The organism is Pseudomonas saliphila (assembly GCF_008638345.1).
GTDB lineage: Bacteria > Pseudomonadota > Gammaproteobacteria > Pseudomonadales > Pseudomonadaceae > Halopseudomonas > Halopseudomonas saliphila.
In genome coordinates this window covers 1-57,671 of the sequence record NZ_VTVA01000015.1, presented here as the reverse complement: position 1 = coordinate 57,671, position 57,671 = coordinate 1, and the positions used below count along the sequence as shown (strand labels likewise).

The 57,671-nt window shown below is 57.3% G+C and carries 51 protein-coding genes and 3 tRNA genes (1 of these 54 running past the window's edge); 40 read left to right on the top strand and 14 right to left on the bottom strand.

What is annotated here, in order from left to right; all coding sequences use genetic code 11:
• The 4 genes from FHK95_RS15255 to FHK95_RS15240 form a co-directional block, all read left to right on the top strand.
• On the top strand, window positions 1-436 hold the 3' portion of the coding sequence (locus FHK95_RS15255) for a ferritin-like domain-containing protein (protein WP_150305492.1). It extends 83 nt beyond the left edge of the window; only the last 436 of its 519 coding nucleotides appear in the window; the start codon falls outside the window, past its left edge; its stop codon occupies window positions 434-436.
• A 40-nt stretch (window positions 437-476) separates the two neighbouring features.
• On the top strand, window positions 477-704 hold the full coding sequence (locus tag FHK95_RS15250; RefSeq protein WP_150305491.1) for a DUF2061 domain-containing protein: 228 nt from the start codon (window positions 477-479) through the stop codon (window positions 702-704).
• A 268-nt stretch (window positions 705-972) separates the two neighbouring features.
• A complete protein-coding gene (locus tag FHK95_RS20285) occupies window positions 973-1,149 on the top strand; it encodes a YgaP-like transmembrane domain (protein WP_268977570.1) in 177 nt (58 codons plus the stop codon).
• 68 nt (window positions 1,150-1,217) lie between these two features.
• Window positions 1,218-1,664, top strand: coding sequence for a PA2169 family four-helix-bundle protein (locus tag FHK95_RS15240; protein ID WP_150305548.1), 447 nt, complete (start codon window positions 1,218-1,220; stop codon window positions 1,662-1,664).
• 370 nt (window positions 1,665-2,034) lie between these two features.
• Here FHK95_RS15240 and FHK95_RS15235 read toward each other — a convergent pair whose 3' ends face one another.
• Both FHK95_RS15235 and FHK95_RS15230 read right to left on the bottom strand, forming a co-directional pair.
• Complete coding sequence (locus FHK95_RS15235; RefSeq protein WP_150305489.1) at window positions 2,035-2,547, bottom strand: DUF4142 domain-containing protein; 513 nt, start codon at window positions 2,545-2,547, stop codon at window positions 2,035-2,037.
• Window positions 2,548-2,926: 379 nt separating this feature from the next.
• Window positions 2,927-3,568: a Yip1 family protein gene (locus tag FHK95_RS15230; protein WP_150305488.1), complete on the bottom strand. Its 642-nt coding sequence runs from the start codon at window positions 3,566-3,568 to the stop codon at window positions 2,927-2,929.
• Between the two features lie 185 nt (window positions 3,569-3,753).
• On the opposite strand from FHK95_RS15230, the gene nadA reads away from it, so the two are divergent.
• Complete coding sequence (gene nadA, locus FHK95_RS15225; protein WP_150305487.1) at window positions 3,754-4,794, top strand: quinolinate synthase NadA; 1,041 nt, start codon at window positions 3,754-3,756, stop codon at window positions 4,792-4,794.
• Here nadA and FHK95_RS15220 read toward each other — a convergent pair whose 3' ends face one another.
• Window positions 4,795-6,255, bottom strand: coding sequence for a M48 family metalloprotease (locus FHK95_RS15220; protein WP_150305486.1), 1,461 nt, complete (start codon window positions 6,253-6,255; stop codon window positions 4,795-4,797).
• Between the two features lie 82 nt (window positions 6,256-6,337).
• Here FHK95_RS15220 and FHK95_RS15215 point away from each other — a divergent pair, with 82 nt between their 5' ends.
• Together FHK95_RS15215 and FHK95_RS15210 are read left to right on the top strand one after the other, a co-directional pair.
• Window positions 6,338-6,589 carry a sulfurtransferase TusA family protein gene (locus tag FHK95_RS15215; protein ID WP_150305485.1) on the top strand — a complete coding sequence of 84 codons (252 nt, stop codon included), beginning with the start codon at window positions 6,338-6,340 and terminating at the stop codon, window positions 6,587-6,589.
• Window positions 6,586-7,671 (top strand): AI-2E family transporter, encoded by a 1,086-nt coding sequence (locus tag FHK95_RS15210; protein WP_150305484.1) that lies wholly within the window; start codon window positions 6,586-6,588, stop codon window positions 7,669-7,671. The genes FHK95_RS15215 and FHK95_RS15210 overlap by 4 nt, the downstream gene beginning before the upstream one ends.
• Window positions 7,672-7,710: 39 nt before the next feature.
• On the opposite strand, the gene FHK95_RS15205 is transcribed toward FHK95_RS15210, so the two are convergent.
• On the bottom strand, window positions 7,711-8,178 hold the full coding sequence (locus tag FHK95_RS15205) for a peroxiredoxin (protein WP_150305483.1): 468 nt from the start codon (window positions 8,176-8,178) through the stop codon (window positions 7,711-7,713).
• Between the two features lie 11 nt (window positions 8,179-8,189).
• Window positions 8,190-8,747, bottom strand: coding sequence for a glycine cleavage system protein R (locus FHK95_RS15200; RefSeq protein ID WP_150305482.1), 558 nt, complete (start codon window positions 8,745-8,747; stop codon window positions 8,190-8,192).
• 199 nt (window positions 8,748-8,946) lie between these two features.
• Here FHK95_RS15200 and dapA point away from each other — a divergent pair, with 199 nt between their 5' ends.
• The 12 genes from dapA (at window position 8,947) to FHK95_RS15145 (ending at window position 25,171) form a co-directional block, all read left to right on the top strand.
• On the top strand, window positions 8,947-9,822 hold the full coding sequence (gene dapA, locus FHK95_RS15195; protein ID WP_150305481.1) for a 4-hydroxy-tetrahydrodipicolinate synthase: 876 nt from the start codon (window positions 8,947-8,949) through the stop codon (window positions 9,820-9,822).
• Between the two features lie 35 nt (window positions 9,823-9,857).
• A complete protein-coding gene (gene bamC, locus FHK95_RS15190; RefSeq protein WP_178114815.1) occupies window positions 9,858-10,970 on the top strand; it encodes an outer membrane protein assembly factor BamC in 1,113 nt (370 codons plus the stop codon).
• Window positions 10,971-10,974: 4 nt separating this feature from the next.
• Window positions 10,975-11,772, top strand: a complete 798-nt coding sequence (locus FHK95_RS15185; protein WP_150305479.1) for an MBL fold metallo-hydrolase — start codon at window positions 10,975-10,977, stop codon at window positions 11,770-11,772.
• Window positions 11,772-12,485, top strand: coding sequence for a phosphoribosylaminoimidazolesuccinocarboxamide synthase (gene purC, locus FHK95_RS15180; protein WP_150305478.1), 714 nt, complete (start codon window positions 11,772-11,774; stop codon window positions 12,483-12,485). The genes FHK95_RS15185 and purC overlap by 1 nt, the downstream gene beginning before the upstream one ends.
• Window positions 12,486-12,626: 141 nt before the next feature.
• On the top strand, window positions 12,627-12,797 hold the full coding sequence (locus tag FHK95_RS20055; RefSeq protein ID WP_178114814.1) for a hypothetical protein: 171 nt from the start codon (window positions 12,627-12,629) through the stop codon (window positions 12,795-12,797).
• Between the two features lie 269 nt (window positions 12,798-13,066).
• A tRNA-Ser gene (locus FHK95_RS15175) sits at window positions 13,067-13,156 on the top strand.
• A gap of 1,008 nt (window positions 13,157-14,164) precedes the next feature.
• On the top strand, window positions 14,165-16,648 hold the full coding sequence (locus FHK95_RS15170; protein WP_150305477.1) for an HsdM family class I SAM-dependent methyltransferase: 2,484 nt from the start codon (window positions 14,165-14,167) through the stop codon (window positions 16,646-16,648).
• Window positions 16,639-17,916, top strand: coding sequence for a restriction endonuclease subunit S (locus FHK95_RS15165; RefSeq protein WP_150305476.1), 1,278 nt, complete (start codon window positions 16,639-16,641; stop codon window positions 17,914-17,916). The genes FHK95_RS15170 and FHK95_RS15165 overlap by 10 nt, the downstream gene beginning before the upstream one ends.
• Complete coding sequence (locus FHK95_RS15160; RefSeq protein ID WP_150305475.1) at window positions 17,913-19,322, top strand: DUF262 domain-containing protein; 1,410 nt, start codon at window positions 17,913-17,915, stop codon at window positions 19,320-19,322. Before FHK95_RS15165 ends, FHK95_RS15160 begins: the two co-directional genes overlap by 4 nt.
• Window positions 19,315-21,303: a DUF262 domain-containing protein gene (locus tag FHK95_RS15155; RefSeq protein WP_150305474.1), complete on the top strand. Its 1,989-nt coding sequence runs from the start codon at window positions 19,315-19,317 to the stop codon at window positions 21,301-21,303. Before FHK95_RS15160 ends, FHK95_RS15155 begins: the two co-directional genes overlap by 8 nt.
• Window positions 21,303-24,455 (top strand): type I restriction endonuclease subunit R, encoded by a 3,153-nt coding sequence (locus tag FHK95_RS15150; protein ID WP_150305473.1) that lies wholly within the window; start codon window positions 21,303-21,305, stop codon window positions 24,453-24,455. Before FHK95_RS15155 ends, FHK95_RS15150 begins: the two co-directional genes overlap by 1 nt.
• A complete protein-coding gene (locus FHK95_RS15145; RefSeq protein ID WP_150305472.1) occupies window positions 24,455-25,171 on the top strand; it encodes a M48 family metallopeptidase in 717 nt (238 codons plus the stop codon). The genes FHK95_RS15150 and FHK95_RS15145 overlap by 1 nt, the downstream gene beginning before the upstream one ends.
• A 382-nt stretch (window positions 25,172-25,553) precedes the next feature.
• Here FHK95_RS15145 and FHK95_RS15140 read toward each other — a convergent pair whose 3' ends face one another.
• The 4 genes from FHK95_RS15140 to FHK95_RS15125 form a co-directional block, all read right to left on the bottom strand.
• Window positions 25,554-26,282, bottom strand: a complete 729-nt coding sequence (locus tag FHK95_RS15140) for a cation diffusion facilitator family transporter (protein WP_150305471.1) — start codon at window positions 26,280-26,282, stop codon at window positions 25,554-25,556.
• Between the two features lie 117 nt (window positions 26,283-26,399).
• Complete coding sequence (gene fhuB, locus FHK95_RS15135; RefSeq protein ID WP_150305470.1) at window positions 26,400-28,379, bottom strand: Fe(3+)-hydroxamate ABC transporter permease FhuB; 1,980 nt, start codon at window positions 28,377-28,379, stop codon at window positions 26,400-26,402.
• Complete coding sequence (locus tag FHK95_RS15130; RefSeq protein WP_206668589.1) at window positions 28,369-29,262, bottom strand: ABC transporter substrate-binding protein; 894 nt, start codon at window positions 29,260-29,262, stop codon at window positions 28,369-28,371. The genes fhuB and FHK95_RS15130 overlap by 11 nt, the downstream gene beginning before the upstream one ends.
• Window positions 29,263-29,320: 58 nt before the next feature.
• Entirely contained in the window at window positions 29,321-30,088 is a 768-nt protein-coding gene (locus FHK95_RS15125; RefSeq protein WP_150305468.1) for an ATP-binding cassette domain-containing protein, read from the bottom strand.
• Between the two features lie 99 nt (window positions 30,089-30,187).
• Between FHK95_RS15125 and FHK95_RS15120 the strand changes: the two genes are divergently transcribed.
• Together FHK95_RS15120 and FHK95_RS15115 are read left to right on the top strand one after the other, a co-directional pair.
• Complete coding sequence (locus tag FHK95_RS15120; RefSeq protein ID WP_150305467.1) at window positions 30,188-31,846, top strand: multidrug ABC transporter permease/ATP-binding protein; 1,659 nt, start codon at window positions 30,188-30,190, stop codon at window positions 31,844-31,846.
• Between the two features lie 111 nt (window positions 31,847-31,957).
• A complete protein-coding gene (locus tag FHK95_RS15115; RefSeq protein ID WP_235906798.1) occupies window positions 31,958-34,138 on the top strand; it encodes a TonB-dependent siderophore receptor in 2,181 nt (726 codons plus the stop codon).
• Window positions 34,139-34,225: 87 nt separating this feature from the next.
• Here the strand turns inward: FHK95_RS15115 and fhuF are convergent, their stop codons facing one another.
• Both fhuF and FHK95_RS15105 read right to left on the bottom strand, forming a co-directional pair.
• A complete protein-coding gene (fhuF, locus tag FHK95_RS15110) occupies window positions 34,226-34,957 on the bottom strand; it encodes a siderophore-iron reductase FhuF (protein WP_150305466.1) in 732 nt (243 codons plus the stop codon).
• Window positions 34,958-35,089: 132 nt separating this feature from the next.
• Entirely contained in the window at window positions 35,090-35,983 is an 894-nt protein-coding gene (locus FHK95_RS15105; protein ID WP_150305465.1) for a cation transporter, read from the bottom strand.
• A gap of 135 nt (window positions 35,984-36,118) precedes the next feature.
• Between FHK95_RS15105 and FHK95_RS15100 the strand changes: the two genes are divergently transcribed.
• Window positions 36,119-36,838, top strand: a complete 720-nt coding sequence (locus FHK95_RS15100) for an SOS response-associated peptidase family protein (protein WP_150305464.1) — start codon at window positions 36,119-36,121, stop codon at window positions 36,836-36,838.
• A gap of 41 nt (window positions 36,839-36,879) precedes the next feature.
• On the opposite strand, the gene FHK95_RS15095 is transcribed toward FHK95_RS15100, so the two are convergent.
• A complete protein-coding gene (locus FHK95_RS15095) occupies window positions 36,880-38,889 on the bottom strand; it encodes an acyltransferase family protein (protein WP_178114813.1) in 2,010 nt (669 codons plus the stop codon).
• 466 nt (window positions 38,890-39,355) lie between these two features.
• On the opposite strand from FHK95_RS15095, the gene FHK95_RS15090 reads away from it, so the two are divergent.
• The 3 genes from FHK95_RS15090 (at window position 39,356) to FHK95_RS15080 (ending at window position 42,068) form a co-directional block, all read left to right on the top strand.
• Window positions 39,356-41,446 (top strand): PhoX family protein, encoded by a 2,091-nt coding sequence (locus FHK95_RS15090; protein ID WP_206668588.1) that lies wholly within the window; start codon window positions 39,356-39,358, stop codon window positions 41,444-41,446.
• Between the two features lie 109 nt (window positions 41,447-41,555).
• Window positions 41,556-41,786 carry a twin-arginine translocase TatA/TatE family subunit gene (tatA, locus tag FHK95_RS15085; RefSeq protein ID WP_150305462.1) on the top strand — a complete coding sequence of 77 codons (231 nt, stop codon included), beginning with the start codon at window positions 41,556-41,558 and terminating at the stop codon, window positions 41,784-41,786.
• A 15-nt stretch (window positions 41,787-41,801) separates the two neighbouring features.
• Window positions 41,802-42,068, top strand: coding sequence for a twin-arginine translocase TatA/TatE family subunit (locus FHK95_RS15080; RefSeq protein WP_150305461.1), 267 nt, complete (start codon window positions 41,802-41,804; stop codon window positions 42,066-42,068).
• A gap of 52 nt (window positions 42,069-42,120) precedes the next feature.
• Here the strand turns inward: FHK95_RS15080 and FHK95_RS15075 are convergent, their stop codons facing one another.
• Complete coding sequence (locus tag FHK95_RS15075; RefSeq protein WP_178114812.1) at window positions 42,121-43,599, bottom strand: alpha/beta hydrolase family protein; 1,479 nt, start codon at window positions 43,597-43,599, stop codon at window positions 42,121-42,123.
• A gap of 618 nt (window positions 43,600-44,217) precedes the next feature.
• On the opposite strand from FHK95_RS15075, the gene gspC reads away from it, so the two are divergent.
• Genes gspC through bamD form a run of 13 tightly spaced genes read left to right on the top strand, consistent with a single transcriptional unit; the run spans window position 44,218 to window position 55,807 of the window.
• Window positions 44,218-45,078 carry a type II secretion system protein GspC gene (gspC, locus tag FHK95_RS15070; protein WP_150305460.1) on the top strand — a complete coding sequence of 287 codons (861 nt, stop codon included), beginning with the start codon at window positions 44,218-44,220 and terminating at the stop codon, window positions 45,076-45,078.
• A 6-nt stretch (window positions 45,079-45,084) separates the two neighbouring features.
• The gene (gene gspD / locus FHK95_RS15065) at window positions 45,085-47,124 is read left to right on the top strand and encodes a type II secretion system secretin GspD (protein WP_150305459.1); all 2,040 of its coding nucleotides are present in this window, start codon (window positions 45,085-45,087) and stop codon (window positions 47,122-47,124) included.
• Window positions 47,125-47,134: 10 nt separating this feature from the next.
• Complete coding sequence (gene gspE, locus FHK95_RS15060) at window positions 47,135-48,643, top strand: type II secretion system ATPase GspE (protein WP_150305458.1); 1,509 nt, start codon at window positions 47,135-47,137, stop codon at window positions 48,641-48,643.
• Between the two features lie 2 nt (window positions 48,644-48,645).
• On the top strand, window positions 48,646-49,857 hold the full coding sequence (gene gspF / locus FHK95_RS15055) for a type II secretion system inner membrane protein GspF (protein ID WP_150305457.1): 1,212 nt from the start codon (window positions 48,646-48,648) through the stop codon (window positions 49,855-49,857).
• Window positions 49,858-49,870: 13 nt separating this feature from the next.
• Window positions 49,871-50,326 carry a type II secretion system major pseudopilin GspG gene (gene gspG, locus FHK95_RS15050; RefSeq protein ID WP_178114811.1) on the top strand — a complete coding sequence of 152 codons (456 nt, stop codon included), beginning with the start codon at window positions 49,871-49,873 and terminating at the stop codon, window positions 50,324-50,326.
• A 2-nt stretch (window positions 50,327-50,328) separates the two neighbouring features.
• Window positions 50,329-50,871 (top strand): GspH/FimT family protein, encoded by a 543-nt coding sequence (locus FHK95_RS15045; protein ID WP_150305455.1) that lies wholly within the window; start codon window positions 50,329-50,331, stop codon window positions 50,869-50,871.
• Window positions 50,852-51,244 (top strand): type II secretion system minor pseudopilin GspI, encoded by a 393-nt coding sequence (gene gspI, locus FHK95_RS15040; protein WP_150305454.1) that lies wholly within the window; start codon window positions 50,852-50,854, stop codon window positions 51,242-51,244. The genes FHK95_RS15045 and gspI overlap by 20 nt, the downstream gene beginning before the upstream one ends.
• Window positions 51,241-51,867 (top strand): type II secretion system minor pseudopilin GspJ, encoded by a 627-nt coding sequence (gene gspJ / locus FHK95_RS15035; RefSeq protein ID WP_150305453.1) that lies wholly within the window; start codon window positions 51,241-51,243, stop codon window positions 51,865-51,867. The genes gspI and gspJ overlap by 4 nt, the downstream gene beginning before the upstream one ends.
• Window positions 51,864-52,667 (top strand): type II secretion system minor pseudopilin, encoded by an 804-nt coding sequence (locus FHK95_RS15030; protein WP_150305452.1) that lies wholly within the window; start codon window positions 51,864-51,866, stop codon window positions 52,665-52,667. The genes gspJ and FHK95_RS15030 overlap by 4 nt, the downstream gene beginning before the upstream one ends.
• A gap of 16 nt (window positions 52,668-52,683) precedes the next feature.
• The gene (gene gspL / locus FHK95_RS15025) at window positions 52,684-53,922 is read left to right on the top strand and encodes a type II secretion system protein GspL (RefSeq protein WP_150305451.1); all 1,239 of its coding nucleotides are present in this window, start codon (window positions 52,684-52,686) and stop codon (window positions 53,920-53,922) included.
• Window positions 53,919-54,401 (top strand): type II secretion system protein GspM, encoded by a 483-nt coding sequence (gene gspM, locus FHK95_RS15020; RefSeq protein WP_150305450.1) that lies wholly within the window; start codon window positions 53,919-53,921, stop codon window positions 54,399-54,401. The genes gspL and gspM overlap by 4 nt, the downstream gene beginning before the upstream one ends.
• Window positions 54,401-55,156 carry a type II secretion system protein N gene (locus tag FHK95_RS15015; protein ID WP_150305449.1) on the top strand — a complete coding sequence of 252 codons (756 nt, stop codon included), beginning with the start codon at window positions 54,401-54,403 and terminating at the stop codon, window positions 55,154-55,156. The genes gspM and FHK95_RS15015 overlap by 1 nt, the downstream gene beginning before the upstream one ends.
• A gap of 33 nt (window positions 55,157-55,189) precedes the next feature.
• Complete coding sequence (gene bamD, locus FHK95_RS15010) at window positions 55,190-55,807, top strand: outer membrane protein assembly factor BamD (RefSeq protein WP_150305448.1); 618 nt, start codon at window positions 55,190-55,192, stop codon at window positions 55,805-55,807.
• Between the two features lie 309 nt (window positions 55,808-56,116).
• Here the strand turns inward: bamD and rdgC are convergent, their stop codons facing one another.
• A complete protein-coding gene (rdgC, locus tag FHK95_RS15005) occupies window positions 56,117-57,034 on the bottom strand; it encodes a recombination-associated protein RdgC (protein WP_150305447.1) in 918 nt (305 codons plus the stop codon).
• Between the two features lie 215 nt (window positions 57,035-57,249).
• On the opposite strand from rdgC, the gene FHK95_RS15000 reads away from it, so the two are divergent.
• Both FHK95_RS15000 and FHK95_RS14995 read left to right on the top strand, forming a co-directional pair.
• Window positions 57,250-57,325, top strand: a tRNA-Val gene (locus FHK95_RS15000).
• A 13-nt stretch (window positions 57,326-57,338) separates the two neighbouring features.
• A tRNA-Asp gene (locus FHK95_RS14995) sits at window positions 57,339-57,415 on the top strand.
• Window positions 57,416-57,671: the final 256 nt, after the last annotated feature.

Genomic DNA, 57,671 nt, shown 5'->3' with positions numbered 1-57,671 from the left:
GTTGAAAGCGCAGTCTTCGCGGCTAGAACATTATCCAGAACTCAAGGCACGGATCGACCAGCATATTGAGGAGACCCTGGGCCAGCAAAAGCTTCTGGATGAGTGTCTGGCGCGGCTGAACACCAGCCCTTCCACAATTAAGGATATAGGCGGCAAGCTAATGGCATTCAGTCAGGGCGCTTCCGGCATGTTTGTCAGTGACGAAGTCGTTAAAGGTGCGATGGCCGGGTATGTGTTCGAACATATGGAAATTGCTTCCTATACGGTTTTGATTGCGGCCGCCAAGGCAGTTGGTGATCTCGAAACGCAGCGCGCCTGTGAACAAATACTTCCGCAAGAAGAAGCAATGGCGGACTGGTTGAAAGCCCACCTACCAGAGCTTACGCAAGCTTATCTTACTCGCGACGCCAACCCTGATATGGCGGCAAAACGATAATCATCGGACCGGGCCTGGAACTGTTCCGAGCGGGAGTGAAATGCTGAAGACATTGACCTTCGCAGTTGTTCATTTCATCGTTGCGTTTACTGTCGCCTATTTAATTACGGGGAGCGTTATAACGGGCGGTTTGATTGCCCTTATCGAACCCATTGTAAATACCGTTGCTTATCACTTTCACGAGAAAGCTTGGCAGAAATTCGGATCTGAGCGAAGTCCACAGAAAGGGCTCGGCCATGGAAATCTAGGCCGCCGTAGCAGTCGATGAATAATTGTCGGGTAGCTTTCTTGTTTTTAGGTGTGAATGCGGAGTAGTTGAACCACTCGATGGCCCGCGGGTCTTTATTACACGCGGCAACTCCCTCCGCTGCTGAATACTTTAACGACAAACTTAGAAGGGGAAACTTATGGTTCAGACAAATCAGCCTCAACAGGGAAATGTCACGGCGACGAGTACAACCCCCAACGCGGGTCCGGCGACCCAGCCTCAGACCCAGACGAGCCCAGTCAAGTCCGGAACCTCCAGTGAGATTAACGTGACCGGCATGGAGCGTGTGATTTCCGTGGCAGGTGGTGCCTTGCTGCTGAGCAAAGGGCTGCGCAAAGGCGGATTGTTCGGGTTAATCAGTCTTGCCATGGGCGGGGCGGCGATTTACCGCGGAATGACAGGTCATTGCGAGATGAAGAAGAAAATGATGCAAAAGATGGGCTGAAGCGCTATTCGCTGCGTGTGCTCGAGTAAACAACACTTTCGTTCTAACAGGAGTCAATTATGACGACCATGGACACTAAAGATGTAATCTCCACACTTAACGACCTGATTGAAACCAGCAAAGATGGTGAGGCTGGCTTCAAGGAGTGCGCTGAAGATGCGCAAAGCGTGAATCTGAAAAATACCTTTTCGGCGCGTGCGCAAGAATGTGGCAAGGCGGCCGCAGAGTTACAAGCCCTGGTACTCCAGCTCGGAGGCGATCCGGAAGACAGTACCAGCATGAGCGGTGATATGCACCGGCGCTGGGTAGACATAAAATCGGCGATTACAGGTAAAGACGATCAGGCCGTTTTGAACGAATGTGAGCGCGGTGAAGATGTAGCCAAGAAAAGCTACAAGAAGGCGCTCGACAAGGACCTGCCACCGGATATTCGTGCCGTCGTGCAGCGTCAGTATGAGGGTGTTCTGCGTAATCATGATGAGGTCAAGGCGCTACGCGATAGCCACAAGTCCTGATCACTAAGCGTCGTTGAAAAGGGCAGCTCAGGCTGCCCTTTTTTGTGCGCGTATTCGACGTAATCGGCCGGTCGCTATCTGGATGCAGGAGCGAGCATGAGCTGGTCTCGCGGGCCTGAGTGATAGAGTGCTTGGTCGCGATATCCTGTGTCCGGTGGGCGGACGCAGCAATAGATACGGGATTGGGGATCTGTTTAGGGGTCCAAAGACCAAATGATAGAACGGTCGATGCGTGGGAGTTATTGCGAAGGCGGGAGAGTCATTACTTAGCGCGGATGATGGGGCGGAGGGTGCGGATAATGCAGAAAGGCAAGGTGCTCTAAGGTGGGTACAGCGCCGGAGCGCTGCCCCACGGTAACACGCTTGAGCTTTACTCAGCTTCGAATTGGGCTTCCAGTTCCTTAGCGGTAGCAAGGTGCTCGCGTAGTGTTTCAAGGCTGTCCTTGGCGAGTTTGCGCAGGTCTTCGTCGTTCAGATTCTCGGCAGCGTTTTCGAACAATTCGATGGTTTGTTCGTGGGCGTTTACCTGGTTGCTGGCGTAGTGATCGTCAAACGCTTCACCTTCGCGCATTTCCAGGATCATGGCCTTTGCCTGGTCCATCAAGGTCGCATCATCCGAAACTTCCAGATTCTTCTCCTGGGCAAGTTCCTTCAGATCCTGATTGAGCTGGGTATGGTCCTCGATCATTTTCTCGGCATAAGACTTGACCTCAGGACTTTGCGCTTGCTCGACAGCAAGCTTCGCCGTTTCGATTTCGGCGATACCCTTGGCGGTGGCTTCATCAACAAATTCAGTCGCATCCATATCCTGAGCCCAGGACGATGCAGAGAATCCGAGAATTACTGCGAGCATACCGTTCTTTATATAGTTCACTGTAGTCATGTTAGTTATCCTTCGGTTTATTGATGATTCGCTATGCCTGGGCGTAAACGCTTGCCAGACGATTATAAAAATCGCGCTGTCCGATAAGGTCGGGACAGAACTCTGGGAGTATATTCTTATACGGGAAGGGTGCCGCTCCGGATTGAGTTTCCGCCATCGGTTCAGGATGCGGAGCGTTATCTTGCCGCTTCATTCTTCCTCCATGCGTCGGTGTGTGACATGAGCGTTTCGCTCGACTCGGTAATATGGATTGGCTATTTATTCAAAAGTTCGTAAAAACGTTACATTGGAACGCACCGGAATAATCCAATAACGAATTGAACTTTATGAAGTCAGGTTGATCTCCGACTCTAACTCGAGACACTCGAAACGATGTTGTTCATGGCTGTGGCAGGCTTTCAGGCTCGCTGGGCTCGCTTATGTATTCACCACCACTCAGGGGTTGCCACCACAGTTCCATGAAGACAAAACCGTTGGTGAGGAAGACCAGAAACCCGACGCCGAGGATGCAGGCAGCATAGAAGCGCGTGTGGTCGTTGCGCTTCAAATGCATGAACACCGGAAGCCCGCTGAACAGCAGAATTACGGAATACAGGGTGCCCAGGAATGCGAAAAGTAGAAGCATCATGCGCAGCGGTATTATCGCTCCGATGCTGGCCAGCATCAGCGGAACAGAGAGGCAGGTGGCAAAGGTGAAAGCGAGCAGCAGGCTCGGGCGCACGGGTGTACGAAACAGGACCCAGCGTGTCATCAACGCCATGATAGAAACGCCGCAGAGAAAGCCCAGATAAACCATGACCGCCAGATACAGCGCGCTGGCCTGGTTAAGGTAGGTAGGATTTTCGCTACCGAAGAGCTCCCACCCGACGTGAGCCGTGCCGAAGTAGGCGCAGATGGCAGGTATGAGCGACAGTACAAGCAAGACCGGAAGAAACCCCCACGGGTGTTGCTCCGCGTGTTCCCGAATAGGCAGCCAGGCGGAACGCGGGGCGGTGAACAGCTTGGGCAAAAGTTGAAACATGACAAGCTCCTGGAGTTATTAAACAGGCTGGGCTTGTTACGGTTGACTTGATAGATCCGCGCTTAGTTCACGCGACGGTTGGCTTAGGCAGCCCAGTGCTATGGGGGGTCGGCGACAACAGGCGGCCGAAGACTTGGTCAGGCATGGTATTATGAGTGGGTCAACTTCATTGAATGGTTCCAACTATGTCTCAGATTCCCGAGCGTGTACTGGTTCAGGCACATTTGGCGGCCAAAGCGCCTCGCGTGCTGAGCGAAGCTGAACAGGCTGACTATCTGGCGCGTATTGCGGCTGCGCTTAAGGCGCATGATGCCGTGCTGGTCGCGCATTACTACACCGATCCGTTGATACAGGCGTTGGCGGAAGAGACGGGCGGCTGTGTGTCCGACTCCCTGGAAATGGCGCGCTTCGGCAAGAACCATCCGGCGAGTACGCTGGTGGTGGCTGGTGTCCGTTTCATGGGGGAGACGGCGAAGATCCTCAGCCCCGAAAAACGGGTGCTGATGCCCACGTTGGAGGCCACCTGTTCGCTGGATATCGGCTGTCCGATAGATGAGTTTTCAGCGTTCTGCGATCAGCATCCGGATCGAACCGTGGTGGTCTATGCGAACACCTCAGCAGCGGTGAAGGCGCGGGCGGACTGGGTGGTTACCTCCAGTTGTGCCGAGGCGATTGTCGAGCACCTGATGGATAAGGGCGAGAAGATTCTCTGGGCTCCAGATCAGCATTTGGGTGGCTACATCCAGCAGAAGACCGGGGCGGACATGTTGCTCTGGTCGGGATCCTGCATCGTGCACGAAGAGTTCAAGGCCAAGGCGCTGCAAGATCTGAAAAAGGTGTATCCGGACGCAGCCATTTTGGTTCACCCGGAATCCCCGGCACCGGTCGTGGAATTGGCCGATGTTGTTGGTTCGACCAGTCAGCTGATCAAGGCGACCCAGACGCTGCCTAATCCGACGTTCATCGTTGCTACTGACCGCGGTATCTTCTACAAGATGCAGCAGGGCGCGCCGGATAAGCAGTTGATCGAGGCGCCAACGGCCGGTAGCGGCGCGACATGTCGTAGCTGCGCCAACTGCCCCTGGATGGCGATGAATACCTTGCCTCGCGTACTGCAGGCGCTGGAGCAGGGCACGGATGAGATCCTTGTGCCTGAAGCGTTGATTCCAAAAGCCATCAAGCCGTTGGAGCGGATGCTGGAGTTCACCAGCAAGGCTCGCAGCTGATCAGAAGCCGTCGATGATCTCGCGCTGGCGCGCAAGCTCCTGTTTGCGCGCATTGATGCGCGAGGTCATGACGAAGCTGTCATCGGCACGCTTCAATGCCAGGTCAAGTTGTTGGCCGGCCTGATCCAGATCGCCTGCCAGCATGAAGTATTCGGCGCGGGCCATGTGCACTCCCAGAATGTTCCCCGCCAGGCCACGAATCTCCGCTGCTAGAAACCAGACGTCAGGATCGTCGCTACGCAGACTGGCGAGGCGATTGATCACCTGTTCTGCATCCTTGTATTGCCGTGTACCTAGCAGGGTGTCAGCCTTGCTCTGCAAGAGCGGGTAGCTGTTTGGCGCTACCGCCAAGAGCTGATCAAGTCGTTGCAGCGCCAGCTCCGGTCGATTGCGACCGGCATCCAGCTCGACCTGTGCGAGGTTCACGGCAATATCGGTGCTACGCGCTTCAAGGAGCGGCTGCAGCGCCTGCGCCGCTTCGTCGTATTGCCCGCTGCGCGTCAGCGCCAGCGCCAGGCCATAGCGGGCTGCGTCATGCTCTCCGTTGTGCTCGTCCAGCAGCAATTTGAAGCGTTGAGCGGCCAGCCCCGGGCTCTGTTCATACTGTAACTGCACCCTGGCCCGCATCATCTGGTACGTAACGCTGTCCTTGCGATCATTACCACTGAGTTGCTCGGCACGGTTGCGCGAGTCGGCGATGCGCGACTGATGCACCGGGTGCGTCAGTAGAAACTCGGGCGGGGTGCGGCTGAAGCGGCTTAGCTGGGCTAGCCGTTCGAACATGTCTGGCATGGCGCGAGGATCATAGCCAGCTTGTTGCAGGTTAGTGATGCCGATGCGGTCGGCTTCCTGCTCGTTCTGGCGGGAAAAACGGCGCTGCTCCTGAATGGCTGCAGCCTGGGTCGAGGCCAGCGCAGCAAAGCCCGCATCACCGCCGCCAGCGGCCGCCAAAATTACGCTTGCGAGCATGGCGGTCATCAGCGGTATACGCATACGTTGCTGCTGCTGCAGATTGCGTGCGAAATGCCGCTGCGACAGGTGCGCCAGCTCGTGCGCCATGACCGAAGCAAACTCGGCCTCGGTATGGGCATGGAGAAACAGGCCGCCATTGACCCCAACCACACCGCCGGGCGCTGCAAATGCATTGAGTTGAGGGCTGTCTATCGTGACAAAGGTCAGCCGTCGATCTTCCAGCTGGCTGGTTTCGGCTAACTTGTAAACGTGGTCTTCGACGAAGTTTTTCAGCAGCGGGTCGTCAAGCGTTGCAACCGCGCCGCGCAACATGGAAACCCAGGCGCGGCCGAGTTGATATTCCTGTTCGCGGGACATGATGGATGAACTGGTATCGCCCAGCGAAGGGAGGTTCAGCTCGGAAGCTGCTGCGGCAGGCGTGACCACTGCCAGCAGGTACACCAGCGTTACCTGGAGCAGGATGGCGATGGCCGCTTTGATACGTTGCATGAGAGTAAACTAACCCGTCGGTATATGATTGTCTGCGCGCTGTTTGGCAAGGTTATACTGAGGCATCACAAGGAGTCTGCAAATGGTTGTTAAATCGTGTGAATCAGAGGCAGATCGGCTGCTGGATGCGCGGGGCCTTTCTTGTCCCCTGCCATTGCTCAAGGCCAAGTTGGCTCTGAACGAGATGCTGGCCGGTGAGGTTCTTCACGTCAGTGCCACAGACGCGGGCTCACAGCGTGACTTTGAACGTTTTGCCGAGCTCTCGGGCCACCGGTTGCTCAACGCGTCCATTGAAGGCGGAGAGTTTCATTACTGGCTGCGGAAGACAGCATGATACGAGTCTTCCGTAACTGGGTGCAGCGGTATTTTTCAGACGAAGAAGCGGTAGTCCTCGCCATCGTGCTGATTCTGGGTTTCGCGGTGGTCATCAGCTTTGGCAACAAGCTGGCGCCCCTGCTGATCGGGCTCGTGGTCGCGTATCTGCTGCAGGGCATGGTGCAACGGCTGCGCCGCTGGCACGTGCCGCACATTCTGGCCGTGTGGATTGTATTTCTGTTGTTTGTCAGCGTGCTGGGTGCCCTGATCGGGGTGGTGATTCCGCTGGTGTGGCGTCAGATGCTGGCATTGATCGGCGAGCTGCCGCGCATGCTGGTCGAGTGGCAGGATCAGTTGCTACACCTGCCAGAGCGCTTTCCCGCGTTCGTGTCCGAGGAGCAGATCACCCAGCTGATCCGTACTGCCAGCGGTGAATTCGGCCAGCTTGGTCAATGGCTGTTGTCCCAGTCTCTGGCCAGCCTACCGCTGTTGATCACCATCCTGGTGTACCTGATTCTGGTGCCGATTCTGGTGTTTTTCTTCCTGATGGACAATCAGACCATCACACGCTGGTTCATTGCGCATTTGCCGCGAGAACGCAGGTTGATGACGCGCATCTGGACCGAGATGAATCAGCAGATCGCCAATTACATTCGCGGCAAGGCGGTAGAAATCATCATCGTCGGCGCCGTGAGTTATGTCTGCTTTGCTGTCCTGCAGCTCAACTATGCGGCGTTACTGGCGGTGATAGTCGGGCTGTCGGTACTGGTGCCCTATATCGGGGCGACGGTCGCTACCTTGCCCATTGCGATGGTCGGCTTGTTCCAGTGGGGGTTGGGCAACGAGTTCATGGTGCTGTTGGCGGTGTATGCGGTGATCCAGGCGCTGGATGGCAACGTGCTGGTGCCGGTGCTGTTCTCTGAAGCGGTCAACCTGCATCCAGTGGCGATCATTGCGGCGGTGCTGATCTTCGGCGGCCTGTGGGGGTTCTGGGGAGTGTTCTTTGCCATTCCGCTGGCGACGCTGTTCAAGGCGGTGCTGTATGCCTGGCCGCGGGGCGTGGAAGCGGATATTGAAGTGTCGCCAGTCAAGGAAGTCTAGTGGCGGATCGGCGGCCTCAGCGGCCGCCGGTCTGCAAGCTCAGGAGAGCTCCTGAGTGGTTTTGAGTACTTCCTCGACATGCCCTGGAACCTTGACCTTGCGCCATTCCCGGCGAAGCACGCCGTTCTCGTCGATCAGAAAGGTGCTGCGTTCGATGCCTTCATATTGCTTGCCGTACAGCTGTTTCATCTTGATCACGTCGAAGAGCTGGCACAGCACTTCGTCAGGATCGCTGATCAGCTCAAAGGGAAACGCCTGTTTGGCCTTGAAGTTCTCGTGCTTGCGCAGACTGTCCCGCGATACGCCGAACACCAGTGTGTTGGCGGCAGTGAATTGCTCATGCAGATCACGAAACGCCTGGCCCTGTGTCGTGCAGCCGGGTGTGCTGTCCTTGGGGTAGAAGTACAGCACCACCTTGCGTCCAGCCAGCTCCGACAGGGTGACGGTATTGTCGCTTGTCGCCACAGCCGTGAAATCAGGCACTTTGGTATCCAGTTCAACGCTCATTTATTCAGTCCTTAATGCAGGGGGCGCCACGGCTCGATGACGGCGTCCAGATTCAGCTCGTCACAGAAGTCGAGAAACTGTTCACGCAGCCAGCTGAGCTGGGTTTTGGCCGGGATGGCGATGGTCAGTGTAAGGTTCAGCATCGGTGTGCCGGTGTGCTGGGCCATATAGGTGAAGCTGAACATCTCTTCCAGCTCGATTTCCAGCTGCTGGAAGAAGGTGCACAGCTCAGCCACCAGCTCCGGCCGCTGGGCGGCGGTAACAAAGACGTTATAAGGCAGGGCCTGAGGGCGTTCCTCCAGCGGGGTGCTGCGGCTCACCGATAGGGTGAAACGCTCACGCTTGGCCAGAGCCGGTAGCGAGGTTTCCAGGCGTGCAAGGGCATCCCAGTTGCCGCTGATCTGTAGCAGCAGTGCAGTGCAGGTGCCGTGGCGGCTCATGCGACTGCTGACCACAAGGCAGCGGTGCTCCATGCAGAGCTTGGTCAGCAGGGTAGCCAGCGCGGTGGTTTGCTGCCCCATTGCAGTGATAACCAGGAACTGTTCCTTCTGGCTGGGCGTAATGGACATGATGATCCTCTGACTGGCGTTTCTGTCAGGCCAGACTGCAAGACAGGCGTGACGCAAGGGGACTATTGTCCCTGTCCGCCGTCAAGGGTTCAACCGTCAGTTGCATTCACCTGTATTGCAGCTTTGCCGGCAGCACGCCTTGTGCAGATCGCGGCGCGAAAGTACCATTGCCGATTAACGTTTCAAGCGGAGCAGTTCCATGATTTCAGGCAGCCTGGTGGCGCTAGTAACACCGATGGATTCGCGCGGCAGCCTGGACTGGCCCGCGCTCGAGCGATTGGTCGACTTTCACCTCGAGCAGGGTACCGACGGCATCGTTGCGGTCGGTACCACGGGTGAATCCGCCACGCTCGACATGAACGAACACAAGGAAGCCATTCGGCGCGTCGTCGAACAGGTCGCTGGGCGCATTCCGGTTATCGCTGGCACGGGGGCCAACTCCACGCGCGAGGCCGTCGAACTCACCGAAGCGGCGCGTAGCGTGCGGGCAGACGCCTGTTTACTGGTGACCCCGTATTACAACAAGCCGACGCAGGAAGGTTTGTATCAGCATCACCGCTTTATTGCCGAAGCGGTTGCCATCCCCCAGATCCTCTACAACGTGCCGGGCCGTACGGCCTGCGACATGCTGCCGGAAACCGTCGATCGCCTGGCCGACATCCCCAACATCATCGGCATCAAGGAAGCGACTGGCGACATGCAGCGCGCGCGTGAGCTGATTGACCGGGTCGGCAACCGAATCAGCGTATACTCCGGCGACGATCCCACTGCGGTCGAGCTGATACTGCTGGGCGGCAAGGGCAATATCTCGGTAACGGCCAACGTTGCGCCGCGCGCCATGCATGAACTGTGCGCTGCGGCTCTGGCCGGCGATGCGGATCTTGCGCGGCGGCTCAATGACGCACTGATGCCGCTGCACAAGACTCTGTTCATCGAATCCAACCCGATACCGGTGAAGTGGGCAATGAACGAGATGGGGCTGATCGGAGACGGTCTGCGCCTGCCTTTGACGCACCTCAGTGCTCGCTGCCACGAGCCAGTCCGCGAAGCGCTGCGTCAATGCGGCCTGTTGTGAGCCAATCCCGGAACATGTTTAGTAAGGAATACAAGATGAAGCCTGTAACGGGTGCGCTGGCTATTGCAGTATTGAGTAGCAGTCTGAGTGGCTGTGGTTATATTTTCGGTGATGAAGGCTATTTTCGTGATCGTGGCGGAGACTATCAACTATCGACGGTCGAGCCACGCATCCAGGTTCCCGAAGGCGTTAACAGCAAGCCGCTCGGCGACATGTTGCCCGTACCGGGTGTGACCGGTCCGGCCACCGCTGAAAAGTTCGAGGTGCCACGCCCTCGACCGATGGCAGTAAGCGGCGATGAAGCAGGCTTCTCTCTGCAGCAAACCGGTTCGCGCCGCTGGCTGCATGCAGCCAGCGCACCCGGTGAGTTATATGGTCGGGTCCGTCAGTTTTTCGATGATTACCAGGTGCCGGTGGCCAGTGAGTCGTCTTCGCTTGGCGAGTTTGAAACCGAATGGCTGGCATTCGATCTTCAGGCGAGCAATCCGCTGGTTCGCCGGCTGGCTCCCTCGGTGGGAGAAGGGCGCCGGCTTGAGGAGATGGAACAGCGTTTCCGCGTGCGTATCGAGCCGGGCGTGCAGGGCGCCAACAGTGAAATCCATGTGCTGCACATGTCCCGCAGCCAGGGTGGGACCCAGTCCGAATGGCCCGATGATTCGGACAACAGCAACCTCGAGCGCGCCTTACTCGCGGAAATGGAAACCTACCTGAACCAGTCTGAAGCTGCGAGTGCCGCCTCGCTCGCAACGTCTTTGCAAGGATCGGTCGCTGATACGGCAGAACTGAGCGAGGATGGTGCCGGCAACCCGGTACTGACCATCCAGCGTGATTTCAATCGCGCCTGGGCCGCAGTGGGCGGGGCGTTGAGCCGTGCCGACCTGGCGGTCGCCGACCTGAATCGCAGCTCCGGCGTCTACTACATTGATCTGGACCAGTCCGCCCGTGAGCAGGCAGAAGAGGCAGGGTTCTTCTCCCGTCTGTTCAGCCGCGATGAGCCAGCCCCAGAGGGAGAATCGGACCGCGTACAGGTACGTCTGACGCAAATCGGTAATCAGGTTCAGGTAACCGTCGAGCGCAGCATCGACAGTGCCACCGACCTTGATCTGGCGCGGGATCTACTGACACGCATCCGTGACAATCTGAGTTGAGCTGATGCGGTACTGTTCGCTGGGTAGCGGTAGTCGCGGCAACGCCACGCTGGTTGAATGCGGCCGCACCCGCGTGCTTGTTGATTGCGGGTTCAGTCTGCGCACCACCGAACAGCGTTTGGCTGCCATTGGCATCAGTCCAAAGCAGCTCGACGCCGTACTGGTCACCCACGAGCATTCCGACCATGTGCAAGGCGTCGAGCGACTGGCCAGGCGTCACGGCATTCCGGTGTTCATGACCGCTGGCACCCACCATGCCATGGCAGTCCCGGAGCTTCCGTTCGTGAGAGTCCAGTTGGGCAGGCGTTTCGTTATCGGTGATCTGGAGATCACGCCAGTCGCCGTGCCGCACGATGCCCGGGAGCCCTGCCAATATATTTTTGATAGCGGTCAGCACCGACTCGGTATTCTGACCGATACCGGCACCATCACCCCCTGGATCGTTGAGCAATACGCCAGCCTGGATGCGCTGTTTCTCGAGGCCAACTACGATCCAGTGATGTTGGCCAATGGGCCGTATCCGCCCCGTTTGCGAGCGCGGGTCGGCGGCAGCCTCGGCCATCTGAGTAACCAGCAGGCCGCAGGGCTGCTGGCTGAAATCGATACCAGTGCGCTGAAACATGTCGCGATTGCGCACATCAGTGAAAAGAACAATCGGCCCGACCTTGCCCTGGGTGAACTCTCCCGGGTGTTGCAGGAATGGCCTGGCCAGCTATGTCTGGCAGAACAGAAACAGGGCTTGCCCTGGCAGGATATTTCGGGATTATCCCATCACCAATTTGCCGATAGCGGGAGCCAGTAATGGAAAAACGTACAGAGCTGTATCGTGGCAAGGCCAAGTCGGTATACACCACCGACGACCCGGATCGTCTGATCCTGCTGTTTCGCAACGATACCTCGGCATTCGATGGCAAGAAGATCGAACAGCTGGACCGCAAGGGCATGGTCAACAACCGCTTCAACGCCTTCATTATGCAGAAGCTTGAGGCAGCCGGAATTCCGACTCAGTTCGACAGCCTGGTGTCCGATACCGAATGCCTGGTGAAGAAGCTCGACATGATCCCCGTCGAGTGCGTGGTGCGTAACTATGCCGCCGGCAGTCTGGTCAAGCGTCTGGGCATCGAGGAAGGTCAGGCACTGGCGCCGCCGACATTCGAGCTGTTCCTGAAGGATGACGCCAAAGGCGACCCCTTTATCAACGTCTCACACGTCGTAACCTTCGGCTGGGCCACCGCCGCGCAGATTGAACGCATGCAAGCGCTCACGCTGAAAGTGAATGACGTGCTCAAGCAGTTGTTCGATGACGCCGGCTTGATGCTGGTCGACTTCAAGCTCGAGTTCGGCGTGTTCAAGGGCGAGATCGTGTTGGGCGACGAGTTCAGCCCGGACGGTTGCCGTCTGTGGGACAAGACTACCGGAAAGAAGATGGACAAGGACCGTTTCCGCCAAGGTCTTGGCGGCGTCATCGAAGCCTATGAAGAAGTCGCACAACGCCTGGGTGTCCCGCTGGCCTGAATCCTGTTGCAGACTGGCCATAGCGCCCTCTTCCCTCGCGGGAGAGGGCGGGGCAGAGGGGGATAATTACTTGACCACGATCAAGGCATCACCGCCCCACGTTATCTAATCTGACCTGACTGGCAACCTCAGGAGGTCAACATGCACACCCTCATCAGCGCAATAAAATGGCTGTTCTGCTCCGGTCACGAGTTCTGCTATCAACCTGTAGTAGCTACTTTGCCAACCGAATGCCCAGCCCGTTCCGAGTGTCTCGGCTGTGATGGCAAGATCAATTGCCACCTGGCCCGGCTACTGACCGCCAAAGGGTAGAAATCCATCGCTGTTGCGGCCGAAGGGACGTGGCTCTGGTCAACTCTCTTCGCGCCATCCATGTTCAAATGCTGATCAATATCCTCGCAACAGGGGATGCTGCTCCTGGCAGGTGAACTGGGACGAAGCCATTAACTCGCAACTCGCAAATAGTTGCTCGCATCCTCAACCCGTCTGCCAGTAACCATAAACTGCAGCAAATTAAGCGCATAGCTGGGCTACGAGACTTTCGCCAATGGCAGCATAACTGCTATCATGCGCGCCGACTTGGAGAGTTGCCGGAGTGGTCGAACGGGACGGATTCGAAATCCGTTGAACAGGCAACTGTTCCCAGGGTTCGAATCCCTGACTCTCCGCCATATATCTTGCTCAAAGCCCCGCCTTGCGGGGCTTTGCTGTTTATACGCTTCGATATTCCCCCACTTGTTCCCCCATCAGGCCTGTACTCGAGAATGGTTGGGCCAAACACGTTATCCCCTTAATCAATGAGGACTGGCCGAGAGTTGCCGATACAGGGCCTCTGCATCGATGAGGGAGTGGATCGGCTTGCTTGTTGAGATCGGTAATAGTTTCCCGGTCGTCTGAGGCGCTAAAGAAGTCCCTGGTGCCATTGGGGACAAATTACAACCACCTGTTCCAACGGCTAACCCGAGAGACTCATGAGAAACCGATTACTGTTCAATTCTCTGAAACGACCCTGGATTTGATAAACAAAGCTCCACCTCAGGTCCTCAGTCATCCCCGTCCGAGCTGCCGATCGTGCTAGCATTAATTTCGGACGCCGAACCTAACCTGACATCAGACCCACGTTATTTGCGCCTATAGATCTAGTTGAACGAAGCTGGATATCAGCCTATGACTGGCGACCCTGTGAATCAACTAAATGCGAAGAGTACTCAATGATCGGTTATGGCTGATTATTGCTTACCAATGAGGGCAGCTTTGGGTCCGGGAGCTGACATTTGGGACGGACCTTCAGCGGCCCAAAGCGTTTTTCTAGAGGAGCACCTATTGGCCATAGCTCCCATTAAACCAATATGAAGTGCTCCAATCAGGCTCGTTGGCTTTTACTGATTAGACTCTCTACGGCTCGCAATCAGAGCTACAAAAGTCAAGCGCCACTTCCTCCTCGTCCACAGGCCCTAATTCACTGGTCAGTACGGCCTGATGCTAAACCGTATACGGGGGAGATGAAAAACCATATAGCCCAATCTAGCTGAAATGGATAAAGTGCGAGCGCTAATCGCAGGTACGTACCGCTCGCCATTAGTACCCAGCCGCCGCGGACCTCAGTTCCAAAGCGAGGCACGGGATAGGATCAAGCGCAGTGTCTGCGTAATCATTTTTTACACCAGCAAGGATTGTTCGTGGCTATCAAGAAATCCGATCTTTACTCCTCCCTCTGGGCCTCTTGTAACGAACTGCGTGGCGGGATGGATGCCAGCCAGTACAAGGACTATGTCCTGTTCATGCTGTTCATCAAGTACATCTCCGACAAGTACGGTAACTCGGATGATTTTGCACCGCCTGTGACCATCCCGTTTGGTGCCAGTTTCAAGGATATGGTCGCCCTCAAGGGCAAGCCCAATATCGGCGACAAGATCAACACGCAGATCATCCAGCCGCTGATTGATGCCAACGCCCGGCTTGCCCGCAGTGACTTCCCCGACTTCAACGACCCGAGCAAGCTCGGCGACGGGAAGGACATGGTGGAAAAGCTCAGCAATCTAGTGGCGATTTTTGAGAAGCCTGAGCTGGATTTTTCGAAGAACCGTGCCGACAACGACGATATTCTCGGTGACGCCTACGAATACCTGATGCGCCACTTCGCCACCGAAAGCGGCAAGAGCAAAGGGCAGTTCTACACACCGTCCGAAGTCAGCCGCATTATTGCTAAAGTCATCGGCATCAGTCCGGCCAATGCCGTGGCTGCGACTACTGTTTATGACCCTACCTGCGGTTCTGGTTCGCTGTTACTGAAAGTCGCCGACCAGGCCGGTAAGCACATAACCCTGGAAGGTCAGGAGATGGACGTGACCACCGCCGGTCTCGCCCGCATGAATATGATCCTGCATGACTTCCCGACCGCCAACATTCTGCAGGGCAACACGCTGTCCAATCCCAAGTTCAAGGATGGCGAGCAGCTACGCACCTACGACTACGTGGTGGCCAATCCGCCTTTTTCGGTTAAAACCTGGAGTGTTGGCCTAACGCCCGCCAATGATCCTTACCAGCGTTTTGCTTGGGGTGAGCCACCAGCCAAACAGGGTGATTATGCCTTTCTACTGCATATCATCCGTTCACTGAAAAGCACTGGCAAAGGCGCCTGCATTCTGCCCCACGGCGTGCTGTTTCGTGGTAATGCCGAGGCGGTGATCCGTAAGCAGTTGGTGCGCTCAGGCTACCTCAAAGCCATTATCGGTTTGCCGGCGAACCTGTTTTATGGCACAGGTATTCCCGCCTGCATCCTGGTGCTGGACAAGGAAAACGCCAGCGCGCGCAAAGGCATCTTTATGATCGATGCAGCCAAAGGTTTCATTAAGTATGGCCCGAAGAACCGCCTGCGTGATCAGGATGTGCACAAGATCATCGATGCTTATAGCCGTATGGCCGACGTGCCGCGTTATGCGCGTGTGGTGGCCTTTGACGAGATTAGCGATCCGAAGAACGACTTCAACCTCAACCTGCCGCGTTATATCGATAGCACCGAACCGGAGGATATTCAGGACATCGACGGTCACTTGCGCGGCGGCATTCCCGAGCGCGACATCGATGCCTTCGACAGCTATTGGCAGGTGATGCCTGCATTGCGTGCGGCCTTGTTCAAACCCGCCAGCCATTCCGGTTATTTCGAGCTGGTCAGCCGCGACGTGAAGCCAGCAATCTTCGGCCACCCGCAGTTCACAGCCTTTAAGGCGGGTGTTGATACGCTGTTCAACCAGTGGCTTGCCAGCAGCACGCCGCAGCTGAAAGGTTTTGCTGCGGAGGCGGCCAGCAGTCATCCCAAGGAGTTGATCTTCAAGCTCTCGGAAGAACTGCTCAGTGCCTTTGCCAAAGCACCCTTGCTCGACCATTACGACATCTACCAGCACCTGATGGACTATTGGGCCGAGACCATGCAAGACGACTGCTACCTGATCAGCGCAGACGGCTGGAAGGACGGTGCTGCAGTGCGTGAAATCCGCCAGAAGAAGGACAAGAACGGTAAGTTGAGCTGGCCTGAAAAACATGACTACAACCAAGGGAAGCGACGCTTCAAATCCGATCTCATCCCGGTTGAGCTGCTGGTTGCCCGCTACTTCAGCGCTGAGCGTAACGCCATTGAAGGGCTGGAAACTGAGTTGGCCAGCATCGAACAAAGCCTGAACGAACTGCTTGAAGAGCACAGCGGTGAGGATGGCTCACTGAGCGAGGTGATCGAAGGCGAGGGCGACAAACAGAAGGTTACCGCCAAAGCCATCAAGGCCCGCCAACGCGAGATTGATAACGATCCGAACTATGAGGACGAACTCAAGGTTCTGGCCGAATACGCCGGCTTGCTCGACCAGCAAAGCAGTCTAAAGGCCAAACTGAAAAAGTCCGAGGAAGACCTCGACGACAAGATCCACGCTAAATACCCGCAGCTCAACGAAGCTGAAATCAAAACCCTGGTGGTGGACGATAAGTGGCTGGCCACCCTGGCCATTGCCGTGCAGGGCGAACTGGATCGAGTGTCGCAAACACTGACCGGGCGTATTCGCGAGCTGAATGAGCGCTATGCCACGCCATTGCCGCAGCTCGTCGATGAAGTCGCGTCCCTTGCCCGTCGGGTGGACGAACATCTGAAAAAGATGGGGGCGGTATGGCAGTGAAGCAGGGCTACAAACAGACGGAGGTGGGGGTTATTCCGGAGGAGTGGGAGGTGAGACCGTTTGGAGCGCTTTTCACCTTCCGAAATGGAGTGAACGCAGATAAAGACTCCTACGGCCAAGGCGTCCGTTTTATCAATGTGCTTGAACCCATAACGTATTCGCACATTCACGGGCCTGAAATCCAGGGACAGGTGACGCTGCCAGAATCTGTTTCCATATCCTATGCAGTCAAGCTTGGTGACGTGCTCTTCAATCGAACCTCTGAGACGCAAGAGGAAGTTGGCTTGGCCTCCACCTATCTCGGCTCTGAGCGAGTTGTCTTTGGTGGTTTTGTAATTCGTGGCCGACCGACTGATGGAAATCTTGACCCTGTTTACTCAGGCTATGCACTTCGTGCGCCGTGTATTCGCTCGCAGATTATCCCGATGGGGCAAGGTGCGATTCGCGCCAATATAGGTCAGTCGAATCTGAGTCTTGTTGTTGCCCCAGTACCGCCCATCTACGAGCAGCGTGCCATCGCGACAGCGTTGAGTGATGTGGATGCTCTGCTGGATGCGCTTGAGCGGCTTATCGCCAAGAAGCGCGACCTCAAACAGGCTGCCATGCAACAACTCCTCACCGGCCAAACCCGCCTCCCCGGCTTCCAGGGTGAGTGGGAAATAGTGCAGGTTCAAGACGTTATATTTGGTTCTTTCTGCGGCCCAAGCCCCACTTGTGAGGAGCGAAATATTCAGGACGATTCCGAGTGGGGGGTTTTGAAAACTACTGCTGCAACCAAAGAGAACGGCTGGGATTGGACGAAGCACAAGACTCTGCCGAGAGTGTTTTGGAACAAGCCTCAAATCGAACTAAGACAGGGGGATGTTATCGTCACAAAAGCTGGACCTCGCCACAGGGTGGGCGTGGCCGCTTGGGTGAATTACGTGCCACCGCGAATCATCCCTTCCGGCAAGATGATCGCTCTTCGCCCCCTTCCAGATAAAGTCGTACCATTGATGTTGGCTACTGCGATCTCCGCCCGTGACGCTCAGACATACTTGGACCAGCGAACAACTGGTATGGCAGAAAGTCAGGTTAACTTCGAGAACACTGCGCTTCTGGAGGCACCGATACGAATTCCACGTATCGAAGAGCAAACTGCCATCGCCACAGTGCTGTCCGATATGGACGCCGAACTGGCCGCATTGGAACAACGCTTGACCAAAACCCGTGCCCTTAAGCAAGGCATGATGCGAGAGCTGCTCACCGGAAGGACGCGCTTGGTATGACCGACTTGGGCAGGGATGCAAAACAAGCGCAGCAGGCCACTGAACTCTCCAGCACGATCATTAGCGTGTATGAATTGCTCATGGACCCGGTGCTCGAAATCCCCCAGTACCAACGCCCATACAAATGGACCGGCAAGCACATCAACCAGTTGTTCTCCGATATCGCCATCCACAAGGACAAGTCCGCTTACCGCCTAGGCACCATCGTGTTTCACCGGGAGGGCGAGAAAAACAACATCGTCGATGGCCAGCAGCGCACCACCAGCCTGCTGCTGGCGGCCCGAGCACTGATTCAGCGGAGCAAGGAAAAGAAGCTCGAACGCAAAGACCTGCAGGAGCGATTGCTCAAGCTTGAGCAGGTAATGGTCAACCCCAGCTTTAGCAGCGAAATCTCGCAGAAAAACATCCACAGCAATTATTTTGAGGTGGCCCGCATTGTTTCCCGTGCGGACTTTACCGAGGCGCATATCGACTTCTTCCTGAACAAGTGCCAGGTCGTGGCGGTAGCGCTGACGGATGTGTCCGAGGCCTTCCAGTTCTTCGACTCGCAGAATGCGCGGGGCCGCGATCTGGAGCCGCATGACCTGCTCAAGGCCTACCACCTGCGTGAGTTCAGCTCCAGTGACGAGCCATTGAAGGCAGCCACGGTGGCTCGCTGGGAAAGCAGTAATACCAAGGAGCTGGCGACGCTGTTCTCGCAGTACCTGTATCGCATCCGTAATTGGTCGAAAGGGGCGTCGGCACGTTACTTCAGCAAGGACGACAGCGGCTTATTCAAGGGCGTGAATATCGATACGGTGGCCAGCTATCCCTATGTGGAACAGCTGCGCATTGCCCACCATTTTGTCGACCACTACAACGGGCAATACGAGCGCCAGATCGACTCGCTGGAGATGGGTTTTCCCTTCCACCTGGACCAGATCATTATCAATGGTCGGCGCTTCTTTGAGCTGATTAGCCATTACCAGAGCAAGGTGGCGCGGATCAGTGCTGAGTCCTGGAACGGCCACGAGCTAGTCGGTGCTGAGGGTTTGGATGGTTTCGCGAAAGAAATTATGAAAACCATTAACTCTTACCCGGCGAGAACCCGTACCGGCGATTGCTATGTGCGGGCGATGTTCGATTGCCTGTTGATCTATTACATCGACAAGTTCGGCCACGCGGAGCTGTCGCGGGCCATCGAGAAGATTTTCATCTGGGCCTACAGCCTGCGCCTGCAGATGCAGGTGGTGCAGCTGGCCAGCATGGATAACCACGTGCTTAAGAAGAATTTTTTCAGGCTGATCAAAGATGCCACGCGCCCGGCTGATTTTATCAATCACCCGCTTAAATCACTCACTGGCAGCAGTTCGACCAAGACTGGGGCAATCGAGGCGCTGTTTAAGGCGATGAAATATTATGAGTGACCGGCCCAAGCAGTTTTCTATCAAGGCGCTACTCGATGGTAACGATGAGTATGTTATTCCGATGTATCAGCGCAATTACGCCTGGGAAGAGGGTGAGATTACCCAGCTGATTCAGGACGTGATCGACTACCTGCCTAAGCAAGATAAGCCTGCACGCAATTACTACATTGGCAGCCTGGTGGTGTATGAGCGACCGGACAGCAAAACACCGGTCTTCGAGACCATCGATGGTCAGCAGCGGCTGACAACACTGTCGTTGCTGACGTCCTATCTGAAGAACACAAAGGCCGCCGACCTCGACTGGTATTCAAACCTGAGTATCCACTTCGATAGCCGTGAGCATTCGCGGGCAACCTTTGCGGCCATATTCGAGGGTCGCTTCAAGGATGACCCTGCCGAGGTGCTGGCTGAAAAGCAGATCAATACCGGCATCCTCAATGGCTATCGGCTGATCCAGAAGGTCTTGCCGCAGAAGCTCAAAGAGAACGGCGTTTCAGCGCAGCAGTTTGCCGACTACCTCTTCAACTATGTGCAGATCATGCGGGTGAAGGTGCCGGCGGATACGGACCTGAACCATTACTTTGAAATCATGAACAACCGCGGTGAGCAGCTAGAAAAGCACGAGGTGCTCAAGGCGCGGATGATGGAGAAGCTGCAGGGCTGCCAGCAAAGCCAGAACTGCCTGCACACCGTATGGGAAGCCTGCGCGAATATGGAGCGCTATGTGCAGATGGGCTTTACGCCCGGCCAGCGCAGCAGCATTTTTGGTGAACAGGATTGGGGCCGGTTTGAGCCCGCGAACTTTGATGAGCTAACTGCTGCGCTGCACCGTTCGCCAGAGGTGGCCTACAAGGAGGGGGCTAAGTTGTCCCTCACGGACATCATTGCCAGGCCGCCGGTTAGTGCGGAAAAAACCGACAACGGTGAAGAAGCGCCTGAGCGGTTTAATACGGTTATTAACTTCCCCAACTTTTTGCTGCATGTGCTCAGGGCTGATACGCAAGCGGACATCCCTCTGGATGACAAGCGACTGCTGGATACCTTTGAGACCCATGTCCTGAAGCAGTCAGACCCGGTTGCGGCAGTGAAGCGTTTTACCTTCAGCCTGCTGCGCTGCAAGTACCTGTTTGACCATTACGTAATCAAGCGTGAGTTCATCAAAGGCGCGGATGGTTGGAGCCTTAAGCGCTTTAAGTGGAACGACGGCGGCAAAGCTGGTGGCGCGGGGCGCGGCAGCTATGTAAATACCTTCGGCGAAGAGGACGGCAGCGAAGGCATTAACCGTCGCATCTTGATGCTGCTGTCGGCGTTTCATGTGTCCACGCCAACGCTGGTTTACAAGCACTGGCTGAATGCGGCGTTGTATTACCTGTTTCACGCCGAGCAGGTTGAGGCTCAGGCCTACCTGCGGTACATGGAGTCAGTCGCGAAGGCATTTGTCTTTGACCGCTTTCTTGCTCCCGTGGCGGGCTTGGAATACTTCGCGATGATCTACGGGAACAAGGGCGTCTGTCAGACCCGTCGCGAAGGATTAACGGCCGAGACGCTGAGGCCGCGCTTGAGCTTCGGCAATATCGAAAACAACCTGGTGTTCAACTTTCTGGATTACCTGTTGTGGCTTGACCATGGTGCGAGCGAACCAGTGAAATCCTATGAATTCACTTTCCGCAGTTCGGTGGAGCATTACTACCCGCAGCATCCACTGCAAGGAATTGATCAACTTGCTCCGGAATATCTGAATTCGTTCGGTAACCTTTGCCTGATAAGTCACGAGAAAAACTCTCGTCTGAGCAACTTCACGCCTGGGCAAAAAAGGGAGTTCTATCAGAAGAACACCCTCGATAGCGTTAAGCAGCACCTGATGATAAAAACTGAGCCTTGGGATGCCCATGCTATAAGCGCGCATTACCAGCAAATGATGGACGTGCTGCTGAAGAGCCTCGCCAGCAGAGACCGAGTAAACCCTGCAGGATGCACCTGATGACTCAACAACCTCGCTCCGAACGCCGCACGCAGAACCGCGTTGTGGGCCTGTTTACGGACAACACACGGCCCGATTGCCTAGGCTACGACTACTTGGGCGAGTGGAGCAAGCGTGGGCAAAACCGCAACATTGAAGCGGAGCTGCTGCAGGCCAGCCTGAAACAGCGCGGCTACTCCGATGCGCACATATCGGCAGCGCTACAACGGTTGACGGCTGCAGCGGATGCCACGGGTATCACGCTGTATCAGGCCAACCTGCGGACCTATCAGCTGCTGCGTTACGGCGTGCCGGTTCAGGTAGCCGTTGGCCAGGCTCACGAGACGGTGCATCTGGTCGATTGGGAAAACCCTCACGCTAATAACTTCGCCATCGCTGAAGAAGTAACTTTGCGCGGGGGCCATGAGCGGCGCCCTGACTTGGTGATTTACCTGAACGGTATCGCCGTTGGCGTGATTGAACTGAAGCGCAGTTCGGTGGAGGTGGCCGATGGCATCAACCAGCTGATCACCAACCAGGAGGAAATCTTCAACCTGGGGTTCTTCAGTACGGTGCAGCTTGTTTTTGCTGGCAGCGACTCACAGGGTTTGCGCTATGGCACTGCCACCACTCGTTCCGAGTTCTTTGTAGAGTGGAAAGCTGCTGCGTTAAAAACTAAGCCGGATGAGTTAAATACGCAACGCGAGATGCCTGCTGACTATCAAGCGCTAGTGGGCCCGGAGACAGCGCTATTTGGTTACTTGCTGGATGATCCGCTGGCGCAGATGTTCGAGAAGTCGCGTCTGCTTGACCTGATCCGTAATTTCATCATCTTCGATGCGGGCATCAAGAAGGTGCCACGTCCTCATCAATTCGCCGCCGTGAAGGCCGCTCAAGAGCGTTTACGGCGTAAAGAGGGTGGGGTGATCTGGCACACACAGGGCAGCGGCAAGAGCATCCTGATGGTGTTGATCGCCAAGTGGTTGCTGGAGCATGACCCGGATGCACGTATTCTGGTGATCACGGATCGCGATGAGCTGGATAAACAAATCTCCGGGGTGATGCGCAATGCTGGAGTCATCGGCAATGACTCACCTTCGCCGCGTATCACGTCTCGCGCTGACCTCGTGCAGAAGCTATCCGCTACTACGCCGCGTTTGCTGTGCGCGTTGCTGCATAAATTTGAGCCTGATCTGAGCGTGCCGCCGCCACCCATGCGCGGGAGCTTTTACGTGTTCGTTGATGAATGCCACCGTACCCAGGGTGGTGACATGAACCGGCAAATGAAGCAGTGGCTGGCTAATGCTCTGTTCATCGGCTTTACCGGTACACCCTTGCTGCGCAAAGACAAACAGACCACGCGCGATGTATTCGGCACCTATATCCACACCTATAAATTCCATGAGGCTGTGGCGGACAAGGTGGTACTGGACCTGAAGTATGAGGCGCGTGATGTGCCACAGCGTTTGACGTCGCAAAGGGCTATCGACGCTTGGTTTGAGCAGAAAACCAAGGGGTTGAACAACTACCAGAAGTCGATCCTGCGTAAGCGCTGGGCCACGATGGAATCATTGATGAGTGCTGGCGAGCGCAAGCAGCGCATCATCGCCAGCATCATCGAGGACTTCAGTCTGAAACCACGGCTGAACAATGACCGAGGTACGGCCATTCTGGTGGCGGCGAGCATCTACGATGCCTGCCATTACTTCCGTTCGTTTCAAACCACCTCGTTCGGCCCTTACTGCGGCATCGTGACTTCGTATGAGCCGAACCATAACGCCATCTCCCGTGAGCCGGCGCAGAGTGACGAGCGCTACAAATTCGATACCTACACGCAGTACGTGCTGAAGCAAGGCCAGACCACTACGGCTTACGAGGAAGAGATCAAGCGTCGCTTTATCGAGGAACCTGCCAACCTGAAGCTGCTCATTGTGGTGAGCAAGCTGCTAACAGGTTTCGACGCGCCCAGTTGCTCGTACATCTACCTAGATAACGAGCTGCGTGATCACAACCTGTTCCAGGCCATTTGCCGCACCAACCGACTTGATGGTGATGACAAAGACTTCGGTTATATCGTCGACTTCAAAGAGCTATTCGGCGACGTACAGGATGCTATTTCGGTGTACACCTCTGACGAGTTGGATATCGACACAGGCGGCGGTGGCAGCAATAACGTGGAGCTGAAGAACTGGCTGGTTGAGGGCAAGAAGCAACTGGATGCAGCCCGTGAGGCACTGAGTTATCTCTGTGCGCCAGTGGCACCGCCGCGCGAAGTTGAGCAGTTTATCCATTACTTCTGTGGCCTGGCTGCTGATGCCAATGGCCTGGACGAGACTGAAGCGCTGCGGATTTCCTTCTACAAAGCCGTGGCTTCATTCGTGCGTGCGTTTGCTGATTTGGCGCAGCATCTGACCGAGGCGGGTTACTCGGTGGCTGAAGCGGGCAGGCTGCAAACTGAAGTGCAGTTTTATGCCGACTTGCGTGAGGCAATCAAAAAACACGCGGGTGAAGAGCTGGACATTAAGCCGTTCGAGGCGGACATGCGGCACCTGCTCAATACTTATATTCAGGCGGACCCCGCTGACCCTTTGAGTACAGTCGATAACTTCTCGCTAGTTGAGCTGATCATCCAGACGGGCGTTCACGATGCCATCGCCAAGAAACTCAACGCCAAGGGCAAGCTCTCCAAGGATGCAATTGCCGAAGGCATTATCAATAACGTGCGCAAGACCATCATCCGCGAACAGTTGACTGACCCAAGGTTCTACGAGGGGATGTCGCTCTTGCTGGAGGATCTGATCAAGCAGAGCCGTAATGATGCTGCTGCTTATGAGGAGTTCCTGCGTAAGGCTGAGGCGCTGGTTCGACAGATGGCGCAGAAAGGCACAGGTGGGTCGCCTGCGGCACTTAACGGTCATCGTGAGGCCGTCGTGTTGTTCAATAACCTCGATAGCATTGCTACGAGCACTTTTCAGTGCCCGCAAGACGAGGGTGAGAAGGTGAGGCTGGCCCTGGATCTTGATCTGGCGATGCGTGGCTCTGCGCCTGCATCCTGGCGAGGGGACACCGCACGGGAGGCGCAGGTTCTTAATGCTTTGTACCCCCTAATGGGCCGTGACCGGGTAGCGACCCAAGCGATATTCGAGATCATTAAGAACCAACCGGGCTACTGATGAACGAGATTATTGAGCTGGGCGAAATTTCTATCTTGGTGACCCGCAAGGACATCAAGAATGTCCACCTGAGTGTGCATCCGCCTGAGGGTCGAGTGACGCTAGTTGCTCCAACAGGCACACGGCTTGAGGTTGCACGGGCTTACGCGATTTCAAAACTGGGCTGGATTCGTGATCAGCAGAGTAAATTGGACGCGCAGGCCCGGGAGGCACCGCGCCAGTTTGTGGAAAGAGAAAGCCACTACATCTGGGGGCGACGCTACCTGATGGTGGTGAATTACCAAGATGTTAAGCCTACGGTAATGCTCGATCACAAACGCATCACCTTAACGGTGCGCCCCGGTAGTGATGCACTAAAGCGCGCAGAGGTATTGCATGAATGGCACAAGCAGCAGCTGCATGCCGTGGTGCCTGCGCTGATCAAGAAGTGGGAACGCAAACTTAAGGTCGAGGTGGCTGGCTATTACCTGCAGCGGATGAAGACCAGGTGGGGTAGCTGTAACCACAAAGCCGGAAACATTCGCCTGAACACTGAGTTGGTTAAGAAGCCCAAAGACCTCCTAGAGTACGTAATCGTTCACGAGATGGTTCACCTGCTTGAGCCAACTCATAACGAGCGCTTCGTCTCTATCCTCACGGAGCATTTCCCAACATGGCGTGAGGCACGTGCTGAGTTGAATGAACTGCCGCTTTCGGCTGAGGTTTGGAGAGAGTGATATTTTGGATAGAAGAGACGACCCCTGTATTCACTGAGCTTTCTGGCGTAATAGTGGCCAAACTGTCAGCGCGGACGGAAAACGATCTCCAGGGTGTCAATTGCGAATGGCCCCGTAGCATTTAGCTTGAAGTTTCGATGGCGCTTAGAAACGCATGCCTGGTATCTAGCCCTGTGTATTGGTCGTACAGTGCGTGCATGGGGTATATATGCGGATCCCAGCGATGCCACAGAGAGCCCCGATAGCTTTGAACGAAAAACTCGTTGGACATGAGATTCCCTTCGGTGCTTTGTAAGCTGGGCAATCTAACGAAAGCCGATTGAAATCTTTCGTGGTAGTCGTGGGTGCAGGATGGTTAACCGGCGAGCCACATTGTTACAAGTCATCGTCGGGGAGGTACTCCCCGTTCACTGGCACATGTGCTCTGCGATGATGAGCAGCAACTATCTTCACCGGTCGCGCCATCATCGCTGGCCGTGGCCACAGCAGGTTCGGAATCACCGGCATGCCATTCCACAATGCCCTCACGGATGACTTGCCAGGCGGAGTGCAGGAAAAGGGCAGCAATGGCAAGGCCCACAAGGATATCGGGCCACAGGGTGTCGGTGACGGCAACCAGCCCGGCGGCAAGGATGACGCTGCTATTGGCGACAAGATCGTTTCTGGAACACAACCAGGTCGAACGCATGTTGAGATCGTCGGCCCGGTGGCGATAGAGCATCGCGAAACAGATCCCGTTTGCCAGCAGGGCGATGCTGCCAACAATGCCCATCCAGTCCGCAGCTGGCACCTCCTGAATCACTAGCTTGCGAACTGCATCGGCAATGACAACGACACCGAACAAAAGCATGAATCCGCCCTTGAACAGTGGAGCGCCGGCACGGGCTCGGCGGCTTCTGTCCAGAACAAAGAGTGTCAAGGCATACACGGACGCATCGCCAAACATATCAAGTGAATCAGCCAGCAACGCGGTTGAGCTGGCGATCCAGCCTGCGGTGAATTCCACAAAAAACATCACCGCATTGATGGCAAGTACAACATAAAGAACCCGGCTCTGGCTGGCCCTTAGCTGTGCCAGTTCGCCGGACTTGTTTTCACAGCAGCTGTCCATGGTCGATCCTCGCAAAACCCGCGATATGGCAATACCTTAAGGGTTATAGCTACTACAAGGTCAAATTTGAATCTGTACCATCGAAACGCCGGTCGCCATATACCTTTTGGGACCCGCCTAGCGCCTCCTCATGCTCCACATGAAATAGCTTCCGCCGATCAGCGAAGCGACCAGCCCTGCTGGAATTTCCTGAGGGAAGAGTGCCTGCCGTCCCACCCAGTCGGCGAGAATCATCAAAAGCGCACCTATCAATGCAGCGCCGAACAGGTGCTCACGGGCTCTGCCGAATCCGAGGAGGCGCGCCAGATGCGGTGCCAGCAGGCCGACGAAGGAGAGGGGGCCTATCACCAATGTCGCGCACGCGGTCAGCACAGCGATCAGCATGAGGAGAAACAGGCGAGACCGGTTGAGGCCGATGCCCAGCGAACTTGCTGTCGCCGGTCCCAATGGAAGAATGTCCAGCCAACGGGCCAAAGGACGGGTAGCGACTGCCATGACCACCGCCAGGACCGCGATCAGCAGCCCGCCTTGCAAGTCGACGTAGTAGGTGGAGCCAGAAAGCCAGGCGATCACCTGCTGTCCCCTGGGGTCACCGCCACTGAGCACAACGCTGCGGACGGCATCGAACAGGGCAGTGATTGCCACGCCAGTCAGCAACAAACGTTCAGGCACATATCCGCTGCGTCGGTTGAGCAGAACCAATACACCCAGCGCGCCCAGAGCACCAAGTGTTCCGGCGGAAACCAGTGCCAGGTTGCCGGGCGCAGGTAGCAGGAAGATCACCGCCATAAGTGCGATCGCGCTGCCTCCACTAATACCAAGCAGCTCGGGGCTGGCCATCGGGTTGCCCGAAATCCGCTGGATAATGGTGCCTGCTATGGCAAGCAATATTCCGCTTCCCGCAGCGGCCAGAAGCCGAGGCAGACGCCACTCCAGAACGCTCCATTGCGCCGTCCAGTGCCAACCCTGTGAGGTCTGACCGATGAAGATGGCGAGCACCGCTGCCGCAAGCAACATTATAGAAAGCGTTCTCGCCAGGCGGCCGGGTCTGGCGTGTCGATGCACGAGCCCTTGTGCCGGTACGCCAGGTGAATTGCCGCTCAGCTTGAGCCGTGGAATCAGCCAGAGCAGCAGCGGTGCGCCCAATGCTGCCGTCATGGCGCCAGTTGGCAGCAGGGTAGAAGGGCTGCTGGCAAATTGCTGCAGCATCAGATCTGTGGTCGTCAGGAGCAACGCCCCCAGTATGACGGACCAGAACATGCGCGGTCCCAGTCGCCGAGCTCCAGCCATGCGCGCAATATTGGGTGCGGCCAGGCCGATAAAGCCAATGATGCCGACTACGCTGACGACGCATCCTGTGAGAAACACGGCGAGGCCCAAGCCCGCCAGGCGCAGCTGTCTGACTGATACGCCGAGGCTGCGGGCGTTGCTTTCGTCCAGATCCATCACCGCCAGCGGCCGGAGCAGCAACCAGGCCAGTGCCGCACTGATGGCCAGCCGGGGCCAGAGATAGGCAACATCGCTCCAGCCGCTCTGGGTCAGTGAGCCTGCTCCCCAGATCAGTACGCCCTTGAGCGTTTCCTGATTGAACAGCAGCAGCGTCATCGCCAGCGCACCGGCGAACAGGTTGACCACCAGACCGGCAAGCACCACCACCATGGGTGCCAGGCCCCGGCTCCAGGCCAGCATAAACACCAGGCCCATCGTTAATGCACCACCGGCAAGTGCTACCCATTCGCGGCCGGAAACCAGCAGCGCAGGCGCGAATAGCGTCGCGGCAATGAGCGCCAGGTTGGCTCCGCTGGCAACGCCCAGCGTGGTGGGGGCGGCCAGCGGGTTGCGTAATACTTGTTGCATCAACACGCCCGCAAGCCCGAGACCGGCGCCAGCGAGCAGGGAAATGCTCAAGCGTGGCCACCAGCTGTAATACAGCACCGCGACATCCGGACTGGAGATAACAGGACTAAAAAGCGTTTGGAGGTTGAACAGCAGGCCGCGTTCCACGGGCAACGCAGTCCAGGCCAGGCTGACTACTACCGCGCCCAACAGCAGACACAAGGCCAAGGGAAATGGGGAGGGTAGCGTCCTAGCGGTCATGCTTGGCGGCCAGGGCGGATGTCAGCGCGTCAGCGAAACGCAGGGCCGAGGGGAGGGCGCCAAAGCTCCAGACCGGCGGCAGGCTGAGCACGCTGTCATCGCGCACGTCAGGCAGCGCCTGCCATAACCCGTTATCGGCAAGCGTTTTCTCCACGCCGAGCGGCGAGGGCTCCACCACCACCAGTTGCCCATCGATACCCAATAAGTCTTCCAGGCCCACCAGCGAGAAGCCCCAGCTGTTGGTCTCGCCGGTCCAGGCATTGTCCAGCCCAAGTTGATCGAGCACCGCGTGATAAAGCCCGTTTTCGCCGAACACACGCACATGCCGTGCGTCCATGAACTGGATGATCAGCAGTGGCTCTGTTTCTGACGGTAATTGCTCGCGACAGCCGACCATGGCCGCTTCAGTCCTTTCAACCAGGTGCTGCCCGGCCTGCGGGTTGCCTGCCAGCGTTGCGGTATCCAGCGTGAGCTGGATCATCTGCTGCCAGGTGTTGCTGCCGGGGGTATACAACTCCAGCGTTTCTACCTCAGCGATCCGGGACAGCCGCGGCGCGATATTGCTGAACATGGGCGAAATCAGGATGACGTCGGGCTGCAGCTCCGCCAGCAGTTCGAGGTTGGGTTGGGTGCGCAATCCCAGATCAATGACTTTGACTGGCAGTTCGGGCTGGCCTACCCATTCATGATACGCGGCGATCTGGGCGACCGCTTGTGGCGCGATCCCCAGACCCATCAGCGTCTCGGCAATGGTCCAGTCCAGGGTAGCTATGCGCGGCGCGGGGGCGGATGAGGGCTCTGCTCGGACCGGAACTGCCACCAGGATAAGTGACAGACCAAGAACAGCGGTCGTCAGGGGCGCTGACAGGTACTTGAATAACAAAGAGGGCTCCGTCATTACAGGGGGCAATCGGGCGGTCAGGCTGCGGATTGCGGCAGCGTCACTGAACCACCGCGATCGGGTGCGGACTGCCGTTTGGTCGCATGACCTGCATCGGCAAACCGTAGATCGCCTCAAGCGTGTCGCTGTCCATCATGTCGATGGGTGATCCCTGTTCCAGCACGCGCCCGCCGTGCAGTGCAATCAGCCGGTCGCAATATCGCGCGGCCATATTGATATCGTGCAGTACGATGATTACGCCCAGCCCAAGGTCGTGGCACAGACGGCGAATCAGCTTCAATACCTCGACTTGATGCGCAATATCCAATGCCGCCAGTGGCTCGTCGAGCAATAGGAATCGGCTTTTTTGTGCCAGCAGCATGGCCAGCCACACACGCTGGCGCTCACCGCCGGACAGCGAATCCACCAGCCTGGCGGCCAGTGTCTGGGTGTCGGTGAGCGCTATGGCCCGTTCGATCTCGCTACGGTCCTCGGCGGTCTGCCGACCCAGCAGCCCATGCCAGGGATAGCGTCCAAAACCCACGAGTTCGGCGCCGGTGAGATTGTCCGTGATCGGCAGATGCTGGGGCAGATACGCCACCTGGCGTGCGTATTCACGGTCGCCCCAGCGCGTAACGGGTCTGCCATCGAATAATACGTCGCCGCCGCTGGCGTGCTGTTGTCTTGCAAGCAGCTTGAGCAGGGTCGATTTGCCGGAGCCGTTGTGACCAATGAGTCCGTGGACCTTGCCTTCTTCGAAGTGTAAATGGGTGGGCTGCAACAATGTTTTGCCGTTGACCGCGAAGGTCGCGCCCTTGAGCTCAAACATGTAAACACCCCTTTTCTGGCGGCTGCGAAGGTGCATAAAGGTAAACGCAATGATAAGCTTTATCAATAAGTTTTATCGGCCTCTGACTTCGGAAATTGAATGGAATTGCTTCGCCTGGTATTTCGTCACTACCGCCTGCCCTTTATCTGGGTGCTTCTTCTGAGTATCGCTAGCGCCTTATTGGGCGTCGGAGTGATCGCGTTCATAAATGCCAGGCTCATGACTCCAGGCGCCTCGCTGTCTGCGTTGCCGGCGTTCCTCGGGTGGTTGGCGGCACTGCTGGCGCTGACGCTTGCGGCTCAGTTGTGCCTGACTCGCCTGGGGCACTTCTTCGTATTTGCGCTCCGCGGGCAGTTGATCAAACGAATACTCGATACTGATCTGGAGCGAATCGAAGAGCTCGGAAGTGCCGACCTATTAGCCAGCCTCTCCAGCGATGTACGCAATATCACCATCGCTTTCGTGCGCCTGCCGGAACTGGTTCAGGGCGTGGTTCTGTCGCTTGCCGCCCTGGCTTATCTTGCGTGGCTGTCTTTGCCGCTTCTCGGGGTAATCCTGATTTGGTTGGCCGGGGTGATGGGGGTAGGCTGGCTGTTGGTTTCCCGGGTGTATTCTCACTTCAACCAGCTGCGTGAAGCAGAGGATCGCCTCCAGCGCGATTTCGAATCGATACTTGAAGGGCGCAAGGAGCTCAGGCTGAACCGCGACCGTGCGAAACGGCTTTTTGAAGAAACCTATTCGGCCGACGCCGAGGCCTACCGACACCATATCGTCCGAGCTGATACCTACCATTTGAGTGCCAATAACTGGGCCAACATCATGATGCTCGGGGCCATCGGCGTGACCTTCTTTCTGTCGAACGCTCTGGGTTGGGCGTCCGCCGCAGTTGCCACGACCTTCTCGCTGACGTTGTTATTTCTGCGCACACCCCTGATTCAGGCAGTAGGCGCCTGGCCGACACTGGTCAGCGCGCAGGTTGCTTTCGACAAACTGGACAAGCTCGCCCTGGCCCCCCATCGGGAAGGCTTCGAGGTGGTAGATAAGCTGACCGACTGGCAGTGCATTGAATGGCGAGGTGTCAGCTACCAGCACACCGCCCAGGGTGATGCACCGGGCTTCGTCGTCGGGCCGTTCGATCTCAAGCTTCAGCGCGGCGAACAGGTATTTCTCATCGGCGCCAATGGCAGCGGCAAATCCACCTTGGCTCGGCTGATATCCGGACTCTACCGCCCTATGAGTGGGCAGATTCTGGTTGATGGCAAGACACTTGATGAGCAGGACTTGCCGGGCCTGCAGGCGCGGTTTTCCAGCGTTTTTACCGATTTCCACCTGTTTGACCTGTTGATCGGTGCAGGCGGCAGCGAAGCGGACTCCCAACTGCTGGAAACATGGACATCGCGCCTCGGGCTGGACGACAAGCTGCAGATTGCAAATGGCCGCATCAGTGACATCCGTCTGTCTCAAGGTCAGCGCAAACGTTTAGCGCTATTGGTCGCTCTGGTTGAGCAGCGCGATATTCTGCTGCTGGACGAATGGGCTGCAGATCAGGACCCACAGTTTCGAAGGGAGTTCTATCGCGTGTTGTTGCCGCACCTCAGAGACATGGGCAAGACCGTATTTGCCATCAGTCACGACGATTCCTACTTCCCGCACGCTGATCGCTTGTTGGAAATGCGCCAGGGGCGCCTGACCGAGCTGACAGGGGAGCAGCGGACACTGGCGAGCAGGGATGCGGTAGCTAAAGCACAGGTGAGCTGAGCGCAGCCGCAATTCAGAATTGATAATCTAAACGAGAAGTAATACCATCCGCATCCAGGGTTCGGGCGCGGTTGCTCCGGACATTCGTTGCTTCGGTATTCTGGAGAGACCGTGAAATATCAGTCCTGTTTTGTTCCGGATTTAAGCCTGTTAACTTCCGCCATCCGCTACGCCTGTCGATTGACGACTGTGGGCAGCCTGTGTCTGCTGGCACCGGCTGCACTTGCTCAGTCGAGCTCCGATGAGAGCGCTGCGGTCGATCTGGGAGACATTATTGTCGAAGGCGACGCTTCGGCGAGTGATTCGAAGACTGCTGACAGTTATCAGACGGAGCGCGCCAGCACGGCGATGCGTTTCAGCCTCACGCCCCGAGAAACACCGCAGTCCATATCAGTCGTCACCCGTGCCCAGCTCGAAGATTTCAATCTCACGAGCGCACTCGATGCGCTGGATAGCACGCCCGGTATCAGCGTGGAGCGGGTCGAGACCGAGCGTACCTATTTCACCGCGCGTGGTTTTGATATCACCAACTTCCAGTTCGATGGACTGGGCGCGCCGATGATGTACAAGAACCTGCAGGGCGACATCGACACGGTCATTTACGATCGCATCGAGGTATTGCGAGGGGCCAATGGTTTGCTTTCAGGTACGGGCAACCCCTCGGCAACCGTCAATTTCATTCGCAAGCGGCCCACCAGGGAGTTTCAGGCGTCACTCTCGGGCACCCTGGGTTCCTGGGATCAACGCCGGTTGGAGGCTGATGTGTCAGGTCCGATCGGCTCCTCGGACAGGGTCCGGGGTCGCCTGGTTGCCGCGGCAAAAGATGCCGACTCCTACCTGGATGGACTGCAGCGCGAGAGTCACACGGTTTACGGCGTGGTTGAGCTCGACATGACTGATCGAACCATGCTCACCGCGGGTCACAGCTGGCAACAGGTCAACACCGATCGCCCTCTCTGGGGCGCCTTGCCGATGTACTACACCGACGGTAGCGCAACGGACTATGACGTTTCGACCAGCACCTCTGCTGACTGGGCGTACTGGGATAACACCGAGAGTCGCACCTTCGTCGAGCTGTCTCATCTGTTTGCCAACGGATGGGAAGGCAAGGCAGCACTGAATTATGTCGATGTTACCTCCGATTCGGCGCTGTTCTATCAATACGGCACGCCTGATCGCGAGACAGGGTTGGGTTTGATGGCCTACCCGAGCCTGTATGAAATTGACGTCGAACAGTTGATCGCCGATCTGCACGTCAAGGGGCCGTTCGCCTTCGCTGGCCGGGAGCACGAACTGGTGGCTGGCCTGCAATGGTCTCGCTCCATCCTGGAAGATAGCTCGGATTATGGCCAGGGCATCGGGACACCGCTGCCACCGCTGGAAAACTGGAACCAACAATATCCGCTGGCTGACTTTACCGCTGGACGGGACGGCAGCGACTGGACTGACAGGCAGACTGGCCTTTACAGCGCGGCTCGGATGTCCTTGACCGATCGGCTCACCGGCATTGTTGGCGGGCGTCTCAGCCGTTTCGAAGGCGATGGCGTTACCTATGGGACATCGAAAGACACGTCCTACACCGATGTGTTCACGCCTTATGCCGGCCTCGTTTTCGATCTGAATGACCAGGCGTCGCTGTATGCCAGCTACGCCGAAATCTTTCAGCCACAGACCGAAGTGGACATCAACCGCGACCGATTGGAGCCCATTGATGGCGTGCAGTATGAGCTAGGCATCAAGGCGGAGTTATTCGCCGGGCGCGCTGACGCAAGCCTGGCGGTGTTTCGCATCGAGCAGGACAATGTGGCCGAGGCACGTGGCACCATCCCCGGGAGCGTGGATATTGCTTATGTGGGTGCCAAGGGGCTTACCAGCGAAGGGGTCGAGGCGACTCTGGCCGGCGAATTACTGCCGAACCTGCAAGCCAGCCTGGGTTACACCTACGTCGATATCGAAGACCCTGAGGGAGAACGGGCTCGTACCTTTATCCCGCGCCACATGGTTCGGGCGATGAGCACCTACCGCTTGCCATTCCACGACGCCATGAAAGTCGGCGCACGGGTCAGCTGGCAGGAGGCAATCTACCGCGATCAGGGCGCGGGCGTTACGACTCGCCAGGATGATTATGCGCTGGTCGATCTGATGGCCAGTTATGACATAAGTGACAATCTGAGCGCCTCGCTAAACGTTAACAACATCACCGACGAGAAGTACCTGAACAGTCTCTATTGGGACCAGGTCTTCTACGGTGCGCCTCGTCACGCGATGCTTACGCTGGGTTGGAACTACTGATTCCAGAACGGTTGCAGCCGGACCCTGAAAGGGACCATACGCAGTGCGTATGGTCCTTTTTACTTTCTACGGATCAGGCTGTGCGGCTTACTGTTCGACGGATGTTTTGTCGCGCTTTGGACACGTCAACGGGCAGTTTTCGCAGTACTCGACAGCCGGTAGCAGATAGCGCAGACAGCACAGCTGGCGAACTCGTTGCGGGCCATTGGCCGTCGTCTGGTAGCGGATCGGCCTATACAGAGGATTGCGCTTGCCGTTGGCAAGGACCCGCGTCTCCAGTAGCTCCAGCGCCGGTGCGTTGGTGTGCGCCAATGCCAGCGGATGGGTCTGCAACGCCTGGGCGAAATATTCGAAATAATTGCCCGCATTGCTCCAGAACACCCGCGGAGCCGCGCCTGACCAGTCGCTCAACGCCCTGATAAGCGGCTCGAGGTGATGATCGATGATGCGCTCGAAGCGGTGCTGGGCACTCCTCTCACCCAGAGCAATGCCCTCATTTACCAAGCGTAAACCGATGGTATAACCCTCACCGGAGAGGTCAATGTGCGTTTCCTCGAGCGCCAGGGGCAGCTCTCGTTCCAGCAAGAGATTCGCTGCAAGCCCATGTGCAAGAACGTTGCTGAAGTGCCATTTTGACCATAATGAGGCGATTGCGCGACGATCACCCTCGGGATAACTGCAGCCGAATCGCCGCAGTAATGCGGTCAGCTTCTGCGCGTTCAACAGATCGCTTGCACACAGAGCTTCGCCGTCAGTGGGTACTGATACCTTGATAGGGGCAATTCTCTCCAGCGGGCCGGTATAGAGACGGCTCAACATGCTGACCTAGGCTCCTGCACAATAAAAGAGAGGCCAATTTAATACGGTTGAGAATTGTTAGCAAATGGGAATTGATATCTTCGATGGCGCGACCTCGCTCCACCCCCGTCAGGTTCGGCAGACCACGCTCCTCTAACCCTTTAACGCCAGAATGCGGCGAGCACCGTTGAGGACGATGAGGCCCACTATTGCTCCGATCACCAGATCCGGATAACTGGACCCGGTCCAGGCGACCAGGCCGCCCGCCAGGATGACGCCGAGATTGATCACGACATCGTTTGCCGAAAATATCCAGCTGGCTTTCATATGCGCGCCGCCTTCGCGGTGCCTGGATATCAACAGCAAGCAACCGATATTGGCAATGAGCGCAATGAAAGCGATGGTCATCATAGTCAGTGACTCAGGCTCGCTACCGAAAATGAAGCGCCGACCGACTTCGGCGATGACGCCCACCGCCAGAATCAGTTGAAGTACGCCCGCGATGTGCGCTGCTCGCAGCTGCGACTTCACACCATGCCCTACTGCATACAGCGCAAGGCCATAGACGGCGGCGTCGGCAAACATGTCCAGTGAATCGGCTATCAGACCTGCTGATTGGGCGATCAAGCCAGCGGTTATTTCCACAACGAACATGAATGCGTTTATTGCGAGCAGCCACCGCAGCGTGCTGGATTCCTGCGCCTCAGCGGCTGCGTTGGTAGCAAGCTGGAGCATCCCTGGGTCGGCGGCCTGTGTGTTGCTAAGCGACGCACCCAGTCCCAAAGACACCAGTTTTGCCGTGATGGGTTCGGCATTGCCGTCGTGTACAACCGTTAGCTGGCGCTTGGAGAGATCGAAGGACAAGGTTCGGATCTGCTCGATGCCGCCAAGGGCCAACCGGATCAATCTTTCCTCCGAGGGACAATCCATCTTTGGCACAGCATAGCGACTGGCCCACCGTCCCGTCGCTTGGGTGCTATCTGAACATTGGGTTTTGTCAGCGGCTGCTGCAGTGCAGCAACATGAGCTCCCGGTCACCTTGGTCATGCATCTCTCCGTTGGTCCGCTCCAAGCACCATCAATCTATCCCTCGACGTAATAGGACCAAGAACGCCGGTCGAGCGCAAGATGCGGCGTTGCTTCAACTATGCTTCAGTGAGCGCATCACGCCGGAGAAATCACATGTGTGGACGCATTGCGCAGCACCGCGCGCTGCAACTCTACCTTCGCTATCTGGCCAGGGAGCAGAGCCAGGAGCCGATGCCCGGTGAGCGGCCAATCGGGCGCTATAACGTTCCGCCCGGGACCCTCGTTCATTTGATTTATCAGGACGGTCTTGAGCTGCGCAGCACTGAGGTCAAGTGGGGCTACGCACCTGCATGGGCTAAAGGCAAGCGCGCTCCGGCGATCAACGCCCGGCTTGAAACTGCGGCAACCAGCCGGTTCTGGAAAGCGATTTGGGGTGGCGGGCGGAGTCTCGTCCCCGCTGATGGGTGGTTCGAATGGCTCGCCGATGCTGATAACGCCAAGCGCAAACAACCGTATTACCTGAGACTGAAAACGGACGAACCGATGTTTTTCGCATCGATCGCCGCCTTCCCGCACGGGGAGAGTGCAGGGGGCTTCGCCATCATCACTGACGATTCCGATGCGGGCATGGTCGATATCCATGACCGTCGCCCGGTGGTGCTGCCGGTCGACGTTGCGCGCGAATGGCTGGATCCAGCCCTCTCGGCCCATTATGCAGTAGACCTTGCGCGCTACCATTCCCTGCCCACCGAGGCCTTTGAATGGTATCCAGTAACCACAGCGGTGGGCAGCGTCAGGAACGATGGGCCGGAGATGATTGCACCGCTCCCGCCGGAGGATGAAGCATTGCAGGAGTCTCTGTCTCTTTTCTGATGCAGTGCTGCGTCTTTCATCTGTTGCGCAGCAAATCAGCTCTATTCCTGCGACGCATCGGCACGTGCCAGGGGCGTTGACGGCTGATCCATTAACCCTTCAAGCTGGGCTTTGAGAACCTTGCCGAATCGCAGCTCCCCGGCGACCGTCCAGTGATCACCATCGCGGAAATACAGGTTCTGACAGTCCATCAGCTGATTGCCTCCGCTCAGGTTGAGCGTTTCGATGGAGGAGCGATAGTCAATGCCCTCATTCCCCTGAACAGTGCTGGCGATGCGTTGATCAAGCTGCTGGAAACTGTCGCGCAGATGCTGTCGTATTGCCGGTGGAGATTCACAGCCACTAATTACATATTCCCGTGGCAGAACATGTGGCTCGGTCCAGGGGCCAAGCCAGACAACCGGGGAATGTTGGTCGAGCTGCTGCAGGTATTCCAGGGTTCTGTCTATATAGTGATCATTCGGCACAAACCCTGAGTGGGTCTGTTCACTCAGAATGGCGCGCGAGGCGGTGCGGCCTTGAGGGGTTTGCAGCAGATAGAAGCCCGCTTGGTTGAACACCACCGTATGAAATAACGCCGGGTGTTGCTCTACCAGTTCGCGAAATCCTTCGTACTGACACCTGTCCTGATCTGGATAAGGGATGCAGCCGTTCTGCAGAAATCCGACGATAAACGGATCATCCATGTTTACCGACAGCGCATTGAATACATTCATGCCATGTGAGTCTCCGAGGACGGCGAGACCCGGGCCGTGCATCTGCTGACATTTCAATAGCCGCTCCGTCATCGAGGAGGTAATAACCTCCCGCGAAAAATTACAGGCCTCATCCACTCGCGGCGCTTGCTTGGGTTCGGGGCGTTCAACGAGCTCCAACGCTATGAGCTGATCACCGGTGAGTTTGCGCTCGTACATTTGAATGGGGGCGGGGTAGAAGGAGGCGAAAACAGTCGTGATGAATAGCGTGGTTGAAAAGGCCAATGCCCCGGCGAAGATCGTTTTGCGTGGAAATTTGCGGCGCTCGCGAAATGGATTTTCCACATAGCGCCAGGAGAGAAACGCCAGCACAAAGGTGGCTGCAATTAACAGGCTGAAATCAACGACGTCCAGATTGTTAAGCGTGCGAATACGCGCGAAGGCAAAGAGCGGTTGATGCCACAAATAGGCGCTATAGCTCATCAGGCCGATCAGCACCACAGGCCGTAGCGCCAACACCTTCCCCACAATCGTGCGGTAATCGGCGAATCCGATGATCAGCGCCGTCCCCATGACCGGGGCCAGGGCGTATACGCCTGGAAAAGGGGTTTGCGCATCGAACGTCAGGACGGCAAGCGCGATCAGTGCGACGCCCGCCAGCGCAAGGATCTCGCAGAGCCACTGGGGACTTTTCGACCAGTGCTGTGCGGTCAATGCCATTAGCGCTCCCATGAGCAGCTCCCACGCGCGGGACGGTAGAAGATAGAAGCTGGCAGAAGGATGCGTGACGGTCAGGCGCGTGGCCAGTAGCAGCCCCGCAATGATTGCCAGTACGATGCCGGCGATCAGTAGGCGCTTATCAAGCCGTCTCAGTAACAGAAGGCCCAGAGGGAAGAACAGGTAGAACTGCTCTTCGACTGCCAGCGACCAGGTGTGCAACAACGGGGTCAGCTCGGCGCCGGTACTGAAATAGTCGGTATCCCACCAGAAAAAGATATTGGAAGCGAAAAGCTGGATGGCCGCAATGCTATAGAGGAACTCGCGAAATTCCGAGGGCAGCATCCACCACCAGGCGAAGGGTATACAGAAGATGGTGACCAGCGTCAGGGCAGGATAAAGGCGCCTGACACGTCGTTCATAAAAACGGACGAGGCTGAAGCTGCCGTTCTGGATTTCGCTATAGAGGATCGAGGTGATGAGATACCCGCTGATCACGAAAAAGATGTCGACGCCGACGAAACCACCGGCCATGGCTTCGAAACCGGCGTGAAAGAAGATGACAGGAATCACTGCCAGGGCTCTTAACCCGTCTATCTCAGGTCGGTACGTGATGGTGCGGTCATGCGCTGGCTGCATTGCAGTGTACTCTCGCGTCTGCAAGGCCCTCTGATCGCCAGGACTACGGCCAATGATTGTATGGGGGCGATTATTCGTTATCCGGCTGCTGGGCAAGCGCAGGGGCAAACCCTGAAGCGGGTGAGGTGCTTTGCAAGCGGACAGAATGAATCGCGTCGCGTCTCGTAACCTGGCGTGAGCAGGGAAGCGAGTGACGCGGCATCCATCCTTGGGGTGTCTGGTGAAATGAGATGTAAGTCGGACTTCAGCGGTGATCCAGGTGCCGACTCGTCTCATGCGCTTTGAACACAGAGCGCACGCATGGTTCCAAACCGTTGTGGAAGAGAGTAGTTCCCGTCACAAAGTCGACGAGTGATCGCACATAGCCATTTTTTTGTCACTGACACTTCATCTGCATGTCTGCGCTCTGTCACCCTGGCTTCTCATCATGTGCCGGTATTCAAACAAACCTGATGAGGAACACCGGATGTCCACGGATATGCAACGTCATGTGATCACGGTAGACAACGGCGATGCCGACGAGCCGCTCAGCACCCGCCAGATGAACCCACTTTTTTCAAGCATTCTGGAAGCCCGTCTCGGTCGTCGCCTGATTCTCAAGGGTAGCGCCGGGGCCGCTGCCATTGGTTTCATGAGTCTGGGTCTTGCTGGTTGTATCAGCGGTTCTGACGACGATGACGACGAACCGGAACTGGCACCCGGTGAAGAGCCACCGGCCGCGCTGCTGGGCTTTTCCGCCGTGCCGGTCAGTTCCGAAGACAAGATCACGGTACCTGAGGGTTACAGCCATCAAGTCCTGATCCCCTGGGGCACCTCCCTGGTAGACGGCAATACGAGCTTCAACATTGCTAGTAGCGGGGCCGAGCAGGCCGAGCAGGTGGGGTCGCACCATGACGGTATGCACTTCTTCCCCATCGACGGGAGTTCCGAGGATGGACTGCTCGTACTCAACCATGAGTATGTGGAGCCACGCCTGATGCACGCCGCCTATGCCGGGCAGGAGCTAAGTTCAGGCGCTGTATTGCTCAGCTCGGAACTGACCCGCGTTGATGATGAAGTATTGAAAGAGATGAATGCGCACGGCGTGACAGTAGTACGCGTTGTCCGGGACCTGAATGGCGAGTGGCAGGTGCAGCCTGATGGCTACAACCGCCGTATCACGGCCTTGACGCCCATGCTGCTCTCGGGTCCGGTCGCAGGAAGTGATCTGGTCAAAACGAAGTACAGCATAGATGGCACCGAAACGCGTGGCACCATCAATAACTGCGGTAGCGGCGTAACGCCCTGGAATACCTACATGGCCGCCGAAGAGAACTGGGCTGGCTATTTTGTCAATGAAGGGACTTACCCGCGCGAACATGAGCGATATGGTGTGCCGAAACCGGGCACAGATAAGGACGGGAACCCCACTAGAGCCAAGGGTAAGTACGAGTGGCATCGTGCAGAATCTGGCGCGGACGAGTACGTGCGCTTCAATGCCACTGACAGCGGCGCGACCGTCCTGGATGACTATCGCAACGAGCCCAATACCTTTGGCTGGATGGTCGAAATCGATCCGTTCGACCCTCAGAGCACGCCGGTCAAGCGTACTGCCATGGGTCGTTTCGCGCACGAAGCTGTAGTATTTGCGCCGGTTGTCGAAGGCAAGCCAGTGGTGTGCTACTCGGGCGATGATTCGCGTTTCGAGTATATCTACAAGTTTGTCAGTCGCGATCCTTATTATCAGGCCAGCGCAGCGGGCGAGTTGCTCGATAATGGCACCCTGTATGTGGCGCGCTTCAACGACGACGGCAGCGGTGAATGGTTGCCACTGGTGTACGGTGAGAACGGGCTGGATGAATCGACCGAATTCACCAGCCAGGCCGACGTACTGGTTAATACACGTCTGGCTGCAGATCTGATGGGCGCGACGCCGATGGATCGCCCGGAGTGGGGCGCCATCGACCCGGCTAACGGTGATGTCTATTTCACGCTGACCAACAACAGCAAGCGGGAAGAAGGTGACACCGACGAGGCCAACCCGCGAGCGCCGAATACGCATGGGCATATCATTCGCTGGACGGAGGCCGACGGTGACCATGCAGCAACGTCATTCCAGTGGGATATTTTCATGTTCGCTGGCGACAGCGGTGAAAGCGGTAAGCCGATGAACATTGGATACGACCCGAACGGTGAAAAGCTGACCGCGGATAACATCCTCAGCTCGCCGGATGGCATGTGGATCGACCCGGACAGCCGCGTGTGGATCCAGATGGACTCGGGTGACACCGACCCGTTCGGCAACTGCGCCATGCTGGTCGCCGATCCGAATACGGGTGAACTGAAACGCTTCCTGGTTGGGCCTCTGGGTCAGGAAATCACCGGCATCATCATGACGCCGGACCAACGAACGTTATTTATCAACGTGCAACACCCGGGAGCCAACAACACGAGCGCGGAGGATTTTGCCGCTGGAGCCTACGGAAGCTCATGGCCAGACGGCAACGCGCCAGCGATTCCGCCGCGTTCGGCAACCGTGGTGATATGGAAAGATGACGGCGGGATAGTAGGCACCTGAGACCAGTCGGCACCCGGCGGTCGTGTCGGCCGCCGGATCTGACGTGGATCAAATCGCTTTGAGTCGTTGCAGCGTATAAAGCCAAGATAATTATTGTCTGGAGAATGTCATGGGAATCGGCGGAATCAGTATTGGGTCATTATTGATTGTTCTGGTCATCGTAATGCTGCTGTTTGGCACTAAACGCCTGCGCAGCATAGGCGGGGATCTGGGTGGTGCGCTAAGCGGTTTTCGCAAGGCCGTCAAAGAGGACGACGATCCCCGCGAATCACTTGCCGCTACGGTTGTACCGCAGGACACTCAGCACTCGACAGTTCGCGCTGAGCGTTCCGCTGTCTGAGCGAGGTGCGTAACCATGTTCGATAGCGGAATAATGGAATGGCTAGTGGTGGCGGTGGTGGCTCTGCTGGTATTGGGGCCCGAGCGTGCGCTGGCGGCGATGAAAATGGCCGGATTGATGCTGGGCAAGGCGAAGGCGGCAGTGGCCGATGTTCAGCAGCAGGTGGAAAAGGATCTGCCGATGGCCGAGGTCCAGTTACTCAAGGACAACGTCCAGGCGCTGCGGCCTTCCAATGTGAAGAAGAAGGTGGTCGAGCTGGCAGTCGGTAGCGGGCAGGGTTAGATAACTGGTATGTAGTTAAACAGTCTGCCCGCTATCGGTCTGGCTACTTCATTCAGTCGCAGTCTCCTATCAACTGGCGTATGGGCTCGCGTGTGAGCTCCTCAGGGAAGCCGTCGCGCGTGAACTCACAACCGAACTGTGGATCGGCTAGTGCGACTGGATCCAGCAGGTCGTCACCTGCTGGGACGATGCCTCGTTGTTCCCACTGGATCATCGCATCGAAGGTTTCAGTGAACTCCTCTATCGAAAAATCACAGTGTCCCGGTGCTCTGACCGCGCGCTGTACCAGCAGATCACCACTTCCCGCAGCCTCGGCACGTTGACGGTAAATCTGCTGCATGCTAATCGGTACGAACAGATCGCCCAGCGTGTGTATGGTCACGACCGGGACATCGAACTCACCATTGATTGCAGGAATCCAGCGAAGTCCGTCGTCCCGTTGCGCGTTGGCACCGGGCACCGCTTCAGCCTGCGCGATGGTTGCATTGAAGTTTTGCTCGGCCGGGGTTAGCGGCTCTCCCGGGTCGCTCTCGAAGCGGTAGGTGATATCGGTGGTGTCGACGGCGCGTTCTGCGGTGATACCGGTGATGGTGCCGTCTGTGCCGAGAAAGCCCTGCAACAGGTCCTGAAAACCACCGAAGGACAGTGGATAGATCGGACGTTCACCCCCGGACAGGTTCTTCAATACCTGGAAGAACACCTCGCCCTGGCTGGTCAGACCTAATGGGGTGGGGTTGGTGTCGTAATCGAACCAGAGTTCCTGCTTTGCAATCGCCAGCTTCTCTTCCGCTTCTTCCGGCGAAACCGGGAACTGCGTAGCGCCGACGCCCGCCACCTCGAACAGCGCCAGCCCATAGGCCGTGAAGTAGTCGAACAGGGCGGTGTCGCCCATCACGCCACACATCGGAGCGGCCCCGGCGTATTCCACCACGTTGTTCGCCGTCGCCAGCGTCTCGCGCTCGACGGCGGCGCCGGCAACATGGCCGCCCATGGATACTCCGGTGATGTAATACTTGCTCGGCGCCGGCAAGGCGCGCCCGTTCTGCTCTGCGATGCTGTTGAACGCCAGTGCCAGCGCATTGGTGTCTTCGACTCCGGCACGCACATCGTAATAGTTGGCGCTGTAGCTGGAGGCGGCCCAGGCGTAGCCTTCTTCCAGCAGATAGGTGCGAATCGGCGGACTGTCTACGGTCAGCTCCGGGCCTTCGCCGCGAAATCCGTGCGTCCACATCACCAGCATGCCGTTCCAGTTATCAGGCACCTCGACTCGGTAGCCAGCGCCCTGATGGACGCCCCACCAGCGGTCTGTGTTTGAAAAGGAGGGCAGGGCTTCGAAGGGTAGGGAGGCTTCATCCACAACGAAGAAGCCTTCGTCAATACGGACCTGTTGCTCGCGTTCGGGTTCTGGAGCGGGCGCAGGCGCCTGCACGTCGTTGCTACTGCTGCTGCCGTCGAGACAGCCCGAAATCAGAATGATGCTAAAGGAAAAACCGGCGACTACTCCTTTTTTCAACGAGTTCATCGTATTCATTGTTTTTCTCCAAACGCAGAGCCGTTGTTGTTATTACGGGCCCGCAGGCAGGGTGGCTCGGCTGTATGGAGTAAAGACGCTGGATTGTAGGAAGGCAATGCTATTGAGCCAGCTCAAAAAGAGCCGATCTTGCAGAGAGTGTCTGAGTAATAGTGCCTATCTTGGGACGGTCGCACTAACGGTGAAACTTTACTGTCATAATTGCCCTGTAGGTTTCAGGCGCCAGCACAGGCTAAGCAGTTGTGCTGACCACAGGCTGCTGGCGCGTTTTAGCCTATCCTGCTGGCGTTAGAATCCGGGAAAGGCCGCTATGTTGATTACAGTTATTTGCACGCGATCAAGCTGGAAGTGAAGCTGCTCACAGTTTCGTATACGGGGTCTAACACCCCGATGGGTGATTGAGGCTATATCGAACCGGCAAGCCGCTGGGCTTGTGGACTTTGAACGGCGTTTTCACCCATTCAGGGGGGGTTGCTGGGGTATAACAAATTCGTGACAATCCAGAGCATTACGAGCCGGCGCTGGCTTATAACAATATTTTTGCAAAGAAAAGTCAGTAATGTGTAAGCATCTGATCATGGCTTCCGGATCGGAGCCTTCCTTGCCTTCGGAGAGAGCATGCCCTTGGTCGCCCGTTTAACTTTAGACCCTGCTCTGAGAATCGCCACCTTCATTTTGGTCGCGATAACAGCAGTAGTGCTGGGTCGCCTCAGTTGGGCCCTGATCGAGCCGTCGAGCATTCTGCCGGTCGCCGAAGCTGCCTCGACCCAGTCAATGCCGGCCATCTCTTCGAACGGATCTTCGGGTGGCTTCCGCGAGCTGGCGGCGCTCTCGATATTCGGCGCGTCCAAAAATGGTAGCGCCGCGGTGGTTAACGCACCTGATACCACCTTGAGCTGGGTGCTCAAGGGCGTACTGTCAGATCGCGATCCAGCGCGTAGCTCGGCAATCCTCTCTCCGCAGGGTCAGCCTGAAAAACTTTACCGAGTCGGTGCCTCCTTGCCTGGCAACGTGCGGCTTGACCAGATTTTGTCAGACAGAGTCATTCTTGCCCGCGATGGCAAACTTGAAACACTTCGGCTGAAACGCGAATCGACCACCGCTGGCGGAAAGAAAGCGCCGCCACGGGCGAGCCCTGATGCGACTAATGCGACCCTGACACCCGATGGGGGGGTGGCCACCATTGATCGAGAGGCCTGGGCGAACGATCCCCAACGGTTTCTGGAAGTGATCAGCGCAAGTCCGGTCATGCAGGATGGTGAAATGTATGGTCTGGAGGTCAATCCGGGGCGTCAGGCTGCTGAATTCGAGGCGGCAGGGCTGCAGCCTGGTGACGTAATCCTCGCAGTGGAAGGCACCTCGGTTTCGGAAATACAGGATTATCGCGACATACTCAAAGAGCTTGGCGGCTCTAGCTCCGTATCGGTTTCATTGGAGCGTGATGGCCAGCCGACCGAAATTACTATAACGATGGATTAAGACACGATGCCGACGTTGTTCTCATTTAACCGTTATACCCTTCCCGTGGCATTGAGTCTGAGTTTGCTGGCTTCTTCCATTGCGGCACAGTCACCGGATAGTCCGGTGGGAAATCCCGATGAAGAGCTGGTATTGAATCTGCGGGACGCGGATATCAATGGCTTGATAGAGATAGTGAGCCTGGAAACCGGTATCAATTTCATTGTCGATCCACGCGTGCGTGGCCAGGTAAATGTGGTGTCGGGCAAGCCGGTTCGCCGGGGTGAACTGTATGATTTGTTCCTCGGCGTACTCAAATCTTACGGCTTCGCTGCGGTAGAGGGGTCGGAAGGAGTAGTGCGCATTGTGCCCGAGGTGCAGGCCAAGGAAAACGAGGTTGCAGGGCTGAACGAGAATAGCCGCGGCGACGAAGTCATTACCCACGTCATCAGCGTCAAGCACATCAATGCCGGGCAGCTGGTCCGGATCCTGCGTCCTCTGGTTCCCAAAGGGGGCCATCTCGCCGCAGCGGCAGAATCCAATACATTGGTCATTGCCGACACCGCCGCCAACGTACGACGCATCGAAGGGCTGATCCATCGGATTGATCGTGAGTCGATGGATGATTTTGAAATCATTGCTCTGGAGCATGCAACGGCAGCCGACATCATGCGGATGGTGCAGGGTCTTGAGGGCGACAACAGCGGCGACGAGTTCAACAAACGCACTCGAATCATTGCCGACGAACGTACCAATACCATTATTTTGCGGGGGGAAGCGGCGCGTCGAGCCTCGCTGCGCAAAATGGTCTATCAGATGGATGTGCCGGGCGACAGCGGCAATAGTCAGGTGCATTATTTGCGCTACGCCAAGGCCGAAGATGTGGCTGAGCTGCTGCGGGGCATTGCTGAAGGGCGTGACCGGAATAACGTGCAAACCAGTGAAGATGGCGCTACCGGTGGCATGAGCAGCATGGATGAATCCAAAGTCCGTATTCAGGCACACGAAAGCACCAACTCGGTGGTGATATTCGGTCCCGCGGAGCTGACCCGTGATTTGTCGGGGATCATTACCCAGCTGGACATCCGCCGTGCCCAGGTTCTTGTTGAAGCGGTGATTGCCGAAGTCTCCTACGATCGCGCCAAGGAGCTGGGCGTGCAGTGGGGGATTGGCAATGACAGCGGCGGCGTCGGTATCATCAATTTCAATCGCGGCGGCCGCGGCATCGTCAACCTTGCGGCAGGGGTGAACAATTTTCTCGAGGGTGATGTCACCACGCCGCCTTCGCTGGCGGATGGGGCAACCTTCGGTGCTGCGGGCAATATCGGCAGCACTCAAATTGCCATGTTGGTTAATGCGTTGCAGGGCGACAGTTCGAGCAATATTCTGTCCACACCCAGTCTGTTGACTCTGGATAACGAGGAAGCAGAGATCGTCGTCGGTCAGAACGTGCCCTTTATCGTCGGGCGTTCGGTAGAAGATTCAGGTCAGGCGTTCGATACCATCGAGCGGCAGGATGTGGGTATCAAGCTGAAGATCAGGCCACAGATCAACGAGGGCAATGCGGTCCGTCTGGAAATTGCTCAGGAGGTGTCGCAGATTGCGCAGGGCGCAAGCGGCGCAGCCGACATCATTACCAACAAGCGCAGCCTGACAACCACCGTAATGGTCGACGATAACGAGCTCATTGTTCTCGGCGGGTTGATTGACGACCAGATGGTTGAGACCCGCGACAAGGTTCCGGGGTTGGGCGATATTCCGGGTCTGGGTCGGTTATTCCGGTATGACACAGGACGTCTGGAAAAGCGTAATCTGATGGTCTTCCTGCGCCCCGTAATCATCCGCGATACGGCGGTGGCCGAAAGCGTGACGCACTCGAAATATACCTATATTCGTGACCAGCAACTGAAGGAACAGGATCGCCGCGATCGGATCCTGCCAAGCGACAGCATGCCGGTGTTGCCAGACTGGAATTACCTGCTGAGTCTGCCACCACCTTTCGAGAATGCAGTGCAAGGCGGCGTGCCGGTGAAGACTGCCATTCCTGCTCCTCCGACAGCGAACTGAGGCGGCTGACATGAGCGAAAGCGAAATCAGCGAAACCCTTGTCGATTCGGGCCAACAGGCCGAAACCGGGTATCGCTTTGCCCGACGTTTCGGGGTGCTGACCGGCCACCTCCAGGATGGCCTGCTTGATGTATTCGTGCGTTCGGACTGTGATCCGCAGGCACTGCTGGAGCTGCGCCGCCGCTCGGGACACCCGTTGCGCCCCTTGATGCTCGACGACGATGCCTTTGCCGCCCGCTTGCGTGATCGCTACGAGCGCTCAGCGAATGATGCCATGCAACTGGTCGAAGGTCTGGATGACGGTGATCTGATGTCCGTCGCTCAGTCGTTGGCGGAGCCTGAGGATCTGCTCGAGTCCCAGGACGAAGCGCCGATTATTCGCCTGATCAATGCCTTGCTGTCCGAGGCGGTCAAGGAAAATGCGTCGGACATCCATATCGAACCCTTTGAAAATCGCCTGTCGATTCGCCTGCGTGTCGACGGCGTTCTCCGCGAGGTGTTAGAGCCCCCGCGGGCGCTGGCGCCGGTTATCGTGTCGCGAATCAAGGTCATGGCGAAGCTGGATATCGCCGAGAAACGCCTGCCGCAGGACGGACGGATCGGCCTGCGACTGGTCGGCCGGGCGGTGGACGTGCGGGTTTCCACTCTGCCTTCCGGGCACGGCGAGCGGGTGGTGCTGCGTCTGCTGGACAAGCAGGCCGGACGTCTCGAACTGCGTCATCTGGGAATGTGTGAACAGCATTACGAGGCGATGGAGCGCGTGGTCAACAAGCCCCACGGCATTGTGCTGGTAACAGGGCCGACCGGCTCGGGTAAGACCACTACATTGTATTCCGCGTTAATGCGCCTTAACGACCGCACCCGCAATATTCTGACGGTCGAAGATCCAATCGAATACTACCTGGACGGCATTGGCCAGACCCAGATCAACACCAAGGTGGACATGACCTTCGCCCGCGGTCTGCGCGCGATCCTGCGTCAGGATCCTGATGTGGTGATGGTCGGTGAGATCCGTGATATCGAAACCGTACAGATCGCTATTCAGGCCAGTCTGACCGGTCACCTGGTGTTTTCCACCCTGCACACCAATACCGCGGTGGGCGCGATCACCCGTCTGCGGGACATGGGCATCGAACCCTTTCTGCTGTCATCAACGCTCAACGGCGTACTCGCCCAGCGCCTGGTACGCACGCTTTGCCCAACCTGCCGCACACCGCATATTGCTACGGCAAGCGAATGCAAATTAATGAACGTTGACCCGGCCAACCCGCCCACGCTATATCGCCCGGGTGCGTGCGGTGCCTGTAATCAAAGCGGTTACAAGGGACGAACCGGTATCTACGAACTGATCGAGATCGACGATACGCTGCGTGGTCTGATCCATGACGGTGCCAGCGAACAGGCGATGGTCAAGCATGCACGCATCGAGCAACTGGGGATCCGCCAGGATGGCCTGCGCCGCGTGCTCATGGGTGATACCACGCTGGAAGAAGTGCTCCGCGTCACCAGGGAGGACTGACCATGCCTGCATTCGAATACGTCGCGCTGGATCAGGCGGGCAAAACCCGTAAAGGGGTGGAAGAGGGCGATTCAAGTCGCCAGGTGCGCGGCCGGTTGCGTGATCAGGGCCTTATGCCGATGTCGGTGCATCAGGTCGCTGAACGTCACGCCGCGCTGCGCATGCCGGTATTCCAGCCGCGCGTGAAACCGCTGGAGCTGGCGCTTGCAACGCGTCAGATGGCTACGCTGGCTCGCGCCGGTATGCCGATTGAAGAAGTACTAGGCACTGTGGCCCGGCAAAGCGAGACGCCCAAGGTCAAGTCGACATTGTCCGCGGTGCGCACCCGGGTTATGGAAGGGTTGCCATTGGCGCACGCCTTGAGTGAGTTCCCGTCGGTTTTCCCCTCCATTTATCGAACCACCATTGCTGCCGGCGAATCGGCTGGCCGCCTTGATCTGGTACTCGAACGCCTGGCAGACAATGTTGAAGCCCAGAATGCAATGCGCCAGAAGATACAGCTGGCAATGTTTTATCCTGGGGTACTCACAGTAGTTGCCTTGTTGGTAACCGTTGCGTTACTGACCTATGTAGTGCCTGAAGTCGTCCAGGTATTCACCGGTATGAATCAACAATTGCCTTGGCTGACCCGCGCGCTGATTGCCACGAGCGATGCCCTGCGCAATTGGGGCCTGTTGATGGCGGGTGGCATGGTGGCGGCGTATTTTGCCGCCAAGGAAGTGCTCAAACGGCCCAAGGCATTGTATCGCTGGCATGCGTGGTTGCTCCGCACGCCTTTGCTCGGGCGGCTGATCCGTGGCTTGAACACAGCCCGTTTCGCCCGGACTCTGAACATCCTGGCCGGCAGCGGCGTGCCGTTGCTCGAAGCCTTGAATATGAGTGCCAGCGTGATCTCCAATGTACCGATGCGCGACGCCGTCAGTGATGCGGCAAAGCGGGTGAGGGAGGGCGCCGGGGTCGGCGCATCGCTTGAGCGCAGCGGATACTTTCCACCCATGACGCTGAGCCTGATCAAGAGTGGCGAAAGCAGCGGCACGCTGGACCAGATGCTGGAACGGGCTGCCGAAACACAGGAACGCGAATTGGAGGCGCGTATAGCAATCGTGATGGGCGTTTTCGAACCCCTGCTGATTCTGGCGATGGGCGGCGTGGTACTGATAATTGTGCTGGCCATCCTTCTGCCAATCTTCGAACTCAATCAACTGGTTAACTGACATGCTCAAGACTATGAAAAACACAAGAGCGCTGCAGCGCGGTTTCACCCTGATCGAGGTCATGGTGGTGGTGGTAATTCTCGGTATTCTGGCCGCGGTTGTCGTACCGCGCGTGATGGATCGTCCCGACCAGGCGCGTGTTACCAAGGCTGAAAATGATATCCGCGCGCTGGAAAGTGCACTGAATCTATACCGTCTCGACAACTTCAACTATCCCACCACCGAGCAGGGCTTGAATGCATTGGTAACCCGGCCCTCCGGGGACGCCACCGCACGTAACTGGCGTACAGGCGGCTACATCGACCGGTTACAGAAGGATCCATGGGGCCGTGAGTACCAGTACCGTCGCCCTGGCCGCAACGACCGTGAGTACGACCTGTTTAGTCTGGGTGCCGACGGCCGCCCCGGCGGTGAAGAGTCCAACGCTGACATCGGCAACTGGGATCCCGAGCAGGACGAGCGTCGCTGATCATGCGCCCACACCAGCAACCAGAGCGCCGAGGGCAGTGCGGCTTTACGCTGATGGAATTGCTGGTTGTGCTGGTGCTGGTTGGCGTCGTAGCCAGCCTGGCGACCCTCTCGGTTGGAGACGGTGCGGAGCGCAAGTTGCGCACTGAGACCGAACGCCTTGCCGGGGCGTTGCGCCTGGCCCGGGATGAACTGCTGATAACCGGCGAGGCAGACCGCGCGCTTGGCTTGCGGCATGACGCCTACAGCTTTCTTGAGCTGATTATTCTGGAGGACGCCACGCGGGAATGGCAGCCCGTTCGGGACCCGCAACTGGGTCCACGGCAGATGGAGCACGGGTTGATCGAACTTGACCTGGAAATTGAAGGTGAGCGCCGTGGACTGCGCCAGGCCAGCGGCTGGGAACCCCATATTCGGTTGGGTGCTACAGGTGAAATGACGCCCGCCATCATCACGTTACGGATTCCCGGGAACCAGCTGGAGCGGCATATCCGAATAGGTCTGGAAGGCAGTGTCGAGGTGCTGGATGCGATCGAGCAAGAGTAATCGCGGCTTCACCTTGCTTGAAGTCCTGGTGGCCCTGGCGATTCTGGGTGTGGCGTTAGGCGCTTTGGTAAAGGGCGGTGCGGATCACGCGCGCAATACCGTCTATTTGCAGGAACGAACACTTGCGCACTGGGCGGGACAGAATTTACTGGCGGAATACGAAACGGGCATGCGTCCGCTCTCAGACGGAAAACGCTCGGGTGAGGTGGAAATGGGACCCTATCGGTTTGCCTACAAGATAGAGATCGGTGCGTTCACCCCCGACTCACCCATACCCTTGCCTCCTGTCCAGCGTATCGATATTCGCTTGTGGTTGGCAGAGCGCGGCGAAACGCATCAACGCGCTGCTGTCAGCGGGTTTGTGTTGCCATGACTAACCGGCATAGAGAGGGTGGTTTTACCCTGCTGGAAATGCTCATCGCGATGGTGGTCTTTGCGATCATGAGTCTGGTGGCCTATCAGGGTCTACGTGCGGTACTTGATGCCGATCACATCACGCGTATCCAGGCGCAAAAGCTTGCTGATCTACAGGTTACATTGAGTGTACTTGAGCGTGATCTGGCCCAATTGGTCGACATCGAATCGCGGGACGAGTTTGGCGATCGGCTGCCGCCTCTTCGTCTGCGCCCCGGCGGCGATGAAACCTTGCTGGAATTGGTTCGGGCTGGCGCGGGCGGTGATCATCGGCTTCGTCGTACCGCCTGGGAAATAACCGAGCGCGGTCTGGAGCGACGCATGTGGGACGGTGTAGACGTCGTGGACCCTGACAGCATGCGCGCCCGACCCTTTGCCGATCTGGTGGGCGAAGACGAAACACTTGGAATTGAAACCGGGTTTCTGTTTGTGGTGCGCACGCCTTCGGGCCTTGAACGGCTCGAGTCGTGGCCACCTGCCGACGCCGATGAGGAAAGCAGCGCGTTACCCATGGCCGTTGAAGTCGTGATCGACCTCCCTGGCCTTGGCGTCATCCGTCGTCTGCTGGCGGTGGGGCTGTGAAATCCCGGGCGGATCAAAAGGGCGTAGCGCTGATCACGGCGTTGTTGGTCGTGGCGCTGTCGGTCACCGCATCGGTCGGAATGGCCGTGCGCAGCCAGGCGGATATTCGTCGCACCAGCGCCGTCTTCGAACGCGATCTGTCACGCCATATCACCATGGGTGCAGAAAAGATGGTGCTGCAGTTACTGGAACAAACCGAGGGGCCGGACGAGCTGCTTTGGGAGACGTGCCTGTCGCCCTCACTGCCTTTTGAGGTCGACGGCATCCGCCTGCTGGCGACCCTGGACAACATGCAGTGCCGTTACAACATAAACGCGCTGGCTGGCGCTGACGAAGCCGAGCAAGGCTTTTTCGCCCGGTTGGTTGACCGGGTATCCCAGGAAAGCAGCGTAACCATGCCATCGGGTGCCGAGCTGGCGCTGGCCGTGAGCGACTGGATGAATCCAGAGACGGATGATCCGGTATACCGTCTGGCCACGCCGGCGCGTGTATCGGGTAACCGCAGCATGCTGATGGCATCTGAATTAACGGCCGTGTCGGGGATGACGGATGAAGCCTGGCAGGCACTGGCTCCTTACGTTACCGCCTATCCCGGTACCGCGAGCCCGATAGATCTGGAGCGCAGTGCCAAGCTGATGCAAGAGGTGTTTGCCGAGCGGGCGGCCTCGGCCGAAGCGCCGTGGTTTATGCGGCTGCAACTGACGGCCGAGTTTGGAGAGCGTCGGTTTTATCAATGCACAACGTTGGACGCCGCCAGCGGCACCGTAATCCTGCGCGAACAAACGGCCTGCGAGCCCTGAAGAAACGGATCAGATCATGTTGATAGTCTTGTTACCAGAACACCTGCAGCCTGATAGTCCGGGCCCGGTCCGCATGCATTGGTGGCATACCGACCGTGACGGGAGTCTGGTGGATGCGGGGCTCAATACCCTTGATGAGCTGCATGCCAAGTATCCGGCGGAGCGCATGCGGGCTCTGGTGCCGCCTTCTGCGGTGACGCTTTACCGCGTGAGGCTTCCGGTACGTAAGGCTTCTGCAGTCAGGGCGGCTCTGCCATATGCCCTCGAAGATTTCCTCAGCCAGGAGCTCGAGGAGCTGCATTTTGCTGCGGGACCACGGCGGCCGGATGATCGCGTCGCAGCCGCCGTGGTGGAGCAATCCAATATGGCGTTCTGGCAGGACCTGTTCGAGCAGGCGCGCTGGCGGCTTGAAGCCTTGATGCCCCTTTCGGAGCTGCACGCCGAGTTGCCTCCGGCGGGGGTTCTGCGGGTCCAAAGATCGCCTTGGCCGACCGATATGCCGCTGGTCATGGTTACGGCCGCCGATCAGGAGCCGGTGATGATGGAGGAGGGCTTGCTTGCCTTCTGGCTGCAGCGCCGCCTGGCCGACCGAGATCCGGAGGACCGGATTGTCGAGTTGTACGGAGTTGATGCAGCCACGCTTGATCTGGATATCGAGACGCAGATTATTTCCGGCCCGGATCTGACACCAGAGCTGCTGGCACCAGCGCTGCGCCGTGCCACCGACACGCGGCCGGTGTTCAATCTGCTTACCGGACCCTATGCGTCCAGTATGGCCGCGCCCCCGTGGCGTAAGATGCGGACCACGATGATTGCCGCCGGTGTGTTGCTTGCCGTACTGGCGACGCAGTTCGGCCTTGAGTCCTGGACCCTGGCCCGCGAACGTGACCGCCTGCAGGCCGAGATCAACAGTCTTTTCGATATCGCGCTACCCTCCAGTCGCCGGATAGACCCGGTAACCCAGTTTCGCGAAGCGCTTGAAGGTGGCACAAGCAATGCCAATGGCGGCATGGGTGGGTTGTTGTACGAAGTGCTGGCGGCAGCAAGCAGCAAGGACAGCAAAGCCGAAATTCGTGAATTCAGAGCCACTCCGCTGGACATGGAAATAGAGCTGCATGTGGCCTCGTTTGCCGAGCTGGAAACCATTCGCGCCAACCTGGCTGCCAAGCCACAACTACGGGAAACCCTGCAAGGCGCCGACTCCGGCGCAGACGGCGTCACCGCGCGGCTCAAAGTAGCAAGGAGTGACTCATGAAGGCGTGGTGGGCAGGGCTGGTCCCGCGCGAGCAGCGCATAGTACTGGGCGGGCTGGTAGCGCTCGGAGTGGTGTTTCTCTGGCTTGGCGTGTGGGAGCCCCTAGCCGCCAGCCGCGCTGAATTACGCTCGGATGTCAGCAGGCTGTCAGCCGATCTGGCCTGGATGCAGCAGGTGTCCGATCAGGTTCGGCGTCGCGGCGCGCAGCAACGACAGTCTACCTCAGCAGGGTCGGGCGGCTCCGTGCTCACATTGATAGAGGTTTCCGCCAATGCAGCAGGCATCAAGCAGGCCCTTGGGCGCGTACAGCCAGAAGGAGGCGGTGCACGACTGTCGTTCGACGAGGTCGGGTTTGATGCGCTCGTTGGCTGGCTGAACGATCTTGAAAATCGCCACGGTTTACAGATCAGCCAGCTGGCAGTGGATGTAAGCAGCAGTCCGGGAATGGTGTCGGCGCGCTTGATGGTGGAGCCACGCTGATGCTTACGCGATTAACCCTGAAGAATACTCTGATCGCGGCGGCGGTGATTTATCTGCTGAGCCTGATCTGGAACCTGCCGGCGGCCTTCGTCTGGAACCGGATTGCCGGTCAGTTACCTGCTGAGGTGACGCTGCATGGACTGTCAGGAACGCTCTGGTCTGGGCACGTACAGAGTATGGAAGTGAGCGGCGTGAGCCAGGGCGCGCTTTCCTGGGACTGGAGACCCAGTCACCTTCTCACCGGACGCATCGCTCTGGACCTGGTCTGGTTGCCCCAGAACGGACAGGTTGATGCGACCATGAAACTCGGTTTCGGATCACTCAGGCTAGAACAGGTCAATGGTCGGTTGGATGCTGCAAGCATGGCGGCGATCAATAAAGCCCCCTTCGTTCTAAGGGGTACCTGGTTGCTGGATGTGGCAGTGCTTGAGCTGAAGGACTTTGAGAATGTTGCCCAGGCCGAGGGCCAGTTGGTATGGCAGAACGCCGCTGGCGGGCTGCCCAGGCCAATGGAGCTTGGGGATCTTACTGCCGGGCTATCCGGCGAGAATGACTGGCTGGTGTTCAATCTTGGAGATCAAGGGGGACCGCTGGGGCTGCGTGGCGATGCGCGCTGGCGCCCCGGTCAGGCGATGCAGATAGATTCGCGTCTTCAGGCCCGTGCGAGCGCTGAAGACGCGCTTGCTGGAGGGTTGGGGATGCTTGGCAAGCCCGACGCACAAGGCTGGATTGGCTGGCGTGCCCAGTTGCAATAGCAAGAATTCGCGTTAATCCGAGGGGTAAATATAGTGAGTCGTAAATTCATGGTGCTGTTTCTGCTGGCTACCTTGGCAGGTTGCTCGAGCATGGGCCAGAAAGACAGTCAGCGCGCGGATGCAATTGCCGACGCCAGGGCGAAACTGAGTATGGGGCGCTGCAGCATGGCATTGGCTCGTCAGGTTGTGGAGGTCAAGGAGCCGGCTCTGGAGCAGGAGACTGCTTTCTTGTGCTTGCAGCAGGGTGACCTGGATGCCGTAGAGCATCTGCTGAGCGACTATGACTCGCGGCATGTCGATCCACCCTTTCCTGATTACTCAGCCTACTTGCTCGCGCTAACGGATTTTGTACGGTTCGAATCGTCCGCCGGGGATGCGCAACAGCGTTTGAAGCTGGGGCGTCAGGCCCATAACCATATGGCGCGTTTTGTTCGTGCCTACCCCGAGTCACCTTATCGTCATGAGATTGCACCTCGACTCCAGGAGTTGCATGAAGGCATGGCCCGGGCCGAATACCAGTTGGCGCAGAGCGCAATAGAATCGAACGATATAGAGACCGGTGAGGCCAGGCTGCGTTATGTGGTCAAAACCTATCCGCGCAGCGCAGCAGCCAAGGATGCAACACGATGGCTGGAGCATAATCGCAGATAACTAATGGCTTGACGGCAGGCGTCTGATCTGCGCGACGACAGGGCCTCCATGAGCGTCAAAAGCCGGTTTTTTTGTGGCGTCAGGGTTGACATTGTACACAGCGGAAGAAACAGCCCAAGTTCTCGAGCAGAAAGGCCTCATAACGGTAATGATTTGTCTTGATATTTGTAAGTTATTGATTTTAAACGATATTTAAGCTGATTACTTTTTAACCATTCTAAGTCCCCCTCCCGCGTTCTGCGCACCGGGAGAGGTTATATAGATGCTACCCACAGAGTTATCCACAGATTCTGTGGATAGTTTCCCGCTTCATATTCCCTGGGGAATATCCTCGCCACCCAGAGCCGTGGTGAGCGCGGGGATCAGCTCGCTGAGCGTCTTCGACATGATGATGAAAGTGGCATCAAGCTGACTCGCCATGTCATCGGCGCCTTGATCGTCTACTTCGTCTCGCAGCAACTCTTCAAAACGCAGCCGTTTAACGGTCAGCTTATCGTCCAGGGTGAGAACGAGCTTGTCATGCCACGCCATGGTCAACTGGCTGACCTGTTTGCCGACAGTGAGATGCTGCTGGATTTCGTCGCTAGCCAGATCCTGGCGCTTGCAGCGAATCACGCCACCGTCTTCTTTGGTATCGCGTAGTTCGCATTCATCGAGCACGACCAGGCCTTCTGGTGCCTCGCCGTTCTTGACCCAGTCCGTCATGGCCGCTGCTGGGGCCAGTTTGACGTTCATAGGCCGTACAGGGAGGCTGCCAGTGCATTCACGCAGCAGGCTGAGGAGATCTTCGGCGCGCTTGCTGCTCGAGCTATCCACTGCGATCCAGCCCTCAGCAGGGGCGATGCAGGCGAGAGTGGTCTGGGTGCGGGTAAAGGCTCGGGGCAATAAGGACATGACAATGTCGTCCTTCAGCGTGTCACGCTCTTTCTTGTAGATCTTGCGGGCGTCACGAGCCTCGATTTCTTCAACCTTCTCCGCCAGCGCGTCCTTGATCACACTCCCTGGCAAAATGCGCTCTTCCTTGCGCATGGCAATCAACCAATAACCTTCCGCGACCTGCAGCATGTTTTCGGAGTGCCGACCAAAAGGTGTAGTCCAGCCTAGAGTATGTGTCTCCTGGCTTGCGCAGGGACGGGCGGGGCGCTGCTCAAGCGCCGCCAATAGTTCGGTTTCGCCAAAAGGAATGTTCTGGCTGAAGCGATAGAGAAGAAGATTACGAAACCACATGATGCTGTCCTTGGTTACCAATACGTTTGGCCGATGGGGCGCAAGACTGACTGCGCCCGGGCACGACGGTGGGCAATATTGCCTGACAGCGGGGCTGGCGACCAGTCTTCTCGGGGCCTGCGAGTAAGATATTGAAAAGGAGTGAATTTATTTTGAAAAAAGGTGTTGCCAGAAGATAAAAAGCTGCCTAGAATGCGCCCCACTTCGAGAGCAAAGGGTGATTAGCTCAGCTGGGAGAGCATCTGCCTTACAAGCAGAGGGTCGGCGGTTCGATCCCGTCATCACCCACCACTCGAGGTTACGCGCAGCGGTAGTTCAGTTGGTTAGAATACCGGCCTGTCACGCCGGGGGTCGCGGGTTCGAGTCCCGTCCGCTGCGCCATCTACTAAAGCCTTTAACTTGATGAAAGTTAAAGGCTTTTTTCGTTTTTAAGGCTTTTGGATTGCCGCGCTTCAGAGTCAAGCTGGTGTCACTGTGACCGGATTGTGACCAACAGGTGACCGGCAGGCTGAAAAAGCCGGTGTTCATTTTTAATGGAAGAAGTGGTTTTTTTCAAAATACGTATTCCTTTCCTCTTTTGTCTTTTTGTAGAAGTCTTCAGCCTCATCCTTTAGGGAAACGCTGCACAAATCAGCCC

Excerpts from the sequence above, each read along its gene's own strand:
- FHK95_RS15215 (WP_150305485.1), top strand. The coding sequence starts at position 6,338 with ATGGTTGTTAAATCGTGTGAATCAGAGGCAGATCGGCTGCTGGATGCG.
- FHK95_RS15155 (WP_150305474.1), top strand. The coding sequence starts at position 19,315 with ATGAGTGACCGGCCCAAGCAGTTTTCTATCAAGGCGCTACTCGATGGT.
- dapA (WP_150305481.1), top strand. The coding sequence starts at position 8,947 with ATGATTTCAGGCAGCCTGGTGGCGCTAGTAACACCGATGGATTCGCGC.
- gspJ (WP_150305453.1), top strand. The coding sequence starts at position 51,241 with ATGACTAACCGGCATAGAGAGGGTGGTTTTACCCTGCTGGAAATGCTC.
- FHK95_RS15150 (WP_150305473.1), top strand. The coding sequence starts at position 21,303 with ATGACTCAACAACCTCGCTCCGAACGCCGCACGCAGAACCGCGTTGTG.
- gspM (WP_150305450.1), top strand. The coding sequence starts at position 53,919 with ATGAAGGCGTGGTGGGCAGGGCTGGTCCCGCGCGAGCAGCGCATAGTA.
- FHK95_RS15140 (WP_150305471.1), bottom strand. The coding sequence starts at position 26,282 with ATGGACAGCTGCTGTGAAAACAAGTCCGGCGAACTGGCACAGCTAAGG.
- gspG (WP_178114811.1), top strand. The coding sequence starts at position 49,871 with ATGAAAAACACAAGAGCGCTGCAGCGCGGTTTCACCCTGATCGAGGTC.
- FHK95_RS15240 (WP_150305548.1), top strand. The coding sequence starts at position 1,218 with ATGGACACTAAAGATGTAATCTCCACACTTAACGACCTGATTGAAACC.
- gspF (WP_150305457.1), top strand. The coding sequence starts at position 48,646 with ATGCCTGCATTCGAATACGTCGCGCTGGATCAGGCGGGCAAAACCCGT.
- FHK95_RS15015 (WP_150305449.1), top strand. The coding sequence starts at position 54,401 with ATGCTTACGCGATTAACCCTGAAGAATACTCTGATCGCGGCGGCGGTG.
- FHK95_RS15100 (WP_150305464.1), top strand. The coding sequence starts at position 36,119 with ATGTGTGGACGCATTGCGCAGCACCGCGCGCTGCAACTCTACCTTCGC.
- FHK95_RS15165 (WP_150305476.1), top strand. The coding sequence starts at position 16,639 with ATGGCAGTGAAGCAGGGCTACAAACAGACGGAGGTGGGGGTTATTCCG.
- FHK95_RS15250 (WP_150305491.1), top strand. The coding sequence starts at position 477 with ATGCTGAAGACATTGACCTTCGCAGTTGTTCATTTCATCGTTGCGTTT.
- rdgC (WP_150305447.1), bottom strand. The coding sequence starts at position 57,034 with ATGTGGTTTCGTAATCTTCTTCTCTATCGCTTCAGCCAGAACATTCCT.
- FHK95_RS15145 (WP_150305472.1), top strand. The coding sequence starts at position 24,455 with ATGAACGAGATTATTGAGCTGGGCGAAATTTCTATCTTGGTGACCCGC.
- FHK95_RS15075 (WP_178114812.1), bottom strand. The coding sequence starts at position 43,599 with ATGAATACGATGAACTCGTTGAAAAAAGGAGTAGTCGCCGGTTTTTCC.
- FHK95_RS15090 (WP_206668588.1), top strand. The coding sequence starts at position 39,356 with ATGTCCACGGATATGCAACGTCATGTGATCACGGTAGACAACGGCGAT.
- tatA (WP_150305462.1), top strand. The coding sequence starts at position 41,556 with ATGGGAATCGGCGGAATCAGTATTGGGTCATTATTGATTGTTCTGGTC.
- FHK95_RS15045 (WP_150305455.1), top strand. The coding sequence starts at position 50,329 with ATGCGCCCACACCAGCAACCAGAGCGCCGAGGGCAGTGCGGCTTTACG.
- fhuB (WP_150305470.1), bottom strand. The coding sequence starts at position 28,379 with ATGACCGCTAGGACGCTACCCTCCCCATTTCCCTTGGCCTTGTGTCTG.
- fhuF (WP_150305466.1), bottom strand. The coding sequence starts at position 34,957 with ATGTTGAGCCGTCTCTATACCGGCCCGCTGGAGAGAATTGCCCCTATC.
- FHK95_RS15230 (WP_150305488.1), bottom strand. The coding sequence starts at position 3,568 with ATGTTTCAACTTTTGCCCAAGCTGTTCACCGCCCCGCGTTCCGCCTGG.
- FHK95_RS15235 (WP_150305489.1), bottom strand. The coding sequence starts at position 2,547 with ATGACTACAGTGAACTATATAAAGAACGGTATGCTCGCAGTAATTCTC.
- FHK95_RS15220 (WP_150305486.1), bottom strand. The coding sequence starts at position 6,255 with ATGCAACGTATCAAAGCGGCCATCGCCATCCTGCTCCAGGTAACGCTG.
- FHK95_RS15205 (WP_150305483.1), bottom strand. The coding sequence starts at position 8,178 with ATGAGCGTTGAACTGGATACCAAAGTGCCTGATTTCACGGCTGTGGCG.
- gspI (WP_150305454.1), top strand. The coding sequence starts at position 50,852 with ATGCGATCGAGCAAGAGTAATCGCGGCTTCACCTTGCTTGAAGTCCTG.
- gspE (WP_150305458.1), top strand. The coding sequence starts at position 47,135 with ATGAGCGAAAGCGAAATCAGCGAAACCCTTGTCGATTCGGGCCAACAG.
- FHK95_RS15160 (WP_150305475.1), top strand. The coding sequence starts at position 17,913 with ATGACCGACTTGGGCAGGGATGCAAAACAAGCGCAGCAGGCCACTGAA.
- nadA (WP_150305487.1), top strand. The coding sequence starts at position 3,754 with ATGTCTCAGATTCCCGAGCGTGTACTGGTTCAGGCACATTTGGCGGCC.
- FHK95_RS15185 (WP_150305479.1), top strand. The coding sequence starts at position 10,975 with ATGCGGTACTGTTCGCTGGGTAGCGGTAGTCGCGGCAACGCCACGCTG.
- FHK95_RS15200 (WP_150305482.1), bottom strand. The coding sequence starts at position 8,747 with ATGTCCATTACGCCCAGCCAGAAGGAACAGTTCCTGGTTATCACTGCA.
- gspD (WP_150305459.1), top strand. The coding sequence starts at position 45,085 with ATGCCGACGTTGTTCTCATTTAACCGTTATACCCTTCCCGTGGCATTG.
- FHK95_RS15095 (WP_178114813.1), bottom strand. The coding sequence starts at position 38,889 with ATGCAGCCAGCGCATGACCGCACCATCACGTACCGACCTGAGATAGAC.
- purC (WP_150305478.1), top strand. The coding sequence starts at position 11,772 with ATGGAAAAACGTACAGAGCTGTATCGTGGCAAGGCCAAGTCGGTATAC.
- gspL (WP_150305451.1), top strand. The coding sequence starts at position 52,684 with ATGTTGATAGTCTTGTTACCAGAACACCTGCAGCCTGATAGTCCGGGC.
- FHK95_RS15125 (WP_150305468.1), bottom strand. The coding sequence starts at position 30,088 with ATGTTTGAGCTCAAGGGCGCGACCTTCGCGGTCAACGGCAAAACATTG.
- FHK95_RS15210 (WP_150305484.1), top strand. The coding sequence starts at position 6,586 with ATGATACGAGTCTTCCGTAACTGGGTGCAGCGGTATTTTTCAGACGAA.
- bamC (WP_178114815.1), top strand. The coding sequence starts at position 9,858 with ATGAAGCCTGTAACGGGTGCGCTGGCTATTGCAGTATTGAGTAGCAGT.
- FHK95_RS15080 (WP_150305461.1), top strand. The coding sequence starts at position 41,802 with ATGTTCGATAGCGGAATAATGGAATGGCTAGTGGTGGCGGTGGTGGCT.
- gspC (WP_150305460.1), top strand. The coding sequence starts at position 44,218 with ATGCCCTTGGTCGCCCGTTTAACTTTAGACCCTGCTCTGAGAATCGCC.
- FHK95_RS15105 (WP_150305465.1), bottom strand. The coding sequence starts at position 35,983 with ATGACCAAGGTGACCGGGAGCTCATGTTGCTGCACTGCAGCAGCCGCT.
- FHK95_RS15120 (WP_150305467.1), top strand. The coding sequence starts at position 30,188 with ATGGAATTGCTTCGCCTGGTATTTCGTCACTACCGCCTGCCCTTTATC.
- FHK95_RS20055 (WP_178114814.1), top strand. The coding sequence starts at position 12,627 with ATGCACACCCTCATCAGCGCAATAAAATGGCTGTTCTGCTCCGGTCAC.